This window comes from Streptomyces sp. NPDC005791, from assembly GCF_042871485.1.
In the GTDB taxonomy this organism is placed as follows: domain Bacteria; phylum Actinomycetota; class Actinomycetes; order Streptomycetales; family Streptomycetaceae; genus Streptomyces.
The window spans coordinates 1-56,257 of sequence record NZ_JBIAIP010000013.1 but is presented as its reverse complement, the minus strand read 5'-3'; the positions used below and the strand labels follow the sequence as shown (position 1 = coordinate 56,257).

Below are 56,257 nucleotides of genomic sequence, written 5' to 3'. Positions count from 1 at the left end.
TGTCCTCCCGGAATCCGCGGAGTGATCTCCGGCTCCGCGCGCCCCGGGGGCTCTGAGTTGCGGGCACTCCGGCCCGCCCCGATCGTCGGAGCATGAAGGCGATCAGCTACAGCAGGTACGGCTCGGCCGACGTACTGGAGTACGGCGAGCGGCCCGACCCGAAGGTCGGGCCGGACTCGGTCCTGGTGAAGGTGCGGGCCGCGGCCGTGAACCCCGTCGACTGGAAGGCCCGCGAGGGCTACCTCCAGGCGGGGCTGGAGGCCGTGTTCCCCGTCATCCCCGGCTGGGACGTCTCCGGTGTCGTGGTCCAGCCCGGCGCCGCCGTGGACGAGTTCGCGGTGGGCGACGAGGTCATCGGCTACGTACGCGAGGACTTCCTCTCGCGCGGCACCTTCGCGGAGTACGTCGCCGCACCCGTGCGCACCCTCGCCCGCAAGCCGCTGAGCGTCGGCTTCGAGGAGGCGGCGGGCCTGCCGCTGTGCGGCCTCACCGCACACCAGGTGCTGCACCGCACCCTCGGGGTCCAGGAGGGCGAGACCGTCCTCGTCCACGCGGCCGCCGGCGGGGTCGGTTCGCTCGCCGTCCAGCTCGCCCGGCACGCGGGCTGCCGGGTGGTCGGCACGGCCGGGCCCCACAACCACGACTACGTACGCCGGCTGGGCGGCGAACCCGTGGAGTACGGCGACGGGCTGGCCGCCCGGCTGCGTGAGCTGGTCCCCGACGGCTTCGACGCCGCGTTCGACACGGTCGGCGGGGAAGCGCTCCGGGTCTCCGCCGAGACCCTCGCGCCCGGCGGCCGGCTCGCGTCCATCGCCGATGCCGAGGTCTTCTCCTACGGCGGGCGCTACGCCTTCGTGCGGCCCGACGCCGCGGACCTCGCCCATCTCGCCGGACTCGCCGAGCAGGGCATCGTCTCCGTCCACGTGGACCGGGTCTTCCCGCTGGAGCAGGCCGCCGACGCGTACCGGCTCAACGAGGAGGGCCGCACGCGGGGAAAGATCGTCGTCAGCGTGGACCGGGACGACTGAGTACGGCCGGGCCGGGTGCGGCCGGTCAGAACAGCGACACGACGGCGAACACCGCGAGCGCGACCGTGCACGCGACAGCCGTCAGCACATGGCGGGCCGACAGCGGGGCGGGCCGTGCGGCCCCCATGCCCGTCACCCGGCGGTGGGCCACCGCGAGGAACCCCAGCCAGGCCAGCAGGCTCAGGGCCGTCGCGAACACCCCGGCAGCGGTCACCCCGCCGTGCAGGGACTGCCGGACCGCGAGCAGGGCCACCACCGTGCACGCCAGGGTGGTGCGGCGCCAGGCCAGCCGCGTCCGCTCGGGCTGGAGGCCGGGATCGCGCGTCGCGGTGGTCACCGGCCCTCCCAGCCGAACAGGACCACCACGACCATCGCGACCGCGACCACGGCGACCACGAGAGCGATCAGCGCGGGGAAACGCGACACCGGAAGATCCTCCCCGCGCCGCATCGCACGCTCGCACCGCACCCAGTGGTTGACGGCCCGCAGCGCGCAGAGCACCCCGGCCGCCAGCAGTCCGAGCGCCAGGCCGGCGCGGACGCCCCAGGCCAGTGAGGGCAGGAACTGGTCGACGGCGAAGCCGCCGCCGATGAGAGCGAGCGCCGTCCTGATCCAGGCCAGGAAGGTGCGTTCGTTGGCGAGGGAGAAGCGGTAGTCCGGGGTGTCGCCCTCCTCGCGGATCCGTTCCGGGGCGAACCACAGCCGCAGTCCGCGCACGAAGCCGCTCATGCCGTGGCCCCCGCCCCGCCGTCGGCCCGGAACGCCCGCAGCCGGTGGTAGGTCTCCAGACCGTCCGGCACCCACGTCCGGTCGCCCAGGCACCCTTCCAGTTCGGCGTCGGTCAGGAAGGTGTGCCAGGCGACCTCCTCCACCTGCGGCCGGACGGGAAGCTCGCAGCGCACCTCGTAGACGTACGACCACCAGCTGTGCCCAGGGCTCTCGTAGAGGTACTTGAAGAGCGGGGTGGGGCGGAGCCCGGAGACCCCCAGTTCCTCCTCGGCCTCCCGCAGCGCCGCCTCGTCGTACGACTCGCCCGCCCCGACGACCCCGCCGACGAACATGTCGTGGTGGGAGGGGAAGACCAGTTTCGTGGCCGTTCTGCGGTGCACGAACAGTCGGCCCGTCGCATCCCTGGCCTCGACGAAGACACAGCGGTGGCGCAGGCCTCGCGTGGTCGCCTCACCGCGGGGCGCCTGCCCGACGACCTCGTCGTTCTCGTCGACGATGTCCAGGATCTCGTCAGCCGGTGTCATGGGGCTCATCCAACATCACCCGGTCGGCAGCCGTGGATCCGTGTCGCTCCTTCCCCTCCGGCATCGCCGGGTGCAGTCCCAGCAGGACGATCCCGGCGACGATCGCCGCCAGTCCCACGGCCTGCCAGGCCAGGGCGCCCGTGTCGGTGCGCACCTGGTCACCCAGAAAGCCGATCCCGCAGACGATCCCCGCCAGAGGCTGCGCGGCGGTCAGCGCGGGCAGGGACATCCGCAGCGGCCCCGCCTCGAACGCGCTCTGGACCAGGAGCAGCCCGGTCACCCCCAGGACGAGGACGGCGTACGGCTGCCAGGTGGTCATCAGCGCCGTCCAGCCGTCGTCGGCCAGCCGCTCCCCGCTGAGCCTGGTCAGGGCGTCCTGCAACCCGTAGAGCAGGCCAGCCGCCAGACCCAGCAGCACAGGGGTCCCAGGGGTCCGCGGGTGCCTGGCGCACCCGGTCAGGATCACGGCGAGTCCCGCCACCACCCCGATCACCAGCCAGTGCCGCAGGGGCGCGGACACGGCCTCACCACCGCGTGGCTCACCGGCCAGCAGGAACGCGGCGACGCCGCCCGCCAGCAGACAGAGGCCTCCCCATCCCTGCTTCCCCAACTGCTGGCCCGTGCGGTGCCGCGACAGCGCCATCGCGAAGAGCAGATTGGTCGCCAGGAGCGGCTCCACGACCGACACCTCGCCCTGGCCGAGGGCCAGGGCGCCGAGAGCCATTCCGCAGACCATCAGGCCCAGCCCGGCCAGCCAGCTCGGGACCCGCATGAGGTCGAGCAGCAGCCGCGGGGAGAGGAAGTCGCTCAGAGGCGCGCGGCGGGCGGCATCCTGCTGGAGGACGAATCCGAAGCCCAGGCAGCAGGCGGCGCCCACGGACAGCAGGAGTACGAGCACCGACACGGTCCGACGATAGCCCGGCGGCCGTACGGGATCGGTGAGGGCGCCACCGACCGGACGGTTGACGTGGGCGCGGCCCGAACCGAAGATCTGACCCACAAGTAACTTCGCCCGCCCGCCGCTGCTGCTGCCCCGCACCGCTCCGAAGGATGGAACCCATGGCGTACGACGCTGACGTGATCGTGATCGGGGCAGGTCTCGCCGGGCTGGTGGCCACCGCCGAGCTCGTCGACGCGGGTCGCACGGTGATCCTCCTCGACCAGGAACCCGAGCAGTCCGTCGGCGGCCAGGCGCACTGGTCCTTCGGCGGGCTCTTCCTCGTCGACTCGCCCGAGCAGCGCCGGCTGCGCATCAAGGACAGCCACGACCTGGCCCTCCAGGACTGGTACGGCACGGCCGGCTTCGACCGTGAGGAGGACCACTGGCCACGGCAGTGGGCCGAGGCGTACGTCGACTTCGCGGCCGGGGAGAAGCGGTCCTGGCTGCACGCCCAGGGGCTGCGGTTCTTCCCCGTCGTCGGGTGGGCCGAACGCGGCGGTTACGACGCGAACGGCCACGGCAACTCCGTCCCCCGCTTCCACATCACCTGGGGCACCGGCCCCGGCGTCGTCGCGCCGTTCGAGCGCCGGGTGCGTGAGGGCGTCGCGAAGGGCCTCGTCCAGCTGCGCTTCCGCCACCGGGTGACGGGCCTCGGGCGCTCGGCAGGAGCGGTCGACACGGTCACCGGCGACATCCTGGAGGAGAGCGGTGCCGAGCGTGGCACCGCGAGCAGCCGCGAGGTCACCGGCGCCTTCGAGCTCAGGGCCCAGGCCGTGGTCGTCACCTCCGGAGGCATCGGCGGCAACCATGACCTCGTGCGCGCCCAGTGGCCCGAGCGGCTGGGCACGCCGCCGGAGAAGATGCTCTCCGGGGTCCCCGCCCATGTCGACGGACTGATGCTGGGCATCGCCGAGAAGGCCGGTGCCCACCACATCAACCGCGACCGGATGTGGCACTACACCGAGGGCATCGAGAACTGGAACCCGATCTGGGAGAAGCACGGCATCCGCATCCTGCCCGGCCCGTCCTCCCTCTGGCTGGACGCCCGCGGCAAGCGGCTCCCGGTCCCGCTCTTCCCGGGTTTCGACACGCTGGGCACCCTCGAACACATCATGCGGTCAGGCCACGGCTACACCTGGTTCGTCCTCGACCGCAAGATCATCGGCAAGGAGTTCGCACTCTCGGGTTCCGAACAGAACCCGGACCTGACCGGGAAGTCGGTGCGCGACGTGATCGGCAGGGCGCGCGCCGATGTCCCCGGTCCCGTACAGGCGTTCATGGACCAGGGCGCCGACTTCGTCGTCGAGAAGGACCTGGGCGCGCTCGTACGGGGAATGAACGCCCTCACCGGCGAAGCGCTCATCGACGAGGACACCCTGCGCCGCGAGATCACGGCCCGCGACCGTGAGATCGCCAACCCCTTCACCAAGGACCTCCAGATCACGGCGATCAACGGAGCCCGCGCCTATCTGGGCGACCGGCTGATCCGCACGGCGAAGCCGCACCGCATCCTCGACCCGGCGGCGGGCCCGCTCATCGCCGTACGGCTGAACATCCTGACCCGCAAGTCCCTCGGAGGGCTGGAGACGGACCTGTCCTCCCGCGTCCTGACCGAGGACGGCAGCCCCCTGGCCGGGGTGTACGCGGCGGGGGAGGCGGCGGGTTTCGGCGGCGGTGGGGTCCACGGCTACCGGTCCCTGGAGGGCACCTTCCTCGGCGGCTGCATCTTCTCGGGCCGGACGGCGGGCCGGGCGGCGGCGAAGGCGACAGGCTGAACGGTGTCTGTCCGGCCTCGGTGGTGACGGGAGCTTCACGGGCCTGTCCCGATTGTGTCCCGCAACGGGAAAGGCCGAAAAGCGACGGTAGCCTGACGGCGCTCGAGGCGTCCTGGGGTCCCAGGACGTCGCACCAAGGGAACCGAAGCGGGGGACGGCATGGCCGGACGTGGCGGGAACGCTCTATCGCGCAGGCAGGTACTCGGACTGGCCGGTACGGGGTCGGTACTGGCCCTGCTAGGGGCCGTGGGATGCGGTCCCGAGGAGGCCGCTCCGGCCGGCAGCGCCACGCCGGGCGGGGAGAAGAACGGCGACGCCTTCACCACCCCGCCGCCCGGCACCGCGCCCGAGCCGCTGTGGCGGACGGACACCGCGAACACCAGCCTGTCCGGCAGCCACGCGCTCGCCGTGGCCGGAGGCCTGGTCCTGGTGTCGGGTGACCCCCTGGTGGGACGGGACGCCGTCAGCGGCAAGGAGAAGTGGTCGCGCGCCGGCATCACCACGCCGGGCGCCGCGCTCGTCGTCGGCGGTGGGATGCTCCACCTCGCCAGTGCGGAGTACGACGGCGACGTGGTGGGACTGGATCCGGCCACCGGCAAGGAGACCTGGCGCAGCCGCCTGGGCGACGAGTACCAGCAGCCGCGCCCCATCGCGGCCGACGAGGACCGTGTCTACGTGCTGGCCGGCATCCTGGAGAAGGACTTCACCACGCCGAACAACGTGATCGCGGCGATCGACACCACCTCAGGCAAGGTCGTCTGGCGTGAGCAGCGCGACGCCGGGACCGAGGAGTACGGCATCAACGCCGCGGTCGTCGGCGAGCGCCTCGTCTACACGGACTACCGGGAGAACGTGACCGTCCGCGACACGGTCACCGGCCGGCAGGTCTGGACGAAGAAGCTCGGCCGGTCCAACCATCGCCGGTTCGCCGTGCACGAGGAGCTGGTGATCGTCGCGGACGGACAGCGGCTGCGGGCGTTCGAGCTGTCCGGGGGCGAGGAGCGCTGGACGCTCACCACGGAGGAGTTCAGCAGGTTCAACGACCCGCACCTTTTGGACGGCGTGCTCCACGCCTCCGACAGCGCGCGCGGCCTGTGGGCGGTGGACCCCGCCACGGGCAAGGAGCTCTGGCACAACGAGGACCTGCGGGACACGGCGACGCAGGCGTGGCAGTTCGTCAAGGTGAACGGCGTCCTCTACGGCGCCACCGAGTTCGACGAGGACGGCGGTGTGCACGCCTTCGACGCGGCCACCGGGAAGCTGCGCTGGACCTACAACGACGGCACCGGTGACATCCAGCGGTGGTACGTCGCCGCGGCGGGCGAGCGGCTGGCCGTGATGCACGGGAAGCGGCTCTACGCGCTCCCCGCCGTCTGACCGCCCACGAGCCCGGTCCGCCCGCCCCGTCCGCCTCCCCCGCCGCGGCGGGGGAGGCGGACGGGGCGGGTCATCAGACGAGCCGCTCCACGACCCGGATACGCTCCGCCACGATCATCGTGCCGTCGTCCACGGTGAACTGCGGGTCACCGAGCGCCTCCCGCATCTCCTCGCTGTGCCAGAACGCCTCGTGCCCGGCCCGCCACCCGGCCACCGAGGTGTAGCCCTCGCCCTCGTCCAGTGCGTGTCGCAGGTCGACCGCCCCCAGCGGCAGCACCCGTACCTCCGTCACCTCGACCACGGCGACCTCCCGGCCGCCGGAGTCGATGAGAGCGGACCGTTCGCCCACCGGCGGCAGTTCCTCACGCTCCACCTCGTACTCCAGGAGCAGCCCGGAGGTGGAGACCTTCTCGCCCGAGAGCACGGCCGCCACCAACTGGTCCCGCAGGGGCCCGGGAAAGGCGAGGGCGAGAGGTTTGAGGGCTTCACGGTTCTCCATTGCGGCAGTGTGGCACGCGTCACGCCCCGTCGGCCGCCAGTTCCGCATGCGCCCCGCGAACTGCGCGAATGGTTCAGTCCATTCCGCGGGAGAGGCCAACTCCCGCGTCAGGCGGGGCGGTTGAGGCAGGGGTGGTCTTGACTCCGAGCCTTGCCTACCGCTTTGCTGTGCGCGATCGTCTGCTCGCACACAGCATCGAACGTGCTGGTGTCATGTCGAAGTCGCAAAGGAAACCCGCGGATGTCTCCGCCTCCGCCGCCCCTGGGCCGCGCCCGCCGTAAGGGCGGACGCTCGGACCACGCCTTCGACCCGGCACTCGACGACAGCGAACTCAGCGACGTGCGCCAGCAGTTCGCCCAAGGGCGCTGGACCAGGGCCCGCGCCCTGCTGGTCGCGACCGGGACGGACTGGGACCGCCGCGGCCATCGCATGCTCGCCCTCGCCGCTGTCCCGTCCGCCGCCGGCTGGGCACACGACTGGCTGCTCGCCGAACCGGACAGCTCCGATGCCGCGACGCTGCTCGCCTGCGCCACCGTGGCCCGCGCCCAGCGCCCCAAGGCGACCGCCGGAGACGGCGACCGGGCCCGCGAGACCTGCCTGGCCGCCGCGGCGCTCGACCCCGCCGACCCCACTCCCTGGCTGGGCCTGATGACGCTGGCACGGACCCACGGCCCCCACGAGGCGGCTGCCAGGCACTTCGAGGAGATCCGGGCCCGCCATCCCGAACACCACCACGCACACCACCTCATGACGGCCGGCCTCGCCGAGGCGCGCCCTGAGAGCGACCCGCTCCACGAGGTGTACGACTTCGCCGCATGGGCCGCCGAACAGGCCCCGGCCGACTCGCCGCTCGCCGTGCTCCCCGTGGTCGCCCACGCCGAGCGCTACCGCGTCCTGGCCGCCTCCGGTGCCGTGTCCGACGACCCGGCCGCCTCGGGCCACTGGTCGGGGCGCCGGGCCAGACAGGTGATGAAGGCCGCCTTCGACTGGTGGCTCGAATGGGAGCGCGAGGACCACCCCCGCCACCGTGCCGACCTCAACTTCCTCGCCCACGCCAAGACCTGCGAGGGCCGGCCCGCCGAGGCCGCCGCACTCTTCCACCGCATCGGCCCCCATGCGACCGAAGCCCCGTGGTCGTACGCCGGCCGAGATCCGTACCCCGCCTTCCTCGCCGCGCGCGCCCTCGCGCTCGGTGCCCCCTGACGCACGTTCTTATCGACGAAGGGACCACCCCCGCCATGTCGACGGGCAGAACAGCTACGAGCGAGACCGGCACCACCGGGAAGACCGGCGGAACCGGCGGGATCAACACGTACAAGGGCGAGGAGCGCGCCCTGCGCGCCGACCGGCTCGGCACTCCCGGGCTGCTCCTGTCCGTCCTCGCCGCCAGCGCCCCGCTGATGGTCGTCGCGGGGGTGATGCCCACCGTCTTCGGGGTGATGGGCATCGTCGGGCAGCCCCTGCTCTACGTCGTCCTCGGCATCGTCCTGATGCTGTTCGGCGTCGGCTACGCCGAGATGAGCCGTCACGTCCACAACGCCGGCGCCTTCTACGCGTACATCGCCCGCGGCCTGGGCCCCACGGCCGGTGCCGGCGCCTCGCACGTGGCGCTGGTCGCCTACAGCGCGATGCAGGTCGGCATCTACGGCATCCTCGGCTTCGAGGTCTCCGGCCTCTTCGCCACCTACCTCGGCATCGACCTCCGGTGGTGGATCCCCGCGCTGGCCTCCGTGGCCGTCGTCGGCGTACTGGGATGGCTGAAGATCGACCTCAACGCCAAGGTCCTCGGCGTGCTGCTCGTCATCGAGTGCGCCCTCGTCGTGATCTTCGACATCGCCGCCGTCGGTGATCCGGGCCCCGAGGGCCTCTCCCTGCACGCGTTCGATCCCGAGACGCTCACCGGCGCCGGCCTGGGCACCGCCCTCTGCTTCTGCATCGCCGCGTTCGTCGGCTTCGAGCAGGCCCCGGTGTACGCCGAGGAGACCAGCCGCCCGCAGGTCGTCGTGTCCCGCGTGATGTTCCTCGCCGTGGGCTACGCCGCCCTGTTCCTCGCCGTCAGCTCCTGGGCCCTGACCGTCGCCGCGGGCCCCTCGTCCATCGCGGGCATGTCCGTCGAGCAGGGCCCGGGGATGCTCTTCGGCCTGACCGAGGAACGGCTCGGCGCCACTTTCACCGACGTCCTGCACGTCCTGTTCGTCACCGGGATGTTCGCCGCGCTGCTCAGCTTCCACAACGTGGTCGCCCGCTACGCGTTCGCCATGGGCCGTGAAGGGCTGCTGCCCGCCGGCTTCGGCCGTACCAACAGGACGAGCGGCGCACCCGCCACCGGTTCGGTGCTCCAGTCGGCGGTGTCCGTCGTGGTCGTCCTGGCCTTCGCCCTCACCGACGACAACCCGGTCGGTGATCCCACCGCGCCCGTCCTGCACCTGTTCACCTGGATGGGCAACGTCGGTGCGCTCGGCATCATCGTGCTGATGGCCGCGGCGTCCTTCGCCGTCATCGCGTTCTTCGTGCGGCGCGGCGCCGGCCGGGTCCAGGCGCCCCGGCTCGTCGCCTCCGGACTGGCGGGTCTCGCCCTGCTGACCATCGCCGTCTTCACCGTCCGGGACTTCGACGTCCTGGTCGGCTCCGGCCCCGGCTCCGTGCTGCACCGGGTGCTGCCCGGCGTCATCGTCCTGGCCCTCGTCGCCGGCCTCATCCACGGGGCGGTGCTGCGCCGTACAAGGCCCGAGCTCCATGCGAGGATCGGCCTCGGGAACGAGGCGTTCCAACTGGAGAAGGCGGCCGAGGGCACGACCGAGCCGCGCTGACGCGCTGTCCCCCCGACACAGCGGAACACCCGCGGCTCCGGTTGTGCCGGTGCCGCGGGTGTTCTCGTGCGTCTGCCGGCTACAGGACCAGCGACAGCAGCAGGATGAAGCCCAGGGCAACGACGGAGATGATCGTCTCCATCACCGACCAGGTCTTGATCGTCTGCGGGACGTCCATGCCGAAGTACTCCTTCACCAGCCAGAACCCCGCGTCGTTGACGTGGCTGAAGAAGAGCGAGCCCGCACCCACGGCGAGGACGAGCAGTGCCACGTGCGAGGACGACAGGTCGGCGGCGAGAGGGGCGACCAGGCCGGCCGCCGAGATGGTGGCCACCGTCGCCGAGCCCGTCGCCAGCCGGATCGCCACGGCGATCAGCCAGCCGAGCAGCAGGGCGGGGATCGACCAGTTCTCGGAGAACTCCAGGATCATCTGGCCCACACCGGCGTCGATCAGCGTCTGCTTGAACCCGCCGCCGGCCCCCACGATCAGCAGGATGCCCGCGATCGGGGCGAGCGACTTCTCGACGGTGCCGGAGAGGCGGCCCTTGGTGAACCCGGCCGCGCGGCCCAGGGTGAACATGCCGACGATCACGGCTGCGAGCAGCGCGATCAGTGGAGAGCCGATGACATCGGTGACCCGCTGGACGTGGTTCTCCGGGTCGTCCACCACGATGTCGACGAGCGCCTTGATCAGCATCAGCACGACGGGCAGCAGGATCGTCGCCAGGGTCGCGCCGAAGCTGGGCCGGCGGTCCAGCTCTTCGGACGGGCGCTGCGGGATCATCTTCTCCGGCGCCTCGATGTCGACCCAGCGGGCGGCGTAGCGGGAGAAGACCGGACCGGCGATGATCACGGTGGGGATGGCCACCAGCACACCGAGGGCCAGCGTGACACCCAGGTTGGCGCCGAGGGCGTCGATCGCGACCAGCGGGCCGGGGTGCGGGGGGATCAGCCCGTGCATCACGGAGAGACCGGCGAGCGCGGGGACGCCGATCCGCATCAGGGAGTAGTTGCCGCGCTTGGCGACCAGCAGCACCACCGGAATCATCAGCACGATTCCGACCTCGAAGAACAGCGGAAGCCCGATGATCGAGGCGATCAGCACCATCGCCCACGGCATCGCGCGACCACTCGCCTTCGCGAGGATGGTGTCGACGATCTGGTCGGCGCCGCCGGAGTCGGCGAGCAGCTTGCCCAGGATGGCGCCGAGGGCGATGAGGACACCGACGCCGGCGACGGTGGAGCCGAGGCCCGCGGTGAAGCTGGCGATGGTCTTCGCCGGGTTGGCCCCGGCGAAGGAGCCGAGGGCCAGCGAGCCGATGGTCAACGCGAGGAACGCGTGCATCTTGAACTTGGTGATGAGCAGGACGATGACGGCGATGCCCGCCAGGACGGCGATGCCCAGCTGTGCGTTGCCGGCCGAGGTGATCGGTTCGACGGCATCCGCTGCCAGCATCTCGACGCTGAGACTGGTCACGGTGGTGATCCTTAGTTCGCGAGCCGGCGCAGCGCGGCGACGGCCCGGTCGGTGATTTCCTCAGGGGTGCCGGACACGTCGACGGAGACGCCCGCCTCGTCCTCCTGCAGCGGCTGCAGGGTGGCGAACTGGGAGTCGAGCAACGCGGTCGGCATGAAATGGCCCTTGCGGTCCGCCATGCGGCGTTCGATGAGGGCGCGGTCCCCGGTCAGGTGCAGGAAGACGGCATCGGGCGCCCCGTCCCGCAGCCGGTCGCGGTAGGCGCGCTTGAGCGCCGAGCTGCTGACGACGCCGCCGAGCCCGGCCCGGCCGTGTGCCCACTGCCCGATCGAGTCCAGCCACGGCCAGCGGTCGTTGTCGTCCAGCGGCGTACCGGCGGACATCTTGGCGATGTTGGCCGGCGGGTGGAAGTCGTCGCCCTCGGCGTAGGGGACGCCCAGTGCGTCGGCGAGCAGGGGGCCGATCGTGGTCTTGCCGGTCCCTGCTACGCCCATCACCACGACGACGTGGGGGGTGCTCATTGGTGCCTCGCTGTCTTCTTCGACATCGGTCCGCGACATCGGTCCGTCGCGCTACTGAAACCCATTACATACGACTTATTCAAGTGGCTGTGACGTAAACGTCGTACTTTTCCTTGGCGTAAGGCGCCCCGTAGGCTTGTGGGCATGACCACACCTGCCCATGGGCTCCATACGCATGTGCTGGACGCCCTGGGTCTGGAGATCGCCGCGGGTGACTGTCCGCCCGGCCGGGTCCTGCGCACCGACGAGCTCGCCCAGCGCTTCGACGTGTCGCGCACCGTCGTGCGCGAGGTGATCCGCGTGCTGGAATCCATGCACCTGGTCGAGTCCCGGCGCCGGGTCGGGGTGACCGTGCGGCCCACCGAGGAGTGGAACGTCTACGACCCCCAGGTCATCCGCTGGCGCCTCGCCGGCTCCGACCGGCCCCGGCAGCTGCGCTCCCTCACCGTGCTGCGGTCCGCCGTGGAACCCGTCGCCGCGGGCCTCGCGGCCCGGCACGCCAGCGCCGAGCAGTGTGCCGCCCTGACCGAATGCGCCCTCGGCATGGTCGCGACCTCGCGGGGCCAGCAGCTCGAGGGCTACCTCCGGCACGACATCGCCTTCCACCGCATCGTGCTCAACGCCTCCGGGAACGAGATGTTCGCGCGGCTCGGCGACGTCGTCGCGGAGATCCTCGCCGGGCGCACGCACCACCAGGTGATGTTCGAGGACCCGGATCCGGCCGCCGTCACGCTCCACGTCCGGCTCGCCGAAGCCGTACGCGAGGGTGACGCCGGGGAAGCCGAACGGCTGACCAAGGAGATCGCGGTCGGCGCGCTGCACGAACTGGACGTCCTCGCCCCCTGAGCGGGCGGCCCGCCCCGGTACGGTGGTCGGTGAACGATCATCAGCAGAAATCGGGACAGTCGGGATGGGAGACCACGGTATGGCGCAGCAGGTGAAAGGTGTCATCGCACCGGGGAAGAACGAGCCGGTACGGGTCGAGACGATCATCGTGCCCGAGCCGGGGCCCGGTGAGGCGGTCGTGAAGATCCAGGCGTGCGGCGTCTGCCACACCGACCTGCACTACAAGCAGGGCGGCATCAACGACGACTTCCCGTTCCTGCTCGGCCACGAGGCCGCGGGCATCGTGGAATCCGTCGGAGACGGCGTCACCGACGTCGAGCCCGGTGACTTCGTCGTCCTCAACTGGCGTGCGGTGTGCGGCCAGTGCCGTGCCTGTCTGCGCGGCCGCCCCTGGTACTGCTTCGACACCCACAACGCGAAGCAGAAGATGACCCTCCTGGACGGCACGGAACTCTCCCCGGCACTCGGCATCGGCGCGTTCGCGGAGAAGACCCTCGTCGCCGCAGGCCAGTGCACCAAGGTCGACCCCGAGGTCTCTCCGGCCGTCGCCGGGCTGCTCGGCTGCGGTGTCATGGCGGGCATCGGCGCCGCCATCAACACCGGCCAGGTCGGCCGCGGTGACTCCGTGGCCGTCATCGGCTGCGGTGGCGTCGGCGACGCGGCGATCGCCGGAGCCCGGCTCGCGGGAGCGGCGAAGATCATCGCGGTCGACATCGACGACCGCAAGCTGGAGACGGCGAAGAAGATGGGCGCCACCCACACCGTCAACTCCCGCTCCGACGACCCCGTCGAGGCGATCCGCGCACTGACCGGCGGCAACGGCGCCGACGTCGTCATCGAGGCGGTCGGCCGCCCGGAGACGTACAAGCAGGCCTTCTACGCCCGGGACCTCGCCGGAACCGTCGTCCTCGTCGGCGTGCCCACCCCTGAGATGCAGCTCGAACTCCCGCTCCTCGACGTGTTCGGACGCGGCGGTTCGCTCAAGTCCTCCTGGTACGGCGACTGCCTGCCCTCGCGTGACTTCCCGATGCTCATCGACCTGCACCAGCAGGGGCGCCTCGACCTGGGCGCCTTCGTCACCGAGACCATCCAGCTCGACGAGATCGAGCAGGCCTTCGCGCGGATGCACGACGGCGACGTGCTGCGCTCGGTGGTGATCCTCTGATGGCCGCCCGCATCGACCACCTGGTCACCTCCGGCACCTTCGCCCTCGACGGCGGCGAGTGGGACGTCGACAACAACGTCTGGATCGTCGGCGACGACACCGAGGCCGTCGTCATCGACGCCGCCCACGACGCCGCCGCGATCGAGGCCGCACTCGGCGGCCGTACGCTGCGCGCGATCATCTGCACCCACGCGCACAACGACCACATCGACGCGGCCCCCGCCCTCGCCGACGCGACCGGGGCGCCGATCCTGCTGCACCCGGACGACCTGCCGCTCTGGCAGCAGACCCACCCGCACCGCGCCCCCGACGCCGAACTGGCCGACGGCCAGGAGCTGGACATCGCCGGAACGCGCCTGACGGTCCTGCACACCCCGGGGCACGCGCCGGGAGCGGTCTGCCTGCACGCCCCGGAGCTGAGCACCGTCTTCACCGGTGACACCCTCTTCCAGGGCGGGCCCGGCGCCACCGGGCGGTCCTTCTCGCACTTCCCGACGATCATCGACTCGATCAGGGACCGGCTGCTCGCCCTTCCCCCGGAGACCGCGGTCCGCACCGGGCACGGGGACTCCACCACCATCGGCGCGGAGGCCCCGCAGCTGGAGGACTGGATCAACCGCGGTCACTGACCGCGGCTGACCTCACCGGTCCGGCCACGCGGAAAGCCGCAGCCCGCTCTCGAAGCGGTGCGGCACGCCCGTGACCGGATCGGTGAACTCCAGTACCTTCGCGAGCAGTTGCAGCGGACGCGCGTAGTCCTCGCGCTCCGGCTCGGGCTCCACCGCCGGATAGACCGGATCGTTCACCAGCGGCAGCCCCAGCGCGTTCATATGGACCCGCAGCTGATGGGTGCGGCCCGTCGCGGGCAGCAGCCGGTAGCGGCCGAGAACGCCCCGGTGCTCCAGCAGTTCGACCCGGCTCTCACTGTTCGCGGCCCCCGGCTCCTCGCGCGCCGCGATCACCCCGCGCTCCTTGACGATCCGGCTCCGCACGGTGCGGGGGAGCGCGAGTCCCGGATCGTACGGGGCCACCGCCTCGTACTCCTTGCGCACCAGCCGGTCCCGGAACAGCGTCTGGTACGCGCCCCGGTCCCCGGCCCGTACGACGCACAGCACCAGGCCCGCCGTCAGCCGGTCCAGTCGGTGCGCGGGCTGCAGCTCCGGCAGGTCCAGCTCCCTGCGCAGCCGGGCCACCGCGGTCTGCGTGATGTGCCGGCCGCGCGGGGTGGTCGCGAGGAAATGCGGCTTGTCGGCGATGAGGAGGTGCTCGTCCCGGTAGACCACACCGACCGGGAACGGCACCGGCTCCTCCGGCGCGAAATCCCGGTGGAACCAGAGGAACCGGCCCGCCGCGTACGGCTCGTCACCGTCGACCGGGCCGCCGTCGGCCCCGACGAACAACCCCTCGGCGAGCATCGCGTCCACGCGCCGTGCCCCGACGGCCGCCGCGAACCGGTCCAGCAGATGGTCCCGGACGGTCGGCCAGGCGCCGCCGGGGTCCTCGGGCAGTCTGACGCGCACCGGATCGATACCGTCCCGCTGGGGGAGCGGGGCGGCGGGGGGCTTCGCCCGTCCTCTCATCGTTGCGGTCCTTCGTCGCCGGAGTGGCCCGGAACGGACGGGCACGGTCCCGTCATCATCCCACCGCACCGGCTCCCAGCAGCCGCTCGTGTTCCTGCCGGGTGACCGGGAGGACCGTGCCGTGCCGAGCGCCCGCCGGGACTTCGTGGCCCCGGACACTGCACGACCCCAACCGCCACACCCGTGTCCAGCGCTTCGGTCGGCGTGCGGACGGCGCCCCGGACTTCGGCGTCCCCCGTGCCCTCCTGAGGGCTCGTCCCGGCCAGTTCGGCCAGAGGCGTTGACCCACCGTCGCGCCGTGCCTATCTTTCGTTCGAAGTTCTGGGCAACGTCCGATATATCGAACAACCTGGAGCGTGTATGTTCCACCCGTATCCGTGGCCGAGACTCACCGTCCCGGTCATCGCCCTCCTGCTCGGCACGCTGGTGACAGCACCGGTCCATGCCGACGACGGTCCACCCGCGGCGGAGGCGACCGACTACTCCCTCACCGTCCACCCCGAGCGCACGGGCCCCGCCATAGCCGAGTCGATGTACGGCGTCTTCTACGAGGACATCAACCACGCCGCGGACGGCGGTCTCTACGCCGAGCTCGTCCAGAACCGCTCCTTCGAGTACGACCGCACCGACAACCCCGCGTACTCACCCATGACGGCCTGGAGCGAAGCCTCGGCCTCCGGCGGTACGGGTCGCGCGGCGACCGTGGACGACGACCAGCGGCTGGGTGAACGCAACCGCCGCTACCTGCGCCTCGACCTCGACGGGGCGGGAGACCGCAGGGCCGGCTTCGGAGTCACCAACTCCGGCTACGACCAGGGCCTTACCCTGCGCAGGGGGGAGCGCTACGACTTCTCCGTCTGGGCCCGGACCGATCGTCCCGAAGGAACCGCGCTGACCGTCGGAGCCACCGCGGCGGACGGCACCGCGCTCGCCACACCCCTGCGCGTCACGGCCCGCGGTGACCGCTGGAGGAAGTACACCGGCACCCTCACCGCCCGCACCTCGGCGGTGGACGGCCGGCTCACCGTCACGGCGGGAGGCGGCGGAACCGTGCGGCTCGACATGATCTCGCTCTTCCCCGGCGACACCTACAAGGGCCGGGCGAACGGCCTGCGGAAGGACCTCGCGGAGAAGACCGCCGCGCTGGAGCCCGGCTTCCTGCGCTTCCCCGGCGGATGCCTCGTCAATACCGGGAGCCACGAGGCGTACGAGGCGCCGGGCTGGGAGCGGAAGCGTTCCTACCAGTGGAAGGAGACCATAGGCCCGGTCGAGCAGCGTCCCGTCAACGCCAACTTCTGGGGCTACAACCAGACCTACGGCCTGGGGTACTACGAGTACTTCCAGTTCGCCGAGGACATCGGGGCGATGGCCCTGCCGGTGGTGCCCGCCCTCGTCACCGGCTGCGGCCAGAACAAGGCGACCGACGACCCGGCCCTGCTGGAACGGCACATCCAGGACACACTCGACCTGATCGAGTTCGCCAACGGCCCGGCCGACTCCACCTGGGGCGCGAAGCGCGCCGCGATGGGCCACCGCGCGCCCTTCGGCCTCACGCACCTGGAGGTCGGCAACGAGGAGAACCTCCCCGACGAGTTCTTCGCCCGCTTCACGCGGTTCCGCGAGGCCATCGAGGCCAGATATCCGGACATCACCGTGATCAGCAACTCCGGCCCCGACGACAGCGGAGCCACCTTCGACCGGGCCTGGCAGCTCAACCGGGACGCGGGCGTCGCCATGGTCGACGAGCACTACTACAACAGCCCCCAGTGGTTCCTGGAGAACAACACCCGCTACGACTCCTACGACCGCCGGGGCCCGAAGGTGTTCCTCGGTGAGTACGCCTCGCTCGACAACCGCTTCTCCAACGCCCTCGCCGAAGCGGCTTTCATGACGGGCCTGGAACGCAACGCCGACGTCGTGCAGCTCGCGTCCTACGCCCCGCTCCTCGCCGACACGAACGACGCGCAGTGGCGGCCGGACATGATCTGGTTCGACAACGAGAAGTCGTGGGGATCGGCCAACTACGAGGTGCAGAAGCTGTTCATGAACAACGTCGGCGACCGCGTCGTGCCGAGCACCGCCTCCGCGACACCCGCCACCACCGAGGCGATCACCGGCGCGGTGGGCCTGTCGACCTGGGCGACCAGCGCCGCGTACGACGACGTCGAGGTCACCGGGGCGGACGGCGCCCCGCTGTTGCGCGACGACTTCTCCACCGGTGACTCGCGGTGGACGAAGGCGGCGGGACGTGGCACCTGGGCCGTCGAGGACGGGGCCTACCTCCAGTCCGACGAGAGCGCCGAGAACACCCTGGTCACGGCGGGGGACTCCGGCTGGCAGAACTACGACATGAAGGTGAAGGCCACCAAGAAGTCCGGCAAGGAGGGCTTCCTCGTCGCCTTCGGGGTCAAGGACACCGGGAACACCTACTGGTGGAACCTGGGTGGCTGGGGCAACACCCGTTCCGCCGTGGAGAAGTCGGTGGACGGCGCCAAGCAGACGATGACCGAGGACTCCACCACGATCGAGACGGGACGCGCGTACGACGTCCACGTCCAGGTGCGCGGCCGGCAGGTCACCCTCTTCCTCGACGGCGAGCAGTGGGGCACCTTCACCGACGACAGGCCCGCCGAACCCTTCCGGCAGGTGGTCACCCGTGACGACGCCACCGGCGAGCTCGTGGTCAAGGTGGTCAACGCCCAGGCATCGGAAGCCAGGACCCGGATCGACCTGGGGACGAAGCCGGCCTCACGGACCGCCCGGCTGACCACGCTCCAGGCGGCTCCGGACGCCGTGAACACCGCTGATGACCGGCAGGTGGCACCACGGAGATCGACACTGCGGGTCGACGGGGCCGTCTTCACGCACACGTTCCCGGCGCACTCCGTGACCTTCCTGCGCATCAAGGAGTAGCGCGGAGAGAAGCGGAAACCCCCGGGTGGCCTGGGGGTTTCCGCCGGTGAGAACCACCGGCCGCCCCGCTCCCGGGCGCCCGGGAGCGGGGCGGCCGAAAAGCCTCCGACACCCCGTCCATCAGAGGCTAGGGTGCCGGGCATGAACGCCATGACCCTGCGCGGTGCCACCCTCGCCTACGACGACCTCGGGCCGCGGGCCGGACTGCCGGTCCTCCTGGTCCACGGGCACCCTTTCGACCGCACCCTGTGGGCGCCCCAGGCCGAAGCGCTGACCGGAGCCGGGTACCGGGTCCTCACCCCCGATCTGCGCGGCTACGGCGCCAGCGGCGTCACCCCAGGACAGGTCCTTCTCTCCGACTTCGCCGACGACCTCGCCGCACTTCTCGACCACGTGGGCATCGAGCGGGCAGTGGTCGGTGGAGTCTCCATGGGCGGTCAGATCACCATGGAGTTCCAGCGCCGCCACCCGGAGCGGGTGCGAGCCGTCGTCCTGTCCGACACCTCCGCTCCCGCCGAGACCGACGAGGGCAAGGAGTTCCGCAACCGCCTGGCCGACAGGCTCCTCGCCGAGGGCATGGACGCCTACGCGGGCGAGGTGATCGACAAGATGCTTGCCGCGTACAACGTCACCGCGATGCCGGACGTCGCCGAGCGCGTCCTGCGCATGATGCGCGCCACCGACCCGCGCGGTGCCGCCGCGGCACTGCGTGGCCGGGCCGAACGCCCGGACTACCGGGACACGTTGGCCGCCGTCGTCGAACCCGTGCTGATCGTGGTCGGCGCCGACGACGTCTACACGCCCGTCGAGGACGCCGAGACGATCCACCGCCTCGTCCCCCACGCCACGCTGGTCGTCATCGAGAACGCCGGGCACCTGCCCGGCGTCGAGCAGCCCGAGCGCTTCAACACCGCACTGCTGCACTTCCTCGGCGAGCGGGTGGCCGCCCATGACTGAGCCGCACTCCACCTGACACTCTTCACCGAGGCCGCCCACGGCCGGTTCCCGCCGTGCGACGGCGGCGTGACGGTCCCGGCTGATCCGGGGATGCGCTCGGTGGCTGGCCACGCCCCTACCTGGGAAACAGAAAAAACCCCAGGCATGCTGGGGTTTCTGCTGGTGTCCGAGGGGGGACTTGAACCCCCACGCCCGATAAAGGGCACTAGCACCTCAAGCTAGCGCGTCTGCCATTCCGCCACCCGGACCGGGTGTGTCTCGCGGGCCTTGCCCGTTCCGACGTGGAAAACCATAGCAAACATTCGGGGGTGCTCGATCACGTCCCCGGGCATGTGAAGGGCGCATGGCGAGCGCCGGGCGGCCTTGGGCGCGCGGGGCCGGCGCGCGAGTATGAGGGGGAGCACCACCGCGACAGTGGAAGGAAGCAGCGTGAGCGAGACCAACACGGCCCGGGCCGGCATCGGTGAGACCGCCGAGAATGAGGTCGTGGACCTCTGTCGTGACCTGATCCGGATCGACACGAGCAATTACGGCGACCATTCCGGCCCCGGCGAGCGGGTCGCCGCCGAGTACATCGCCGAGAAGCTCGCCGAGGTCGGGCTGGAGCCGAAGATCATCGAGTCCCACAAGGGCCGTGCCTCCACCGTGGCCCGGATCGAGGGCGAGGACCCGTCCAGGCCGGCGCTGCTGATCCACGGGCACACCGACGTCGTACCGGCCAACGCGGCGGACTGGACGCACGACCCGTTCTCCGGCGAGATCGCGGACGGCTGTGTGTGGGGACGCGGCGCGGTCGACATGAAGGACATGGACGCGATGACCCTCGCGGTCGTACGCGACCGCATGCGCAGCGGCCGTAAGCCCCCGCGCGACATCGTGCTGGCCTTCCTGGCCGACGAGGAGGCGGGCGGCACATACGGGGCGCGCCACCTCGTCGACAACCACCGGGACCTCTTCGACGGCGTCACCGAGGCGATCGGTGAGGTCGGCGGCTTCTCCTTCACCGTCAACGAGAACCTGCGCCTCTACCTGGTGGAGACGGCGCAGAAGGGCATGCACTGGATGCGGCTCACCGTGGACGGCACCGCCGGTCACGGCTCCATGACCAACGACGACAACGCCATCACCGAGCTCTGCGAGGCCGTCGGCCGGCTCGGACGGCACACGTGGCCGGTCAGGGTGACCAAGACCGTGAGGTCCTTCCTGGACGAGCTGTCCGACGCGCTGGGCACCCCGCTCGACCCGGAGGACATGGAGGCCACGCTCGCCAAGCTCGGCGGGATCGCCAAGATGATCGGCGCCACCCTGCGCAACTCCGCCGCCCCCACCATGCTCGGTGCGGGCTACAAGGTGAACGTGATCCCCGGACAGGCCACCGCCCACGTGGACGGGCGCTTCCTGCCCGGTCACGAGGACGAGTTCCTGGCCGATCTCGACCGGATCCTCGGACCGCGGGTGCGGCGCGAGGACGTGCACGGTGACAAGGCGCTGGAGACCAGCTTCGACGGCTCCCTGGTGGACGCGATCCAGCTCGCGCTCAAGGCCGAGGACCCGATCGCCCGCGCCGTGCCCTACATGCTGTCCGGTGGTACCGACGCGAAGTCCTTCGACGACCTCGGCATCCGCTGCTTCGGCTTCGCCCCGCTGAAGCTGCCGCCGGAGCTGGACTTCGCCGGCATGTTCCACGGTGTGGACGAGCGGGTACCGGTGGACGGCCTGAAGTTCGGCGCCCGGGTGCTCGACCGGTTCATCGACCATGCGTGAGCGCAGCGCGCCTGAATTCGCCAGCGTGTGCGTATACGACCAGAAAGAGTGAAAGGGGTAATGCGCTCGTAGCCCCGTCACCCCCTCCTCGTTACACCTGATGCGGTCCGCGGCTGGGACCGCACTTACAACTAGGAGGAATAATGATCAAGAAGGTCGTCGCAATCGCGGCTGCTACCGGTGGTCTCGTGCTCGCGGGCGCCGGTATGGCTTCCGCCGACGCCGGTGCCCAGGGTGCCGCCATCGGCAGCCCCGGCGTGCTCTCGGGCAACGTCGTCCAGGTGCCGGTCCACGTTCCGGTGAACGTATGCGGCAACACGGTCAACGTGATCGGGCTGCTCAACCCCGCCTTCGGCAACACCTGCGTCAACGCCTGACGTTGGCACACCAACCCGTAAGGGTGTGAGTCCGGGCGGCCCCGGAGTGCGCGCCACGCACTCCGGGGCCGCTGGGCATCCGGTCCTGGGCACGGCTGTGCTCGGGGCATCTCGGTAGGCAGAAGGCAGGAAGACAACCTATGCGACAGGTCACACGTAAAGGCCTGATCACCATGGCAGCGGCGGGCGGCGTGCTCGCGCTCGGCGGCGGTTATGCGCACGCCGACGCGGGAGCGGCCGGCGGTGCGTCGAATTCACCGGGAGTGCTCTCGGGGAATTCGATCCAGATTCCGGTCGACGTACCCGTCAACGTGTGCGGAAACTCCGTGGACGTCGTCGGTCTGCTCAATCCCACGAGCGGAAACGACTGCGGAAACGGACCTTCGGATTCCGGGCACGCGTACACCTCGGACGGCGGTTCCTCGTCCGGTCACGGCTCCGGGAGCCAGGCGTCCGGGCACGAGGACGTGCACGACAGCGGGGCGGGGACGGGCAGGCACCGTGCGTCCGGCAGCTCTGCCCAGGCGGAGACGACCGGTTCCCCCGGGATCCTCTCCGGCAACCAGGTGCAGGTACCTGTCGAGGTCGCGGTGAACGTCTGCGGCAACAGCGTGACCATCGGCGGACTGCTCAACCCGGTCTTCGGCAACAACTGCGAGAACGACACGGAGACGGCCCCGCCTCCCGTCGTGCCGCAGACGCCGTACACGCCGCACACCTCGGAGAAGCCGGCCACGCCGGACGCGCCTCCGGTACCCGAGACCCAGCTCGTGGCGGGCGAGCAGCTCGCGCACACCGGTGGGGGCGGGCTCGACCTGCTCATCCCGGCCAGCGCCGGCCTGCTGCTCGCCGGCGCGGGCACGGTCCTGTACCGCCGCTCGCGGAGCGCCGCGTAGCGGTAGCGCGACATCCGGTGTGACGAGCGGGTTCCGCACGAGCGGAGCCCGCTTCGTGCTACCAGGTGGGACGGAGCTGGCGGATGATGCGGCGACGCAGCCGCACCCTGCGGCTGCCGTCACGGCGCAGCGTCAGCCGGTCCAGCTCCCAGTGTCCGTACTCGGCATGGTCGGTCAGCAGTCGGGCCGCCTCCTTGCGGGACACCCCGCGCGGCACGTACACATCGATGAATTCGTATTCCGGCATCGCATCTATTGTGCGGGCAGAGCCCCGGGACGGATAGCGTCTGTCCTATGTCTGATGCTGCGCAGCCCACCGCTGCCGAGGTACGCGCCGCCGCCGATGCAGTCAAAACCGCGCTCGACCGCCACCTCCAGGCAGTCGAACGCCGTACCGGGGACGACGACCCCGCTGTCTACGACGCGTTCAACGCACTGGCCGCTGCGGCCGAGGTCTACGACGAAGTGCTCTACGACCGCTACGACGAGGTCACCCCCTTCGAGATCCCCTCCGCGGAGGATTCCCTCCCGCCCTATGCGGGGCCGGAGGAGCCGCACGCCGTCAGTGTCCTGATCAGGCGGGACTACGCGGTGGCGGAGCCCGCGCGGCTGATCGCCCAGGCGGAGCGGCTCGCCGACCTCGATCCGGAGGGTCACGAGGGTGAGGCTCTGCCGACCGAGGGCGCCGGTGTGCATGCCGCGCTGGGGGTGGTGTTCGGCGAGTACGAGGCGGACGAAATCGCTTCCCGGCACCAGGAGTTCGGCCTGGAAGAAGGGGACTCCACCCTCTGGGTCACCGCCGCGGAGGAGCTGGCCGAGCCGGGGGAGTGGCTCGGGGCGCCGTTCGACGAGGCGGACCCCGCCATGGTGGTCTGCCGCTTCGACGTCAGCGCGGTCTTCGACGAGGACGAGGAACTGGCCGTCGACGCCGACGGCGCGCTCCCGGACCGCTCCTGACCCCGCCGTCCGAGACGGCCCCGGCGCACCGGGGCCGTCCAGCGCTCCGGGGCGGGCCTACGAGGCGTCCGGAGCGGGCAGCGCCTCCAGCAGCGGACGCAGCCGGGTCGTCCGCTCCTGGGCCGGGACCTCGGCCACCGCGCGCGGCAGGGCCTGATCCACGCCGTGCACCACGGAGAGGTGCCGCTCCCCACGGCTGAACGCCGTGTACACCCAGGGCCTGCTGAGTCCCTGGGCGGCGTCCCCGGGCAGGACGACCACGGCGGCGGGCCAGCGCATCCCGGCCGCCTGGTGGGCACTGAGCGCCCAGCTGTGGCGTACCGAGGTCTCCACCCGGTCCGGTGGTACGACGACGGGGGCGCCCGCGCAGTCCAGGTGCAGGCCCTCCTGGTCGGCCGACACGACCGAGCCGGGCACCACCCTGCCGGGTGCGGGGACATGGACCACGCGATCGCCGGGGTCGAAGCCGCCGAACCGGCCGGGGCCGGGATTGAGCCGCTGCTTGAGCGCCGCGTTCAGCGCCTTGGTCCCCGCCGAGCCGCCGTGTCCGACCGTGATCACCTGGGTGTCGGAGGAGGGTACGCCGATGGCGCGCGGCACCGAATCGGCCACCAGCTGCACCGTGCGGTGGACCGCCTCGCCCGCGTCCCTGACCGGCACGATCACCACTTCCTTGCCGGGCGCCTCGACCTGGGCGAGCTCTCCGACGCCGATGCCGGAGACCAGCTCGCCGATCGGCCCGGGGTCGGGCGTGCGCGAGACCACGTGCGGGCAGGCACGCGCCGCGAGCACGTCCGCGAACACCCGGCCGGCACCGGCCGATCCGAGTACGCCCGGGTCCCCGCTCAGGATCAGCCGTGTGCCGTCGGCGAGGGACTCCACCAGCATCGCGGCCGTCTCCACGTCGAGTTGCGGGGCGTCCAGCACGACCAGCACATCGAGGGCGAAGGCACCGTCCGCGTCCCGGCCGGGGCCCTCCTCGCCGGAGAGCAGGGCGGAGAGCGTGACGGCGGACCCCGGATCACCGATCGCGTCCGCCAGTCTGCGACGGCCGTCGGCGCTGTGGGCGGTGCCCAGGGCCCGCAGACCCAGGCCGTGGGCGGCGGCGACGAGGGCGGCGGGTTCGGCCCGGGCGGCCTCGCCGCCGCTGTGGGCCACCAGACCGGCCGTAGCGGCCGCGCGGATCAGCTCGCCCGCGGAAGGAGACGGGGCGGCGGCAGCGGCGTCCGACCAGTCGGCGCCCTTCTCGCAGGAGTTGACCAGCCGGGCCAGCCCGTCGGCGAGAGCCTCCTCGGCCAGGGCGTACCGGTCGAGCCCGAGCAGGACCCGCACCGGTGCGCCATCGGCCCCCGCCTCACCCTCCGGCGCCTCCTCGGCCTCCTCCGTCCGCTCCGGCTCCGTCGCGTCGGAACCGGTGCCGTCCTGGAAGACCAGGACGACGCCCTCGGCGACGGCGTTCTGGACGGCCTCCCCCGGATCGGTCACCGCGAGCCCGGTCAGGGCCGTCCGCACCTCTTCGGCGTCCAGTGCGGTGTGGCCCCGCAGCGCGGCCCGCTCCAGCAGCCAGCCCACCAGGGCCGCCGTACGCCGCTCGTCGTCGGGTCCGCACTCCGCGCCCAGCAGCGCCCGTGCGAAGCCGTCCGCCTGCTCGGGCCGCACACCTGGCACGGACAACAGCTGCCACGGGTCGTCCCGGAGGATCCCGGCCGCTCCTTCGCCGAGGGTCGCCGCCGCAGGGTGCGCCAGAGCCTCGGGCGCCCCGCCCTTGGTCAGCACCTCCACGACCGAGGCCGCGGCCTCGGGGGAGGCGGTCCGTGGAGCCGGCTGCCCGGGGGCACGGGAGGGCCGGTCGGGTGAGGCCGGGGCGGCAGGGGCAGCCCGGCGGGGTGCCGGCGGCGTGGCGGGGGAGTCGAAGAAGGCGGAGCCGGGCTTCTCGCCGCTCTCCACCGCGCGGACCGCCGCGAGCAGGTCCGCGGCCGGACCGCTCAGCTTCGTGCCGGCCGGGATGGGCCCTTCCTTCTCGGCCTTGCGCTGTTCGATCCGCTCACGCAGCTCGCGCTGTGCGGCCAGCTCCGCCTCGGCCTCCGACAGCACGGGCGCCGCAGGAGCATCGGGGGCCGGCTCCGGAGCCTGCGCGCCCTCCGCGCCCCCTGCGCCGGCCGCCCCCTCCGCGCTCCCGGTGGCGCCCTCGTCGGGCGTGCCGGGTGTGCCGGCGGCCTGGGTGCCGGCGTCCTCGCCGGACTCGTGGTCCTCGGCCGCGGGGTCCGGGGTCTCTCCCCGGGGATGCGCAGTCACAGCGTGCTCCAGTCCTGGTCGGGATAGCGGTGCACGGGCGCCGACACGTCGTCGAGCGCCTGGCAGATCTCGTCAGGAAGACTAAGCGCCTCCACTGACAACGCTTCGGTCAGCTGCTGCGCGTTGCGCGCCCCCACGACCGGGGCGACCACCCCCGGCCGGTCCCGCACCCAGGCGAGCGCGACCTGCAGCGATGTCGTGGCGAGGCCGTCCGCAGCCGTGGCCACCGCGTCCACGATCCTGCCCGCCGCCTCGTCGAGGTACGGCTCGACGAACGGAGCCAGGTGCTCGGAGGCGCCACGCGAGTCGGACGGGGTGCCGGTGCGGTACTTGCCGGTCAGCACCCCGCGGCCGAGCGGGGACGAGGGCAGCAGTCCCACCCCGAGGTCCAGCGCCGCGGGCAGGACCTCCCGCTCGACGCCCCGCTGCAGCAGCGAGTACTCCATCTGCGTACTGGCCAGCCGGGTGCGCTGCCCGGGCGCGGCGAGCTGCCACGTGGCCGCCTTGGCCAGCTGCCAGCCGCTGAAGTTGGACACGCCGGCGTACCTGACGCGCCCCGACGACACGGCCATGTCCACCGCCTGCAGGGTCTCGTCCAGCGGTGTCACATGGTCGAAGGCATGGAGCTGCCACAGATCGACGTAGTCCGTCCCGAGCCGCCGTAGGGACGCGTCGAGCGCGGCGAGCAGATGCCCGCGAGAGCCGTCGGAGCGGCGGTACGGATCGGGCACGCTGCCCGCCTTGGTCGCGATGACCAGGTCCTGCCGTGGGACCAGGTTGTCCAGGAGGCGCCCCAGCAGGTGTTCGGCCTCCCCGCCGCCGTACACGTCGGCGGTGTCGACGAGGGTGCCGCCCAGGTCCCAGAAGGCTCTGAGCTGGTCGGCGGCGTCGTGTTCGTCGGTGTCCCGGCCCCAGGTGAGGGTGCCCAGCCCGATCCGGGACACGCGAAGGCCGGTACGGCCGAGATGCCTCTGCTCCATGGGCGCTGAGATTACTGGCCGGGGCCCCACGGGGTGGAGGCCTGTGGATGACCGCGGTCCCCGGGCGAGCCTGCCGGTTTCCGGCGCGCCGCGCTAGAGTCCCGCTCGACAGGAACGTTACTGATCAGTAGAGGGAGTGTGGGTATGCGGCTCGGCATCAATCTCGGTTACTGGGGTGCGGGCATGGATGGTGACAACCTCGCCGTCGCCCAGGAGGCCGACCGGCTCGGCTACGACGTCTGCTGGGCGGCCGAGGCATACGGCTCCGACGTGCCGACGGTGCTGGCCTGGGTCGCGGCCCGGACCGAGTCCATCGACGTGGGCTCCGCGATCATGCAGATCCCGGCCCGTCAGCCCGCCATGACGGCCATGACCGCCGCCACCCTCGACTCGCTCTCCGGAGGCCGTTTCCGCCTCGGTCTCGGCGTCTCCGGACCGCAGGTCTCCGAGGGCTGGTACGGCGTCAAGTTCGACAAGCCGCTGGCCCGCACGCGCGAGTACGTCGAGATCGTGCGCAGGGCGATGTCCCGGGAGCGGCTGTCCTACGCGGGTGAGCACTGGACGCTGCCGCTGCCCGACGGCCCGGGCAAGCCCATCAAGCTGACCGTCCATCCGCAGCGCGAGCACATCCCGCTCTACATCGCCGCGATCGGCCCGAAGAACCTCGAGCAGACCGGCGAGATCGCCGACGGCGCCCTGCTGATCTTCCCGTCCGCCGAACACCTGGAGGAGACCGCGGTGAAGCACCTGCGGGCCGGAAGGGAGAAGGCAGGCAGGACGATGGAGGGCTTCGACGTCTGCCCGACCCTGCCGCTGGCGATCGGCGACGACATCAACGGCCTCGCCGACATGTTCCGCCCGTACACCGCGCTCTACGTCGGGGGCATGGGCAGTCGCAAGCAGAACTTCTACAACCAGCTCGCCCAGCGCATGGGATACGAGAAGGAAGCCGCCGAGATCCAGGACAAGTACCTGGCCGGCGACAAGGCCGGTGCGGCTGCCGCCGTACCGCACCAGCTCATCGACCAGACCACGCTGCTCGGCTCGGTGGACCGGATCGCCGACCGGATGCAGGCGTACGCGGCCGCGGGTGTCACGACGCTGACCCTCGCCCCGGCCGGCTTCACCCTCGACGAGCGCCTCGCGGCCCTGCGCGCCGGTACCGACGCCCTGGAGCGCTCCGGCCTCGCCGCGTAACGACCCGCCACAGCACTACGGCCGTGGTGGGGGCTCGGGGGTCCTCCCCGCCACGGCCGTCGTACGGAACAACGCGCCGCACGGCTCCCGGGTTACGCCCCGTACCGTTCCCGGGACGCCCAGACGGGCCCCCAGGAGGCGTACGACGCCCCATCGGCCCTGTCCGGCCCCTCTCGTGTTGCCTACCGCCGCGTACCGAATTTGACTGTGCCCCTGCGGACACCGGTGCGAAAGGTGGCAGTGATGCTCTCGGCAAAAGGTCTGTTCCAGGAGATCCTCGACAACGACGAGTCGTTCCGGCTGTTCTGCTCCATCGCCGCCGGCGGGGAGGCGCAGGGAGGCTGGGAGAACGGGCGCATCGCCGCGCTCGTCCCCCCGGGACTGCGCGAACTGGCGCCCAAGGTCGCCCGGCACGGCGCCGACGAGGACAAGCACGGCCGGATCTTCAACGCCTTGCTGAAGCAGCGCGGACTCCAACCCGTGGCGGTGCCGTACGAGACCGACTACACGCTCCTGCTGGAGCGCCACGGCATCGGACTCGCCCACGACCGGCTCAGCCGGGAGGAACCGCTCACCGAGCGGGACGTCATCGTCTACCTGGCGCACAGCAGGGTCACCGAACAGCGTGCCTCCGAACAGATGCGGCTCATGGTCAAGCACTTCGCCGACCACCCTGTCGTCGGCCGCGCGGTGAAGATGATCTCGCGGGACGAGGACCACCATCTCGCATACTGCCACGAGGAACTCCTCCGCTTCGCCCGGGCCGGACACGGCCGGACGATCCAGTCCGTGCTGCGGGAGTGCGCCCGGGCCGAGATCCGCGTGTACCGCGACGTCAGCCTCGCCGTGATGAGCCACATGGGCTCCGTGCTGCGCTGGCCCCGGGCGAAGGCGGCAGCGCTGGCCGCGGGCATCCACGCCCTGTACGCCTACGAGCGACTCGTCGGATGGCGGCGCATGGTGAGCCTCGAACAGCCCGCCCTGCGCGACGCACTGGGCAGCCCGGCCGCTCCCGAGACCGAGTACGCCTGAGGCCGGTGCCCGCTCCGCCTACAGCCAGCCGCGGCGCTTGAACAGCCGGTACAGCCCCGCGACGGCGAAGCCCATCAGCGCGATCACCGCGGGGTAGGTCCACACCCAGTCGAGCTCCGGCATGTGGGTGAAGTTCATGCCGTAGATCCCGGCCACCATGGTCGGCACGGCGGCCATCGCGGCCCACGCCGAGATCTTGCGCATGTCGTCGTTCTGCCGGACACCCACCTGCGCCAGATGCGCGGACAGGATGTCCGAGAGCAGCCGGTCGAGTCCTTCCACGTGCTCGACGGCACGCGTCAGATGGTCGTTGACGTCCCGGAAGAACGGCTGCGAGTCGGTGTCGACGAACGGCACCCCCGCACTCGACAGCCGCGCCATCGGTGCGCCCAGAGGATTGGTCGCCCGGCGGAATTCGAGGACCTGGCGCTTGAAGGTGTAGATGCTCGCGGCCGTGTTCGTGGAGTCCCCGGTCCCCGCCGGGGCGAAGACCTCGGCCTCCAGCTCGTCCAGGTCGACCTGGAGTTCCGCCGCGACCTCGATGTAGTGGTCCACCACCGCGTCGCTGACCGCGTAGAGCACCGACGTGGGGCCGTGCCTGAGGACCTCGGGCTCGGCCTCCAGCCGGCGGCGCACCGCCGCGAGGGGCGCGCCCTCGCCGTGCCGCACCGTCACGACGAAGGAGTCGCCTATGAACAGCATCAGCTCACCGGCGCTCACGGTGTCACTCTCCGGCTCGTAGACCACCGGCTTGATCACGACGAAGAGTGAGTCGTCGTAGATTTCCAGCTTGGGCCGCTGATGGGCGCGCAGGGCGTCCTCCACGGCCAGGGGATGCAGTGAGAACTCGCTGCTGACCAGGTCGAACTCCTTCTCCGTCGGCTCGTGCAGCCCGATCCAGACGAACGCGTCCCCGGCGGCACGTGCCTCGTCGAGGGCATCGGAGAAGTCGGCGGGACCTTCGGTCCGGCGCCCGTCCCGGTAAATTCCGCAGTCGACGATCACCCGCGCATTGTTCCCTGCCGGGAAGCGTTCACGCACCTCTACGCTGGCGGGTATGCCGACGCTCATCCTCGTACGTCACGGACGCTCGACCGCCAACACCTCCGGAGTGCTCGCGGGCCGGACCCCAGGTGTCTCCCTCGACGAACGCGGCGCCGAACAGGCCGCCGCACTCCCCGGCCGGTTGTCCGCCCTCACGCTCGCGGCGGCTGTCAGCAGCCCCCTGCAGCGCTGCCGCGAGACGCTCCGGCCGCTTCTCGACGCCCGCCCGGACCTCTCGCTGCACACCGAGGAACGGATCAGTGAGTGCGACTACGGGGACTGGTCGGGACGCAAACTCGCCGAACTCTCCGACGAACCGCTGATGAAGGTCGTCCAGCAGCACCCCTCGGCCGCCGCCTTCCCCGGCGGCGAGTCCATGCGGGCCATGCAGGCGAGGGCCGTCGACGCGGTGCGGGACTGGAACGCCCGCATCGAGGCGGAGCACGGCGAGGACGCCACGTATCTGATGTGCTCGCACGGGGACATCATCAAGTCACTCGTCGCCGACGCGCTCGGCATGCATCTCGACCTCTTCCAGCGCGTCCACGCCGACCCGTGCTCCGTCACCGCGATCCGCTACACCCGGCTGCGTCCCTTCCTCCTGCGCCTCGGCGACACCGGCGACTTCGCCTCCCTGGTGCCGCGTGAACCGGCCGTCGGGGCCGACGCGGCCGTGGACACGGCAACGGACGCGGCGGTCGGGGGCGGCGCTGGGGCACCGTGATCGCTCCGGGCAGTAGGGTGGACGCGCCGTAGAGGCCCTGTGGGAGATCCCGCGGGGCCCCCGGGGCCCCGCCCCATCCGCCATCAGATACTCAAGGGAGACAGGACGTGTCCCGTCAGGTGTTCCTCTACGACCCACCGGACCGTTTCGTGGCCGGTACGGTCGGGCTGCCTGGCCGCCGTACGTTTTTCCTGCAGGCATCCTCGCGGGGACGGGTCACGAGTGTGGCCCTGGAGAAGACCCAGGTTTCCGCGCTGGCCGAACGGATCGACGAACTCCTCGACGAGGTGGTCCGGCGGACCGGCGGCAACTCCCCGGTGCCCGCCGTGGCACCCATGGACGTCACCGACACCGCGCCCCTCGACGTTCCCGTCGAGGAGGAGTTCAGGGTCGGCACGATGGCGCTCGCCTGGGACGGCGAGGAGCAGCGCATGATCGTCGAGGCGCAGGCCCTCGTCGAACTGGACGCCGACTCCGAGGACGACCTCGCGGAGGCCGAGGAGAAGCTCCTGCAGGACGAGGAGAACGGCCCGCCGATGTTGCGCGTCCGGCTGACCGGTGCTCAGGCGCGGGCGTTCGCCAAACGCGCGCTGGACGTCGTGAACGCGGGCCGGCCGCCCTGCCCGCTGTGCAGCCTCCCCCTCGATCCGGAAGGACACGTATGCCCGCGCCAGAACGGATACCGTCGCGGGGCCTGACCGAGGAGGGGCTGCGCACCCTGCTCGCCGAGGGGGAACTCACGGTCCTCGGCCAGGTCCGGGGCGCGTCGAACGCGGTGCTGTACTGCACGGTGGCGTACGAGGGCGAGGAACGCCCCTGCGTCTACAAGCCGGTCGCCGGTGAGCAGCCTCTCTGGGACTTCCCGGACGGCACGCTCGCCCGGCGCGAGGTCGCGGCGTACGAGATCTCCGAGGCCACCGGCTGGGGGCTCGTACCGCCCACGGTCCTGCGGGAGGGCCCCTACGGCGAGGGGATGTGCCAGCTGTGGATCGAGGCCGCCGAGGACGGTGACCGGCCCGCCGACGGGCTGTCGCCGCTGCTCGCGCTCGTCGAGGGCGACGAGCCCGGGGACGGCTGGAAGGCCGTCGGCTTCGCCGAGGTGGGGGAGGGGAGGACGGCCCTGCTGGTGCACGCCGACGACCCCCGGCTGCGCAGGCTCGCGGTCCTGGACGCGGTGATCAACAACGGTGACCGCAAGGGCGGTCACCTGCTGCCCGCACCCGGTGACCGGCTGTACGGCATCGACCACGGCGTCACCTTCAACGCGGACGACAAGCTGCGGACGCTCCTCTGGGGGTGGGCCGGCGAGCCGCTGACGGCGGAGGCCACCGAGGTGCTCGACCGGCTGTCCGACCGCCTGCGACCTGGAGCGGCGCTCGCCACCCGGTTGGCGGAACTGATCACCGCGGCGGAGATCGACGCCCTGCGCGGCCGGGTGGAGGGCCTCCGCAGAACCGGCCGCCACCCCGAGCCGAGCGGCGACTGGCCACCGATCCCCTGGCCGCCGGTGTGAGCACACCGGCCGGTTCCGGCGCGGCACGGCGGGAAGGCGCGACAGCGGAAAGCCGTCCCCCGCGCAAGACCGCCTCTTCGGCCACGATCTGCCATCCGGTTCGTATCCGGAAGCATCGTCCGGTTACGCTCATGTCATGCATGCCTGGCCCGCTTCTGAGGTCCCCGCCCTGCCTGGCAAGGGCCGCGACCTTCGGATCCACGACACCGCGACCGGCGGACGGATCACCCTTGACCCCGGTCCCGTCGCCCGCATATACGTCTGCGGCATCACGCCGTACGACGCGACCCACATGGGTCATGCGGCGACCTACAACGCGTTCGACCTCGTTCAGCGCGTGTGGCTCGACACCGAGCGGCAGGTTCACTACGTCCAGAACGTGACCGACGTGGATGATCCGCTGCTGGAGCGGGCCGTACGCGACGGCGAGGACTGGACCGAGCTCGCCGAACGCGAGACGGCTCTCTTCCGGGAGGACATGACGGCCCTGCGCATGCTTCCCCCGAAGCACTACATCGGGGCCGTCGAGGCGATACCCGGCATCGTCCCGCTCGTGGAACGCCTCCGCGACGCGGGCGCCGCCTACGAACTCGACGGCGACGTGTACTTCTCCGTCGAGTGCGACCCGCACTTCGGTGAGGTCTCCGGCCTCGACGCCGAGGCCATGCGACTGCTCTCCGCCGAGCGCGGCGGCGACCCGGAGCGCCCCGGCAAGAAGAACCCGCTCGACCCGATGCTCTGGATGGCCGCCCGCGAGGGTGAGCCGAGCTGGGACGGCGGCACCCTCGGCCGCGGCAGGCCCGGCTGGCACATCGAGTGCGTCGCCATCGCGCTGGACCACCTGGGCATGACCTTCGACGTCCAGGGCGGCGGCTCCGACCTCGCCTTCCCGCACCACGAGATGGGCGCCTCGCACGCCCAGGTGCTGACCGGCGAGCACCCCTTCGCCCGTGCCTACGTCCACGCCGGCATGGTCGCCCTGAACGGCGAGAAGATGTCCAAGTCCAAGGGCAATCTCGTCTTCGTGTCGGCACTGCGCCGGGACGACGTGGACCCCGCGGCGATCAGGCTCGCCCTGCTCGCGAACCACTACAGGTCCGACTGGGAGTGGACCGACCAGGTGCTCGAAGACGCCGTCGAGCGTCTCGCCCGCTGGCGTGCCGCCGTCTCCCGGCCCGACGGACTCTGCGCCGACGCCTTGGTCGAGGAGGTCCGGGAGGCCCTGGCCGACGACCTGGACTCCCCGGCCGCACTCGCCGCGGTGGACCGCTGGGCCGCCGCGCAGAGCTCCGCAGGCGGCACGGACGAGGGCGCGCCGGGTCTCGTCTCGCGTACCGTCGACGCCCTGCTGGGCGTCGCCCTGTAGCGACCCCGCGGAAACCGCCGAACGGCCCCGGACTTCGCGAGAGGGCGATGCGAAGTCCGGGGCCGTTCCACATGCTCAGGGAGTCAGTCGTCCGAGGCGTCCTCGTCCGGTCCGGCCGGCGGCGGGTCCTCGGGGGCGGCGCCCCCGTCGGCGTCCTTGTCCTTGGCCCTGCCTTTCCCCTTCTCCGGACGCGGCGGCTTCGGCGGCCTCGTACGGCCGCTGGACGTGTCCCGCAGATACGGCACGTCACCGCTCTCCGTGGCGTGACCGCCCGGAGCCTGTCCGGGCCCGCCGACGTCCCTGCGCCGCAGATACCGCTCGAACTCCCGGGCGATGGCCTCACCGGACGCCTCGGGCAGCTCGGCGGTGTCCCGCGCCTCCTCCAGCGTCTGCACGTACTCCGCGACCTCACTGTCCTCGGCGGCCAGCTGGTCGACCCCGAGCTGCCAGGCCCGGGCGTCCTCGGGCAGCTCGCCCAGCGGGATCCGCAGCCCGAGCAGATCCTCGAGACGGTTCAGGAGCGCCAGCGTCGCCTTCGGGTTCGGCGGCTGCGACACGTAGTGCGGCACCGCCGCCCACAGGCTCACCGCGGGCACCCCCGCGTGCGTACACGCCTCCTGGAGAATCCCCACGATGCCGGTCGGCCCCTCGTACCGGGTCTCCTCCAGATCCATGGTCCTCGCCAGGTCCGGGTCGGAGGTGACCCCACTGACGGGCACCGGCCTGGTGTGCGGGGTGTCGCCGAGCAGCGCCCCCAGGATGACGACCATCTCCACGCCGAGTTCATGGGCGAAGCCCAGGATCTCGTTGCAGTACGAACGCCAGCGCATGGAGGGCTCGATGCCACGGATCAGCACCAGGTCACGGGGCTTCTCGCCGCCGATCCGGACCACCGAGAGCCGCGTGGTGGGCCAGGTGATCTTCCGCGTCCCACCGTCGAGCCACACCGTGGGCCGGTTGACCTGGAAGTCGTAGTAGTCCTCGGCGTCGAGCGCCGCGAAGACCTCGCCCTTCCACTCCCGGTCCAGATGCGCCACCGCTGTGGAGGCGGCGTCACCGGCGTCGTTCCAGCCCTCGAACGCGGCCACCATGACCGGGTCGACCAGCTCGGGTACCCCCTCGAGCTCGATCACCCAGGCCTCCTTCCGAAGTTCCCTTGTGTACGGACCAACCTTACGGCTTCCGCCCTGTTCCGCCGCAGGCCGTTTGCGCGTGGAGGGGAAGCGTGCCGCCCCTTGATTCATCCGAGCTGTCCCGATCGAAAGTGATCAAACTTCCTCCGCACTCTGGACTTCGGGGTCTGCGGGAAGCTATACATCGGATGACCGTTGAGAGATCCGATGTTATTCCCCTGGGGGCGCACATGAGTCTGACCGTCATGGATTTCGAGGTCGACGACATCCGGTTTCCCACCTCGGAACAGCTGGACGGCTCGGACGCCATGAACGCCGACCCCGATTACTCCGCCGCCTACGTCGTCCTGCGCACGGACGGTGCGGGCGAGGAGGGGCACGGGTTCTGCTTCACCATCGGCCGAGGCAACGATGTCATGGCCGCCGCCATCCAGAGCCTCCGGCCGTACGTGGTGGGGCGCCGCGTCCCGCGAACCGCCGCTGACCTCGCCGCCCTCTACCGGACGCTCACGCACGACTCCCAGCTGCGCTGGCTCGGCCCCGAGAAGGGGGTGACGCACATGGCGGCCGGAGCCGTCGTCAACGCGGCGTGGGACCTCGCGGCGAAACTGGCGGGGAAGCCCGTCTGGCAGTTCCTCGCGGAGATGACCCCGGAGGAGCTCGTCTCCCTGGTCGACTTCCGCTACCTCACGGACGCCCTCACCCCGCAGGAGGCACTCGGCATCCTCCGGGCCGCGGAGCCGGGCCGTGCCGAGCGCACCGAGCGGCTGCTCGCCGAGGGGTATCCCGCGTACACCACCTCGCCCGGCTGGCTGGGGTACGACGACGACAAGCTCGTGCGGCTGGCCGAGGAGGCGGTCGCGGACGGCTTCACCCAGATCAAGCTGAAGGTCGGCGCCGATCTGGACGACGACGTCCGCAGGCTCGCACTCACCCGTGAGGCCGTCGGCCCCGGCATCCGGATCGCCGTGGACGCCAACCAGCGCTGGGACGTGGCCGGAGCGGTGGAGTGGATGAACGCACTCGCTCCGTACGACCCGTACTGGATCGAGGAACCGACCAGCCCTGACGACGTGCTCGGCCACGCCGCCGTGCGCGCCGGGCAGCCGGTCAAGGTCGCCACCGGCGAACACGTCGCCAACCGGGTCGTGTTCAAGCAGCTGCTCCAGGCCGAAGCCGTCGACTTCGTCCAGATCGACGCCGCACGCGTCGCGGGCGTCAACGAGAACCTCGCCGTCCTGCTGCTCGCCGCCAAGTACGGCGTCCCGGTCTGCCCCCACGCGGGAGGCGTCGGACTGTGCGAACTCGTCCAGCACCTCTCGATGTTCGACTACGTCGCGGTCTCCGGCAGTCGGGAGGACCGCGTCATCGAATACGTCGACCACCTCCACGAGCACTTCGCCGAACCGGCCGTCATCGCGGACGGCCACTACGTCACCCCCCGCGCACCGGGCTTCTCCGCCCGGATGCTCCCCGCCTCGATCGCCGCACACCGCTACCCGCGAGGCCCTGTCTGGCAGTCCCGCCGCACCCCCGAGGAGAACCGCTGATGGCCGGTACGAAGGATTTCGACGGACTGACCGCCCTGGTGACGGGTGGCGCATCCGGGATCGGGGCCGCCGTGGCGACCCTGCTGCTCGCACGCGGGGCGCGCGTCGCGGTACTGGACCTCGCCACCGACGGCGTTCCCGAGGGAGCGCTCGCCCTCGAGGCCGACGTGACGGACGACGAGGCCGTACGGAACGCGGTCGACCGCGCCGCCGCGGAACTGGGCGGCCTGCACACCGTGGTGTCCAACGCGGGGATCGGCTCGATCGGCACCGTCGAGGACAACCCCGACGCGGAATGGACCCGCGTACTGGACATCAACGTGCTCGGCATGGTCCGCACCGCCCGTCACGCGCTGCCCCATCTGCGCCGTGCCGCGGCCGGGCGCCCCGGGGCCGTGTCGATCACCCAGACCTGCTCCATCGCGGCGACCGCCGGTCTGCCGCAGCGCGCGCTCTACAGCGCGAGCAAGGGCGCCGTGCTCTCCCTCACCCTCGCGATGGCCGCCGACCACGTCCGCGAGGGGATCAGGGTCAACTGCGTCAATCCCGGTACGGCGGACACCCCCTGGATCGGCCGGCTGCTCGGCCAGGCCGAGGACCCGGTCGCGGAGCGTGCCGCGCTCGACGCCCGCCAGCCCCTGGGGCGGCTGGTGTCCGCCGATGAGGTGGCCGCCGCCGTGGCCTACCTGGCGAGCCCGGCGGCCGCGTCCGTCACCGGTACCGCGCTCGCCGTCGACGGGGGGATGCAGGGCCTGCGCCTGCGCCCGGCCGCGCCCTCACAGGGTTGAGCGCAGCCACTGCTCCACGCTGGCCACATGAACCGTCGCCCAGGACCGGGCCGCCTCGGCGTCCCGGTCCCGGAGCGCGGCGAGAATCGCCCGGTGCTCGCGCAGGGTGCGGCTCACCGCGTCCTCCTGGGTCAGCCCCCGCCACACCCTGGCCCTGGTGGTCGGGCCGGACAGTCCGTCCAGCAGGGAGCACAGCACCGCGTTGCCGCAGGACCGGACGATACTCCGGTGGAACTCCAGATCGCCCGCCACCAGTGCCTCCACCGAGGGGTCGGGGCCCAGGGCGTCCAACTGTGCACCGAGTGCGTCGAGTTGGTCCTCCGTGATACGCAGCGCCGCCATCCCCGTGGCGGCCGGTTCCAGGATCCGGCGTACCGCGAAGAACTCCAGCACCGTGTCGTCGCGGTGGAAGTCCACCACGAAGCTGAGCGCCTCCAGGAGCAGCTGCGGGTCGAGGCTGGTGACATAGGTGCCGTCGCCCTGACGGACGTCGAGGATCCGGATCAGCGACAGCGCGCGCACCGCCTCGCGCAGCGAGTTGCGCGACAGGCCCAGCTCCGCGGCGAGCTCACTCTCCTTGGGGAGCCGGTCGCCCGGGGCCAGGGCACCTGAGACGATCATCCCCTTGATCTTCTCGATCGCTTCGTCGGTGACGGCCATGTGGGGCCTCCTCGCGCACAAGACATCCGATGTATGGACCTCATTATGCGGCCCGCGGCCGGTGCCGTGCCCTCGCCCGGTCACAGGCCCCGCGCACGCTCCACGAGGAGGCGGTGGAGGTCGCGTGCCGCGCGCGGGACGGAACCCGACCTGCGGCGCTGGAGCACCAGGAGAACGTCGGCCCCGGCATCCTCGAGCGGCCGGCACACGATCGATCCGCCGCGCTCCAGGGGGTCGCCGACGACACTGAAGTCGGGCAGGACGGTCGCCCCGAGACCCTCCGCCACCATCAGCTTGCCCATCTCCGCGCCGTCCGTTGAGTACGAGAAGGCGGGGGCGCGGCCCGCGAGCAGCCGGTGCATGAACCGGTGCATGACGTAACCGGAGCGCATGACGATCAGCGGCTCCGCGAGGAGATCGCCCACCCCGACCGTCTCCCGGGCCGCCAGCGGGCTGTCGGGGCGCATGCAGACCACGGCCCGCCCGCGCAGCAGCTCCGTCGTCTGGAAGTCGGGCGGCAGGTCGTCGCCCTGCAGGTAGTTGACGAGCCCGAGGTCGAAACCGCCCTCCAGGAGCGAGCGGTGGATCTCGGCCTGCTGCGCCCCGACGACCTCCACCTGTGTCGTGGGATGGCTCGCACGGAACTCGCGTACCGCCGGAACGAGCAGGGGGACCGTCGCGGTGTTGACCGTCCCGAGCCGGACCATCCGGCTGATGTGGTGCTGGTGGTCCGCCGCCCGCCGCAGCCGGTCCACCGCGTCGATCACGCCGATGATGTGCGGCAGCAGTTCCCTGCCCTCGTCGCTGATCTTCGCCCCGGAGCGTCTGCGGTCCAGGAGATCCACCCCGAGCTCGCGTTCGAGGTTGCGCACGGTCTCGCTCAGGGCGGGCTGGGAGAGATGGAGCTCCTCGGCGGCCCGGCGCAGCGAGCCCAGCCGTGTCACCGCCTCGATGTACTCGAGCTGTTCCACACGCATGCCCACGCACCCCCGCGACCGGGACGGATTCACCGGCCGGGCCCGGTTGAAGGGAAACCCTATCAACGCCTCGTGATTGCCTACTCGACTGCCGGCGCCGGAGATGGCTAGGGTGGGCGGCATGAAGGACCGACGGAATTTCACGCAGCGACGTCATATCGACCTCGCTCGTGTCGCCAGTGCGTTCTGTTGTCGCGAAGTCTGAGGAGTCCCTCCTTCGCGCGCTGTTCCACGCCGTCCTGACCAGGACGGACCCGCCCGTCCACGGGACCCCTCATCGCCGGTGACCCGGCATTCCTCGACGACGTCCGTTCCGCCTCGCGCCGCCCGGCTCCTTGTGCTGCTCCGGGCCGCTCCGGGGCCGTCCGCGCCGCTGTGCACCGGTCCGTGCGCCGTGCCGCGCCGTCCTTTGTCGTAGCGCACGGTCCTGTACCGACCGCCGGGCGCTCCCCACCCCTGCCCGTTTCCCCCGACTCCGGGAGTCCTCATGTCCATTCCACGGCCCGCCGACCCCGTGCGCTTCGCGTACTGGGTGCCCAATGTCAGCGGCGGCCTGGTCACCAGCCGGATCGAACAGCGCACCGACTGGGGCTACGACTACAACCGCGAGCTGGCCGTGCTCGCCGAGAACAACGGCTTCGACTACGCGCTCAGCCAGGTCCGCTACATGGCCAGTTACGGCGCAGAGTACCAGCACGAGTCGACCTCCTTCAGCCTCGCCCTGCTGCTGGCCACCGAGCGGCTCAAGGTCATCGCCGCGGTCCACCCGGGCCTGTGGCACCCGGGCGTGCTCGCCAAGCTCGGTGCGACCGCCGACCACCTGTCCAAGGGGCGGTTCGCCGTCAACGTCGTCAGCGGCTGGTTCAAGGACGAGTTCACCGCGCTCGGCGAACCCTGGCTGGAGCACGACGAACGCTACCGCCGCTCCGAGGAGTTCATCCGGGCCCTGCGCGCCGTCTGGACCGAGGACCACGCCGAGCTGGCCGGCGACTTCTACCGGATCCGGGACTTCTCCCTCAAGCCCAAGCCGCTCAACACCGCCGAACGCCCGCACCCGGAGATCTTCCAGGGCGGCAACTCCACGGCCGCACGCGCCATGGCGGGCCGGGTGTCCGACTGGTACTTCAGCAACGGCAAGGACTTCGACGGCGTCACCGGCCAGATCCAGGACGTGGCCAGGTCCGCGGCCGCCGCAGGCCGAGCCGCGCCGAAGTTCGGACTCAACGGCTTCCTCATCGCCCGTGACACCGAGGCCGAGGCCCGCGAGACCCTTCGCGAGATCGTCGCCAAGGCCGATTCCGAGGCCGTCGAGGGATTCGGCGCCGCCGTGAAACAGGCCGGACGGTCCACCGCCGACGGCAAGGGCATGTGGCAGGACTCCTCCTTCGAGGACCTCGTCCAGTACAACGACGGCTTCCGTACGGGCCTGATCGGCACCCCGGAACAGATCGCCGAGCGGATCGTCGCCTACAAGCGGCTGGGCGTCGACCTCCTCCTCCTCGGCTTCCTCCACTACCTGGAGGAGGTCGAGTACTTCGGCAAGAAGGTGCTGCCCCTGGTCCGAGAACTGGAGGCCCAGCAGGCCGTCCCCGAACCCTCCCGCTCCTGAACCACCCCGCGTACCCGCACCAGCACCACGAAAGAGGTCCACGATGAGCACCGTCGCACCCACCGACTGGCAGACCAGCCCGGCACCCAGGGACGCCGAGGGCTGGATCGCCCGCGCCACTGAGGTCGCAGCGGTCCTGGCCACCGACGCCGCCGACCGCGACAAGGCCGGCGCCACCCCCCACACCGAGGTCCGGCTCCTCAAGGAGTCCGGTCTCGTCACCCTCCTCGGCCCCGCCGCGCACGGCGGCGCCGGCCAGGACTGGACCACCGCCTACCGCGTGGTGCGCGAGGTCTCCAAGGCCGACGGCTCCATCGGCCAGCTCCTCGGCTACCACTACCTGTGGAACTGGGCCGCCCGCCTGGTCGGCACCCGGGAGCAGTGGGAGCACGTAGAGGCCGAAGCCGCCCGCAACCAGTGGTTCTTCGGCGGCGCGGTCAATCCGCGCGACAACGACGTGACCGTCACCGAGGACGGTGACGACCTCCTCTTCACCGGCAGGAAGACCTTCTCCACCGGCAGCAGGGTCTCCGATGTCACCGTGCTCGAAGGAGTCCTGGAAGGCACCGACAAGCACGTCTTCGCCATCGTCCCCTCCGACAGCGAAGGGCTGACCTTCCACGACGACTGGGACAACATCGGCCAGCGGCTGACCGAGAGCGGCGGCGTCAGCCTCGACGGCGTACGCACCCCCTGGTCCTCGGCCGCCGGATTCGTGGACAAGGAGTTCCTGCCCCGGACGTACAACACCCTCAACGTCCCCGTCATCCAGCTGGTCTTCGTCAGCTTCTACCTCGGCATCGCCGCCGGGGCCCTGGAGACGGCGGCCACCTACACCCGCACCAAGTCCCGCTCCTGGCTGCACGGCGGCTACGACGAGGCCGTCGACGAGCCGTACGTCATCGACGTCTACGGCGATCTCACCGCGAAGCTCTGGGCCGTGGAGGCCCTGGCCGACGCCGTCGCCCTCGAAGGCCAGGCGCTGCACGAGGACCCCGACGCCGTCACCGAGCAGACCCGCGGCGCGTTCGAGGTGCGCGTCGCCGCGGTCAAGGCCCGCGCAACCGACGTCGCCCTGGAGGTCACCAGCAGGATCTTCGAGGTCACCGGCGCCCGCGCCACCGCCTCCGCCGAGGGCCTCGACCGGTTCTGGCGCAACGTCCGTACCCACACCCTGCACGACCCGGTCGCCTACAAGCGGCGCGAGGTCGGCCGCCATGTCCTCACCGGGGAACTGCCCGAGCCCACCTGGTACTCCTGACCGCCGCCCGGCGTGCCCGTCCCGAACGGGCACGCCGGGCCCCTGCCCGCCATCACGAAACGAGGGCCCATGGCCACCGTCCTGTCCGTCTCGGGTAGCCCCTCCGCCACCTCCCGCACCGCACGGCTGCTGCGCCACCTCGACGCGCGGCTCGCCGGCCGTGGCCACACGGTCGTACCGCTCGACGTCCGCACACTGCCCGCCGACGCCCTTCTGCGCGCCGACTTCGGACATCCGGCGGTGGCCGGGGCCCTGGACCTGTTCGCGGCTGCCGACGGCGTCGTCATCGGCACGCCCGTCTACAAGGCCGCCTACTCGGGCCTGCTGAAGTCGCTCCTCGACCTGCTCCCGCAGTACGCCCTCGCGGGGAAGACCGTCCTGCCGCTGGCCACCGGCGGCAGCACCGCGCATGTCCTGGCCATCGACTACGCGCTGCGCCCGGTGCTCAGCTCGATGGGCGCAGCCCACATCACCCAGGGATGGTTCGTCCTGGACCGGCACATCACGGTGTCAGCCGAAGGGACCCTCACCGTCGACGCCGCCGACGCCGAGGCGCTCGGCGCGATCGTCGACGGGTTCGCGGCCGCGCTCGAGACCCACGCACCGGTGGCTGTCCATGGCTGAGGTCATCCGCGACGACGCCCAGTCACTGAAGAAGGCCGCCGAACTCGCCGCGGAATTCCGCGCGGGGGCCTCGCGGCGGGACGCCGAACGCCTGCTGCCCCACGCCGAACTGGACAAGCTCTCCGCGTCCGGCCTGCTGGCCGTGACCGTCCCCGCGGACCACGGCGGCGCGGACGTCGGCGCGGTCACCCTCGCCCGGGTCTTGCGGCTGCTCGCCTCGGCCGATGCAAGCCTCGCGCAGATCCCGCAGAGCCACTTCGCGTACGTCAACGTGATCCGCAGACAGGGCACACCGGAGCAACAGGCCTTCTTCTACGGCGAGCTGCTGGCCGGCAAGCGGCTCGGCAACGCCCAGTCGGAGGCCGGAACCCGTCACATCCAGGACATCCGCACCCGGCTGGAACCCACCGCCGACGGCTCCTACCTGCTCACCGGGGTGAAGAACTACTCGACGGGCGCCCTCTTCGCCGACTGGATCCCCGTGCTCGCCCTCGGCGCCGACGGGAAGCTGTACGTCGCCTGCGTCCCGGCCGGCGCACCCGGCCTCACCGTCGTCGACGACTGGGACGGCATGGGCCAGCGCACCACGGCGAGCGGCACGGTGCGGCTGGAGGAAGTGCGGGTGCCCGCCGACCGGGTCTTCGCCCACCATCTGACCTTCGAGGGCCCTCAGCTGCACGGCGCGGTCGCGCAGTTGCTGCACGCGGCGATCGACGCGGGGATCGCGGCCGGGGCCCTGGCCGAAGCGGCGGACTTCGTCCGGACGAAGAGCCGGCCCTGGTTCGAGAGCGGGTGCGACACCGCGGCCGAGGACCCGCTGCTCATCCAGCGGTTCGGCGAGCTGGACCTGCGGGTACGGGCCGGCGACGCGCTCCTGGACACCGCGGCGCGAGCCGTGGACGTCGCGCGGGCCACGCTGACCGACGAGACCGCCGCCGAGGCGTCCCTCGCCGTCGCCGCCGCCAAGGTGTACGCGGCGGGCGCCGCGGTCGAGGTCGCGGGAGCCCTCTTCGAGGTGGCCGGCACCCGCTCCGCCCTCGACTCGCTCAATCTGCACCGGCACTGGCGCGACGCCCGCACCCACACCCTCCACGACCCGCCCCGCTGGAAGATCCAGCACCTCGGCCGCCACGTCCTCAACGGCACCCGCCCGCCCCGCCACGGCCTGCTGTGACACCCTCGATCGGAGATCACCGGTGACCCTCACCTTCCACTGGTTCCTGCCCACCAACGGCGACAGCCGTCATGTCGTCGGAGGCGGCCACGGCACCCCCGTCACCGCGGCGGGCGGCGACCGTCCGCCCACCGTCCGCTACCTCGCCCAGATCGCCCGCGCCGCCGAGGCCCTCGGCTTCGAAGGGGTCCTGACCCCGACCGGAGCCTGGTGCGAGGACGCCTGGCTGACCACGGCCATGGTCAGCCAGCACACCGAACGGCTCAAGTTCCTCGTCGCCTTCCGGCCCGGCTTCGTCTCGCCCACGCTCGCCGCGCAGATGGCCGCCACCTACCAGCGCCAGACCGGGGGACGGCTGCTGCTCAACGTGGTGACGGGCGGGGAGAGCCACGAGCAGCGCGCCTACGGGGACTTCCTCGACAAGGACGCGCGCTACGCCCGCACCGGCGAGTTCCTGGAGATCGTCCGTGACCTGTGGGACGGCAGGACGGTGGACCTGAAGGGCGAGCACCTCACCGTCGAGGACGCCCGGCTCACCCGGGTTCCCGACCCCGTGCCCCAGGTGTACTTCGGAGGTTCCTCGCCGGCCGCCGGCGCGGTCGCGGCCCGGCACGCGGACGTCTACCTCACCTGGGGCGAACCGCCCGCCCAGGTCGCCGGGAAGATCGCCTGGATACGGGGGCTCGCCGAGCGCGAGGGGCGCAATCCGCGCTTCGGCATCCGGCTCCACGTCATCGCCCGGGACACCTCCGAGCAGGCCTGGGCCGAGGCGGACCGGCTCCTGTCGGGTTTCGACCCCGATACCGTGCGCTCGGTCCAGGAGGGCCTGGCCCGCAGCGAGTCCGACGGACAGAAGCGGATGCTCGCCCTGCACGGCGGCGGCCGCGACGGTCTGGAGATCCACCCCAACCTGTGGGCCGGCATCGGTCTGGTCCGCGGCGGCGCGGGCACCGCACTCGTCGGCAGCCACGAGGAGATCGCCGAGCGTATCGAGGAGTACCACCGTCTCGGCATCGACGAGTTCGTCCTCTCCGGTTACCCGCACCTGGAGGAGGCGTACTGGTTCGGCGAGGGCGTCCTGCCCCGGCTCGCGGCCCGCGGTCTCTGGGCCCACCCGGACGGCCCGGCCTCCCCCGGCCCCGCCCTGATCCCCTTCGCCGGGGCGCCGGCCGGGGCCTGAGACCGGCGCAGGGGCCGTGGCGTGCGCCGGCGGGGTCACTGGCGGCTGCCCCGCGGGGAGGTCACGGCGGCGTCCCGCGCCCCTGTCCCCGCGTCACATCGCACGTACGGCGGCCGCAGGGCAGGCCGTACGGGTGCAACGCCGCGGGGGCGGCCTCCCGACCGGGAGACCGCCCCCGCCTCCGCGAGCCGCCTGCGTCAGCGGCCGTCGGCCAGCATGCGCTCGACATCGGCCCGGATGCCGTCCGTGGCCAGCCCCCGGATCGTCAGCGTCGTGCGGCGGCGCAGCACGTCGTCCGCCGTCTCCGCCCACTCGCGGTCGCGCGCGTACGCGACCTGCGCCCAGATCTCCGGGGCGTCGGGGTGGATGCGCTCCGCCAGCGCAGGGTTCTCGTTCGCCAGCCGAGCGATGTCGAAGGACAGCGAGCCGTAGTGCGTCGCGAGGTGCCGGGCCGTGTCGGCGGCCATGCGCGGCCCGGGCGTACCGCCGTCGACCATCAGCCGGTGCGCGACGGCGTTCGGGTTGGCGATACCGGGCAGCGGCACCTTCTTCGGCAGCCTCGCCATCGGCTCCATGTCCTCGGCGAGGGGGTGCCCGGGCAGTTCGGCCAGCTTGTTCATCACCGTACGGCCGATGTGGCGGAACGTCGTCCACTTGCCGCCCGCGACCGACAGCATCCCGCCGCGGCCCTCCGTCACGACCGTCTCCCGCTTGGCCTTGGACGTGTCACCCGGACCGCCGGGCAGTACGCGCAGCCCCGCGAAGGAGTACGTGATCAGGTCGCGGGACAGCTGCTGGTCGCGTACGGAGAACGCGGCCTCGTCCAGGATCTGCGCCGTGTCCTTCTCGGTGACCGAGACATCGGCCGGGTCGCCCTCGTACTCCTCGTCGGTCGTACCGAGCAGGAGCATGTCCTCCCACGGCAGGGCGAACGTGATCCGGTACTTGTCGATGGGCGTCGCCAGCGCGGCCTTCCACGGGCGGGTGCGCTTGAGGACCAGGTGCGCGCCCTTGGACAGGCGTATGGAGGGCGCCGCGTTCGGGTCCTCGAGCTTGCGCAGGTGGTCGACCCACGGGCCGGTGGCGTTCAGCACGAGGCGTGCGTCGACGCCGAACTCCGTGCCGTCCTGCCGGTCCTCCAGCTCGGCGCCCGTGACCCGGCCCTTGGTGAACCGCAGCCCGGTCACCGCCGCGTGGTTGAGGACGACGGCGCCCGCGTCGACGGCCGCGCGGACCGTCATCAGCGCCATCCGGGCGTCGTTCATCTGGTCGTCGCCGTAGACCGCGACGGCCTTGAGGTTGTCCGTGCGCAGCTCGGGTACGTCGCGCTGCGCCCGGGCGGGGCTGATCACATGGCCGACGCCGTCACCGAAGGCGGACAGCGCCGAGTAGGCGAAGACGCCCGCGCCGAGCTTGGCGGCGCCGTGCGGCCCGCCCTTGTAGACGGGCAGGTAGAAGGTGAGCGGGTTGGCCAGGTGCGGGGCGACCTGACGGGACACCGCGCGCCGCTCGAAGTGGTTCTCCGCGACCAGCTTGACCGCGCCGGTCTGGAGGTAGCGCAGACCGCCGTGGAGCAGCTTGGAGGAGGCGGAGGAGGTGGCGCCGGCGAAGTCGCCGGCGTCCACCAGGGCCACCCGCAGTCCGGACTGCGCGGCGTGCCAGGCGGTGGAGATGCCCAGGATGCCGCCGCCGATCACCAGGAGGTCGTACGTCGCCTTGGAAAGCTGCTCCCGGGTCTCGGCGCGGCTCGGGAGGGAGCCGGAGGCCGGATGCGTCCCGAGGGCGGGGACGCTCTGCAGGGTGGTCATGTCGATTGCTCCTCAGCTCTCTTCGTCCTCGATCCAGCCCATGGTCCGTTCGACGGCCTTGAGCCAGCTCTTGTACTCGCGGTCACGCGTGGCCGCGTCCATGCGGGGTGTCCACTCGGCGGCACGGCGCCAGTTGGCACGCAGCGCGTCGGTGTCCGGCCAGAAGCCGACGGCGAGACCGGCGGCGTAGGCGGCGCCGAGGCAGGTGGTCTCGGCGACCATGGGGCGCACCACGGGTGCGTCCAGGAAGTCGGAGAGCGTCTGCATCAGCAGGTTGTTGGAAGTCATGCCGCCGTCGACCTTGAGCGCGGTCAGCTCGACGCCGGAGTCCTTGGTCATGGCGTCGCTGATCTCGCGGGTCTGCCAGGCGGTGGCCTCGAGCACGGCCCGGGCGATGTGCGCCTTGGTCACGTAGCGGGTGAGACCGGCGATGACACCGCGGGCGTCGGGGCGCCAGTACGGGGCGAACAGGCCGGAGAACGCGGGCACGAAGTACGCGCCGCCGTTGTCCTCGACCGACGAGGCCAGCGTCTCGATCTCGGCCGCGGACTTGATCAGGCCCATCTGGTCGCGCATCCACTGCACCAGCGAACCGGTGACGGCGATGGACCCCTCGAGGGCGTAGACCGGCTTCTGCTCACCGATCTGGTAGCCGACGGTCGTCAGCAGTCCGTTGTACGAGTTCACCGGGGTGTGGCCGGTGTTCATCAGCATGAAGGTGCCGGTGCCGTACGTGGACTTGGCCTCGCCCTGGGCGAAGCAGGTCTGGCCGAACAGAGCGGCCTGCTGGTCGCCGAGAGCGGAGGCCACCGGGACCCCGTCGAGGACGCCGCCCTTGGCGGTGCCGTAGACCTCGGCGGAGGACCGGATCTCCGGCAGGACGGAGGGCGGGATCTCCATGGACTGGACGATCTTGTCGTCCCACTGCATCGTGTGCAGGTTCATCAGGAGGGTGCGCGAGGCGTTGGTGACATCGGTGACGTGGACCCCGCCGTCGGTGCCGCCGGTCAGGTTCCAGATGACCCAGGAGTCCATGGTGCCGAAGAGGATGTCGCCGCGCTCGGCGCGCTCGCGCAGCCCCTGGACGTTGTCGAGCAGCCAGCGGACCTTCGGCCCGGCGAAGTACGACGCGAGCGGCAGGCCGGTCTCGCGGCGGAAGCGGTCCTGGCCGACGTTGCGGCCGAGTTCCTTGCAGAGGGCGTCGGTGCGGGTGTCCTGCCAGACGAGGGCGTTGTAGACGGGCTCACCGGTGTTCCTGTCCCAGAGCAGGGTGGTCTCGCGCTGGTTGGTGATGCCGATCGCCTTGACGTCGGCGGAGGTGATACCGGCCTTGACGATCGCCCCCGCGACGACTTCCTGGACGTTCTCCCAGATCTCGGTCGCGTCGTGCTCGACCCAGCCGGGCTTGGGGAAGATCTGTTCGTGCTCCTTCTGGTCGACGGAGACGATCCGGCCGTCCTTGTCGAAGACGATGCAGCGGCTGGACGTGGTGCCTTGGTCGATGGCCGCGATGAACGGGCCGGTGGTGTGTGCGTCGGTCACGGTTGGCTCCCGGAAGTCTGTGTCGTGTGGAGATGTGGCTCAGGCGAAGGCGAGGTTGTAGAGTCCGCCGGCCAATGCGGCCCCGATGAGCGGTCCTACCACCGGTACCCAGGCGTAGCCCCAGTCCGACCCGCCCTTGTTCGGGAGTGGCAGCAACGCGTGCACGATCCGCGGACCGAGGTCACGCACCGGGTTGATCGCGTAGCCGGTCGGGCCGCCGAGCGACAGACCGATGCCGACGACCACCAGTGAGGTGATCAGGGCACCGAGCGCGCCGAGGCCGTTGCCCTCGTCGTTGAGGCCCTGGGTGAGGATCGCCAGGACGAGCACGAACGTGGCGATGATCTCCGTGACGACGTTCTGCACCCCGTTCCGGATCTCCGGGCCGGTGGTGAAGATGCCGAGTACGGGGCCGGCCTTCGGCGCCGCCGACTGGTCGACCATGCCCTCTTCGGCCGGCTGGTCCTTCACGATCTCGGGATCCGTGAGGTGCGCGTGGAACTGCCCGTAGTAGACGGCCCAGACGAGCACGGCGCCGATCATCGCGCCGAACAGTTCGGAGACGAGGTACAGGGGCACATCGCTCCACGCGGTGCCCCCCTGGATCGCCAGGCCGATCGTGACCGCCGGATTGAGGTGGGCGCCGGACACACCGGAGGCGATGTAGGCGCCGGTGAGCACGGCGAACCCCCACCCGAAGGTGATGGCCAGCCAGCCGGCGTTCTGTGCCTTCGAGCGCTTCAGCGTGACGGCGGCACAGACACCGCCGCCGAGCAGGATGAGTATGGCGGTACCGATGGTCTCGCCGATGAAGATGTCGGAGCTGGACACCCGCGACTCCTTTGTCCTTCGTCCAGGGGAAGGCGAAACACCGGGTCCCTCCGGTGGATCGCGGCCCCAGGTGGGTACCTGTCGAGGACGGGTACGTCACCTGTAGGGCTTGACCGGCCCTCGGCACTGTCACACCCTAACGCGTATAGCCGTTAGGTGTTCGACAATGCCGACCGGTGAGCGGCAATGTTTCTCCCCGATGGGTGGTGCGTCAAGAGGTCTGTGACGCGCGACTCGATCGTTACCGGAGAGGCGGGGGGTGCCGAAGGGGCGCTCAGAAGCGCCCGGCGCCCAGGTCCCGGGAGACGGCGCGGGCGCAGTCCCGCACCGCCGCGACGAGCTCGGGCCGCAGCTCGCCGCCGACGCAGACGCGCTCGACGGCGCCCGTGACGGCCACGGCGCCCACCGGCATCCTGCGCCGGTCATGGACGGGTGCGGCCACCGCCGCCACGCCCTCCCAGGTCTCCTCGACGTCGGCCGCCCAGCCCTGCGCCCGGGTCAGGTCGAGCAGTGACTCGAACTCGTCCGCGTCCGTGACGGTGCGCGGTGTGAAGGAGCGCCGCTCCACCTCGGTGGCCTCGCTGTGGGCGACCGGGTCGTAGGCGGCGAGGACCTTGCCCAGGGCGGTGGAGTGCAGCGGCTGCATGGCGCCGACCTCGAGCACCTGACGGCTGTCGTCCGGGCGGAAGACGTGGTGGACGATCAGGACCCCGCGCTGGTGGAGCACGCCCAGGTGGACGCTCTCGCCGCTGGAACGGGCCAGGTCGTCGGTCCACACCAGCGCGCGCGCCCGCAGTTCGTGCACGTCGAGATAGCTGTTGCCCAGGCGCAGCAGCTCGGCGCCGAGCTGGTAGCGGCCGGACGCGGCGTCCTGTTCGACGAAGCCCTCGTGCTGGAGGGTGCGCAGGATGCCGTGCGCGGTACCTTTGGCCAGACCCAGCGACGACGAGATGTCGGACAGGCCGAGCCGGCGCTCGCCGCCGGCCAGCAGGCGCAGCATCGCCGCTGCCCGCTCGAGCGACTGGATGTTCTTCGCCATCGCGCCGTACTCCTCCACCTCGGTTCGACAATGCTGAACACTATCGGTCGATGCCGACCCCTGTCCGGTGGCGCGTAGATTACGCGTTCACTCGCGAGGGGGGCCGTTCATCGCACAGCATGCAGTCCGCCCCGTGGGACGCGATGACCGGCCCGGCCGCCTCCCGGCTACGCTGGCGGCGTGTCCCCCTCCACAGAGGGGCGCAAAGCCGACAGCCGTCGCATCCCAGGGAGAACATCCATGGCCTCGTTGCCGACCCCCGCAGCTGACCCCCGGAACCGAGCCGCAGCGCTCCGTGAGGCGCTCGCCACCCGGGTGGTGGTGGCCGACGGTGCCATGGGCACCATGCTCCAGGCCCAGGACCCCACGCTCGAGGACTTCGAGAACCTCGAAGGCTGCAACGAGATCCTGAACGTCACCCGCCCCGACATCGTCCGCTCGGTGCACGAGGAGTACTTCGCTGTCGGCGTGGACTGCGTCGAGACGAACACGTTCGGAGCCAACGCCTCCGCCCTGGGCGAATACGACATCCCCGGCAGGATCCACGAGCTCTCCGAGGCCGGTGCGGCCATCGCCCGCGAGGCCGCCGACCGGTTCACCGCATCCACCGGACAGCAGCGCTGGGTGCTCGGCTCGATCGGCCCCGGCACGAAGCTGCCGACGCTGGGACACGCTCCGTACACGGTCCTGCGGGACGGCTTCCAGCAGAACGCCGAGGGCCTGATCGCCGGCGGCGCCGACGCGCTCATCATCGAGACGACGCAGGACCTCCTGCAGACCAAGGCCGCCGTCCTGGGCGCGCGGCGCGCCCTGGAGGCGATGGGCAGCGACCTCCTGGTGCTGTGCTCGCTGGCCTTCGAGACGACCGGCACCATGCTGCTCGGTTCCGAGATCGGCGCCGCGCTGACCGCGCTCGAGCCGCTCGGCGTCGACATGATCGGCCTGAACTGCTCGACCGGCCCCGCCGAGATGAGCGAGCACCTGCGCTACCTCACGCGCCACTCCCGGATCCCGCTGCTCTGCATGCCGAACGCCGGGTTGCCCGTGCTGACCAAGGACGGGGCCCACTTCCCGCTCGACGCCGAGGGTCTGGCCGACGCCCAGGAGACCTTCGTGCAGGAGTACGGGCTCTCGCTCGTGGGCGGCTGTTGCGGTACGACCCCGGAGCACCTGCGCCGACTCGTCGAACGGGTCCGCGGCTCCGAGCTCACTCCCCGCGCCCCGCGCCCCGAGCCGGGAGCGGCCTCGCTCTACCAGACCGTCCCGTTCCGCCAGGACACCTCGTACCTCGCGATCGGCGAGCGTACGAACGCCAACGGATCGAAGAAGTTCCGCGAGGCCATGCTCGACGCACGCTGGGACGACTGTGTGGAGATGGCCCGCGACCAGATCCGCGAGGGCGCGCACATGCTCGACCTCTGCGTCGACTACGTGGGGCGCGACGGCGTCGCCGACATGGAGGAGCTGGCCGGCCGCTTCGCCACCGCCTCGACCCTGCCGATCGTCCTCGACTCCACCGAGGTGCCCGTCCTGCGCGCCGGTCTGGAGAAGCTGGGCGGCCGGGCCGTACTGAACTCCGTCAACTACGAGGACGGTGACGGCCCCGAGTCCCGCTTCGCGAAGGTGGCCGGGCTGGCCGCCGAGCACGGTGCGGCGCTGATCGCGCTGACCATCGACGAGGAGGGCCAGGCCCGCACCGTCGAGCACAAGGTCGCGATCGCCGAGCGGCTCATCGAGGACCTCACCACCAACTGGGGCATCCACGAGTCGGACATCCTCATCGACTGCCTGACCTTCACCATCTGTACCGGTCAGGAGGAGTCCCGCAAGGACGGGATCGCCACCATCGGCGCCATCCGCGAGCTGAAGCGGCGCCACCCCGACGTGCAGACGACGCTGGGTCTGTCCAACATCTCCTTCGGTCTGAACCCGGCCGCCCGGGTCGTGCTGAACTCCGTCTTCCTCGACGAGTGCGTGAAGGCGGGTCTGGACTCGGCGATCGTGCACGCCTCCAAGATCCTGCCGATCGCGCGGCTGGAGGAGGAGCAGGTCAAGGTCGCCCTCGACCTGATCCACGACCGCCGCGCGGAGGGCTACGACCCGCTGCAGCGGCTGATGGAGCTCTTCGAGGGCGTCAACATGAAGTCGATGAAGCAGGGCAAGGCCGAGGAGCTCCTCGCCCTGCCACTGGACGAGCGGCTCCAGCGCCGCATCATCGACGGTGAGAAGAACGGCCTGGAGGCCGACCTCGACGAGGCTCTGCGGAGCCGTCCCGCCCTCGACATCGTCAACGACACCCTCCTGGAGGGCATGAAGGTCGTCGGCGAGCTCTTCGGCTCCGGGCAGATGCAGCTGCCCTTCGTGCTGCAGTCCGCCGAGGTCATGAAGTCCGCGGTCGCCCACCTCGAACCGCACATGGAGAAGACCGACGCCGAGGGCAAGGGCACCATCGTGCTCGCCACGGTTCGCGGAGACGTCCACGACATCGGCAAGAACCTCGTCGACATCATCCTGTCCAACAACGGCTTCAACGTGGTCAACCTGGGCATCAAGCAGCCCGTCTCCGCGATCCTGGACGCAGCGGAGGAGCACCGCGCCGATGTCATCGGCATGTCGGGCCTCCTGGTGAAGTCCACGGTGATCATGAAGGAGAACCTGGAGGAGCTGAACCAGCGCAAGATGGCGGCCGACTACCCGGTGATCCTCGGCGGCGCCGCCCTCACCCGGGCCTACGTCGAGCAGGACCTCCACGAGATCTACGAGGGCGAGGTCCGCTACGCCCGGGACGCGTTCGAGGGACTGCGGCTGATGGACGCCCTCATCGCGGTCAAGCGCGGCGTCCCGGGGGCCGTCCTCCCCGAGCTGAAGCAGCGCCGTGTGCCCAAGCGGGACACCCCGCTGATCGAGGCCGACGAGCCGGAGGAGGGCGTGCGGTCCGACGTGTCGGTCACCAACCCGGTCCCCGAGCCGCCGTTCTGGGGCACCCGGGTCGTCAAGGGCATCCAGCTCAAGGAGTACGCCTCCTGGCTGGACGAGGGCGCGCTCTTCAAGGGCCAGTGGGGCCTCAAGCAGACGCGTGCCGGTGACGGACCGACGTACGAGGAGCTCGTGGAGACCGAGGGCCGTCCGCACCTGCGCGGCTGGCTCGACAAGCTCCACACCGAGAACCTGCTGGAGGCCGCCGTCGTCTACGGCTACTTCCCCTGCGTCTCCAAGGGCGACGACCTGATCCTGCTGCACGAGGACGGCTCGGAACGCACCCGCTTCACCTTCCCGCGCCAGCGCCGCGGCCGTCGCCTCTGCCTCGCGGACTTCTTCCGCCCCGAGGAGTCCGGTGAGACGGACGTGATCGGTCTCCAGGTCGTCACCGTCGGTTCGAAGATCGGCGGGGCCACGGCCGAGCTCTTCGAGTCGAACTCCTACCGTGACTACCTGGAGCTGCACGGACTGTCCGTGCAGCTCGCCGAGGCACTCGCCGAGTACTGGCACGCGCGGGTCCGCAGCGAGCTCGGCTTCGCCGGCGAGGACCCGTCCGACGTCGAGGACATGTTCGCGCTGAAGTACCGCGGGGCGCGTTTCTCCCTCGGCTACGGGGCCTGCCCCGATCTGGAGGACCGGGCGAAGATCGCCGAGCTCCTGGAGCCCGAGCGCATCGGGGTGAAGCTCTCCGAGGAGTTCCAGCTGCACCCCGAGCAGTCCACGGACGCGATCGTCATCCACCACCCCGAGGCGAAGTACTTCAACGCACGGTAAGGATCCGTTCAACGCGCGGTGACGCCCCACTCCGCGCGCCGTACGGGCTGGAGCCGTAGACTGGTCGGTCCAGTGCAGGCCGGCCGTCGTCCCCACCGGGGAGGCGGCCGGCCTTCTCGTCCCTCATGGAGGTGTGCCGGATGACCAGTACGGTCCCCGCGTCCCTGACCCGCACGGCCGAAGGGTCGGCGCTGCAAGCCGTCCTGCTCGACATGGACGGCACACTGGTCGACACCGAAGGATTCTGGTGGGACGTGGAGGTCGAGGTCTTCGCCGACCTCGGTCACCGGCTGGACGAGGCCTGGCGCGACGTGGTGGTCGGCGGGCCCATGACCCGCAGTGCCGGTTACCTCATCGAGGTCACCGGCGCCGACATCTCCCTCGAGAAGCTCACCGTGCTGCTCAACGACCGCTTCGAGAAGCGCATCGGACACGGGGTGGCGCTGATGCCGGGCGCCGCCCGGCTGCTCGCCGAGCTCGCGGAGCACGAGGTGCCCACCGCCCTGGTCTCCGCCTCGCACCGGCGCATCATCGACAGGGTCCTCGACTCCGTCGGCCGTCATCACTTCGCGTTCACGGTCGCGGGGGACGAGGTGACCCGCACGAAGCCCCACCCCGAGCCCTACCTCGTCGCGGCGGCGGGCTTCGGGGCGGATCCCTGGCGCTGCGCGGTCATCGAGGACACGGCGACCGGAGTCGCCGCTGCCGAGGCGGCGGGCTGCCGCGTCGTCGCCGTGCCGTCCGTGGCGCCGATCGCACCCGCGCAGGGCAGAGCGGTCGTGCCCTCCCTGGAGCAGGTGGACCTCGCCTTCCTGCGGGGCCTGGTCGCTCAGTGACAACGGATGCACGGAGGGCTCTCACGCCGGGAATATCAGGTCCATGTCAATGCGACCGGCGGGGAGTGCAGGCGTGATGTTCGTCACTCGACGTGATGCCGGGCGCGCCACCGGGCGGGCTCTGCTGCCCGTTTCGCGACCCCATACGTCCCGGTTTGATGGTTACGTGTACGAAACATTCCCGCGCGTGACGTGGACAACCCGTCATCACTGATCACCGAATGGATACGCGGCCGATCCGACCCGGTCAAGCCCCGCTGTGACGCCTACTAATCTCGGTTTTCTCACAGGCCGGACCGAGGGAGAACGTCCAGATGAACCGCAAGACGCTGGTGCTGCCGGCCGTAGTGGGCCTGCTCGCGCCCGTGCTCGCAGCCTGTGGCGGGTCGGACGACGGGGGCGATGCCATCGTGGTCGGGACGACGGACCAGTTCATCGCATCGAAGGACAACCCTGCCCCCCTCGACCCGGCGATCGGCTACGAGGCCGGTGTGTGGAACATGCTGCGCCAGACCGTGCAGACCCTGACCCACATACCGCGGGGCGGCGGCGAGCCGGTCCCCGAGGCCGCCGAGAGCTGCACCTTCACCGACACGGCGAACGAGAGCTACCGCTGCACCCTGCGTGACGGACTCACCTTCGCGGACGGCACCCCCGTCACCCCGGAGGACGTGAAGTACTCCCTCCAGCGCGTGATCGACATCAAGGACGAGAGCGGCCCGGTCGGCCTGCTCGACAACATCGACACGATCGAGACCAAGGGCGAGAAGGAGATCGTCTTCCACCTGAAGACGTCGGACGCCACCTTCCCCTACAAGCTCGCCACCCCGCCCGCCGGCATCGTCCAGAAGGACAAGTACCCGGCGAAGGAGGCCCGCGAAGGCTTCCAGGTCGACGGATCCGGCCCCTACACGATGAAGCCCGAGGTCGAGGGCGACAAGATCGTCAAGGTGGTCTTCACCAAGAACCCGAAGTACAAGGGTGATCTGAAGATCAGGAACGAGAAGGTCGAGCTGGAGCTCTTCCCCGACGCGGCGGCGATGGGCAAGGCGCTCGACGAGAAGAAGATCGACATGATGACGCGCACCATGTCGCCCGAGCAGTCCCAGAAGATGCTCCAGGAGCCGAAGGAGGGCCTGAAGCTCACCGAGATGCCCGGCCTGGCCATCAGCTACATCGCGTTCAACACCGAGGATCCCGTGGTGAAGGACAAGGCCGTCCGTCAGGCCATGGCCCAGGTGATCGACCGCGGTTCCATCGCCAACAAGGTGTACGGCAGCACCGCCGAGCCGCTCTACTCGCTGATCCCGTCCGGTATCACCAGCCACACCAACTCGTTCTACAACAAGTACGGTGAGCCCGACGTGGACGCGGCCGCCAAGCTGTTGGACAAGGCCGGCATCAGCACTCCGGTGAAGTTCACGCTGCACTACACGACGGACCACTACGGTCCCGCCACCGAGGCGGAGTACGAGGCGCTGGCGAAGCAGCTCAACGACACGAAGCTGTTCGAGGTCGACGTCGAGGGCGCGCCCTGGGACAAGTTCCGCCCCGCCCAGAAGAAGGGCGAGTACGCCGTGTACGGCATGGGCTGGTTCCCCGACTTCCCGGACCCCGAGACCTACATCGCGCCGTTCCTCGACAAGAACAACTTCCTCAACTCGCCCTACACGTTGACCGAGGCGCACGGCGCGCTCATCCCGCAGTCCCGCCGCGAGGCCGACCGCAGCGCCGCGAGCCCGGCCTTCGAGAAGCTGCAGGACGTCGTTGCCGACGACGTCCCCATCCTGCCGGTCTGGCAGGGCAAGCAGTACGTCGCCTCGGTCGACGAGCTGACCGGTGTGGAGTGGGCCGTCACCTCCTCGGCCGACCTCCAGCTCTGGGAGCTGGCCCGCGGCGAGTCCTGACGGGGCGGATACGAAGAACCGGCGTGGGGGGGGGGGGGCCCCCCCCCCCCCCCCCCCCGGGGGTGGGGCCCCCCCCCCCCCCCCGGGGGGCGGGGGGCCCCCCCCCCCCCCCCGGCCGGGGGGGGGGGGGGGGCGGGCGCCCGCCCCCCCCCCCCCGGGGGGGGGGGGGGGGCCCCCCCCCCGGGGGGGCGCGGGCCCCGGGGGCCCCCCCCCCCACCACGGCGAGGGCGTCAGACCTGGACGCCCGGTGTCCCGTCCTCCACGACCACGCTCGCCCGGGTGCTGATCGTGGCGTCCGG

50 protein-coding genes and 1 tRNA gene are annotated in these 56,257 nt (G+C 71.2%); 31 read left to right on the top strand and 20 right to left on the bottom strand.

The genetic code is table 11. The features are described from left to right. The first annotated feature begins 92 nt into the window (after positions 1-92). Positions 93-1,028, top strand: a complete 936-nt coding sequence (locus tag ACFYSH_RS24560) for an NADP-dependent oxidoreductase (protein WP_359471051.1) — start codon at positions 93-95, stop codon at positions 1,026-1,028. A gap of 25 nt (positions 1,029-1,053) precedes the next feature. On the opposite strand, the gene ACFYSH_RS24555 is transcribed toward ACFYSH_RS24560, so the two are convergent. From ACFYSH_RS24555 to ACFYSH_RS24540, 4 genes are read right to left on the bottom strand one after another with little or no spacing between them, the layout of a single operon-like run. After that, on the bottom strand, positions 1,054-1,365 hold the full coding sequence (locus ACFYSH_RS24555) for a DUF202 domain-containing protein (RefSeq protein WP_359471053.1): 312 nt from the start codon (positions 1,363-1,365) through the stop codon (positions 1,054-1,056). After that, on the bottom strand, positions 1,362-1,757 hold the full coding sequence (locus ACFYSH_RS24550) for a DUF202 domain-containing protein (RefSeq protein ID WP_359471055.1): 396 nt from the start codon (positions 1,755-1,757) through the stop codon (positions 1,362-1,364). Before ACFYSH_RS24550 ends, ACFYSH_RS24555 begins: the two co-directional genes overlap by 4 nt. Then, complete coding sequence (locus ACFYSH_RS24545) at positions 1,754-2,281, bottom strand: NUDIX hydrolase (RefSeq protein ID WP_388755222.1); 528 nt, start codon at positions 2,279-2,281, stop codon at positions 1,754-1,756. Before ACFYSH_RS24545 ends, ACFYSH_RS24550 begins: the two co-directional genes overlap by 4 nt. Further along, on the bottom strand, positions 2,268-3,185 hold the full coding sequence (locus ACFYSH_RS24540; RefSeq protein WP_359471059.1) for a DMT family transporter: 918 nt from the start codon (positions 3,183-3,185) through the stop codon (positions 2,268-2,270). Before ACFYSH_RS24540 ends, ACFYSH_RS24545 begins: the two co-directional genes overlap by 14 nt. Positions 3,186-3,340: 155 nt before the next feature. Here ACFYSH_RS24540 and ACFYSH_RS24535 point away from each other — a divergent pair, with 155 nt between their 5' ends. Then, positions 3,341-4,996 (top strand): FAD-binding dehydrogenase, encoded by a 1,656-nt coding sequence (locus ACFYSH_RS24535; RefSeq protein ID WP_359471061.1) that lies wholly within the window; start codon positions 3,341-3,343, stop codon positions 4,994-4,996. A gap of 159 nt (positions 4,997-5,155) precedes the next feature. After that, positions 5,156-6,373: a PQQ-binding-like beta-propeller repeat protein gene (locus tag ACFYSH_RS24530; protein ID WP_388755218.1), complete on the top strand. Its 1,218-nt coding sequence runs from the start codon at positions 5,156-5,158 to the stop codon at positions 6,371-6,373. Between the two features lie 73 nt (positions 6,374-6,446). Here ACFYSH_RS24530 and ACFYSH_RS24525 read toward each other — a convergent pair whose 3' ends face one another. Next, positions 6,447-6,872 (bottom strand): ASCH domain-containing protein, encoded by a 426-nt coding sequence (locus tag ACFYSH_RS24525; RefSeq protein WP_388755215.1) that lies wholly within the window; start codon positions 6,870-6,872, stop codon positions 6,447-6,449. Between the two features lie 240 nt (positions 6,873-7,112). Between ACFYSH_RS24525 and ACFYSH_RS24520 the strand changes: the two genes are divergently transcribed. Beyond that, positions 7,113-8,075 carry a hypothetical protein gene (locus ACFYSH_RS24520; RefSeq protein ID WP_359479234.1) on the top strand — a complete coding sequence of 321 codons (963 nt, stop codon included), beginning with the start codon at positions 7,113-7,115 and terminating at the stop codon, positions 8,073-8,075. Positions 8,076-8,110: 35 nt separating this feature from the next. Continuing rightward, on the top strand, positions 8,111-9,682 hold the full coding sequence (locus ACFYSH_RS24515; RefSeq protein ID WP_359479236.1) for an APC family permease: 1,572 nt from the start codon (positions 8,111-8,113) through the stop codon (positions 9,680-9,682). A 79-nt stretch (positions 9,683-9,761) separates the two neighbouring features. Here ACFYSH_RS24515 and ACFYSH_RS24510 read toward each other — a convergent pair whose 3' ends face one another. Together ACFYSH_RS24510 and ACFYSH_RS24505 are read right to left on the bottom strand one after the other, a co-directional pair. Then, positions 9,762-11,159, bottom strand: coding sequence for a gluconate:H+ symporter (locus ACFYSH_RS24510; RefSeq protein ID WP_359479238.1), 1,398 nt, complete (start codon positions 11,157-11,159; stop codon positions 9,762-9,764). An 11-nt stretch (positions 11,160-11,170) separates the two neighbouring features. Next, positions 11,171-11,680 (bottom strand): gluconokinase, encoded by a 510-nt coding sequence (locus ACFYSH_RS24505; RefSeq protein WP_359479240.1) that lies wholly within the window; start codon positions 11,678-11,680, stop codon positions 11,171-11,173. A gap of 144 nt (positions 11,681-11,824) precedes the next feature. Between ACFYSH_RS24505 and ACFYSH_RS24500 the strand changes: the two genes are divergently transcribed. From ACFYSH_RS24500 to ACFYSH_RS24490, 3 genes are all read left to right on the top strand, one after another. Beyond that, positions 11,825-12,526: an FCD domain-containing protein gene (locus tag ACFYSH_RS24500; protein WP_359479242.1), complete on the top strand. Its 702-nt coding sequence runs from the start codon at positions 11,825-11,827 to the stop codon at positions 12,524-12,526. A 79-nt stretch (positions 12,527-12,605) separates the two neighbouring features. Then, positions 12,606-13,691 (top strand): S-(hydroxymethyl)mycothiol dehydrogenase, encoded by a 1,086-nt coding sequence (locus tag ACFYSH_RS24495; RefSeq protein WP_359479244.1) that lies wholly within the window; start codon positions 12,606-12,608, stop codon positions 13,689-13,691. Next, complete coding sequence (locus ACFYSH_RS24490; RefSeq protein ID WP_359479246.1) at positions 13,691-14,320, top strand: MBL fold metallo-hydrolase; 630 nt, start codon at positions 13,691-13,693, stop codon at positions 14,318-14,320. Before ACFYSH_RS24495 ends, ACFYSH_RS24490 begins: the two co-directional genes overlap by 1 nt. Positions 14,321-14,332: 12 nt before the next feature. Here ACFYSH_RS24490 and ACFYSH_RS24485 read toward each other — a convergent pair whose 3' ends face one another. Then, entirely contained in the window at positions 14,333-15,271 is a 939-nt protein-coding gene (locus tag ACFYSH_RS24485; RefSeq protein WP_359479248.1) for a pseudouridine synthase, read from the bottom strand. Positions 15,272-15,631: 360 nt separating this feature from the next. On the opposite strand from ACFYSH_RS24485, the gene ACFYSH_RS24480 reads away from it, so the two are divergent. Beyond that, a complete protein-coding gene (locus ACFYSH_RS24480) occupies positions 15,632-18,184 on the top strand; it encodes an alpha-L-arabinofuranosidase C-terminal domain-containing protein (protein WP_388755208.1) in 2,553 nt (850 codons plus the stop codon). A 141-nt stretch (positions 18,185-18,325) separates the two neighbouring features. Beyond that, entirely contained in the window at positions 18,326-19,141 is an 816-nt protein-coding gene (locus tag ACFYSH_RS24475) for an alpha/beta fold hydrolase (protein WP_359478042.1), read from the top strand. Between the two features lie 160 nt (positions 19,142-19,301). Here ACFYSH_RS24475 and ACFYSH_RS24470 read toward each other — a convergent pair. Beyond that, positions 19,302-19,389 (bottom strand) — tRNA-Leu (locus tag ACFYSH_RS24470). Between the two features lie 181 nt (positions 19,390-19,570). Here ACFYSH_RS24470 and ACFYSH_RS24465 point away from each other — a divergent pair. From ACFYSH_RS24465 to ACFYSH_RS24455, 3 genes are all read left to right on the top strand, one after another. Then, positions 19,571-20,905: a M20/M25/M40 family metallo-hydrolase gene (locus tag ACFYSH_RS24465; protein ID WP_359478039.1), complete on the top strand. Its 1,335-nt coding sequence runs from the start codon at positions 19,571-19,573 to the stop codon at positions 20,903-20,905. A 143-nt stretch (positions 20,906-21,048) separates the two neighbouring features. Further along, positions 21,049-21,282, top strand: coding sequence for a chaplin ChpH (gene chpH, locus ACFYSH_RS24460; RefSeq protein WP_359478036.1), 234 nt, complete (start codon positions 21,049-21,051; stop codon positions 21,280-21,282). Positions 21,283-21,422: 140 nt separating this feature from the next. After that, on the top strand, positions 21,423-22,178 hold the full coding sequence (locus tag ACFYSH_RS24455; RefSeq protein ID WP_388755202.1) for a chaplin family protein: 756 nt from the start codon (positions 21,423-21,425) through the stop codon (positions 22,176-22,178). A gap of 58 nt (positions 22,179-22,236) precedes the next feature. Here ACFYSH_RS24455 and ACFYSH_RS24450 read toward each other — a convergent pair whose 3' ends face one another. Then, positions 22,237-22,425: a DUF5703 family protein gene (locus tag ACFYSH_RS24450; protein WP_053930948.1), complete on the bottom strand. Its 189-nt coding sequence runs from the start codon at positions 22,423-22,425 to the stop codon at positions 22,237-22,239. A 47-nt stretch (positions 22,426-22,472) separates the two neighbouring features. On the opposite strand from ACFYSH_RS24450, the gene ACFYSH_RS24445 reads away from it, so the two are divergent. Continuing rightward, a complete protein-coding gene (locus ACFYSH_RS24445) occupies positions 22,473-23,135 on the top strand; it encodes a hypothetical protein (protein ID WP_359478029.1) in 663 nt (220 codons plus the stop codon). Positions 23,136-23,192: 57 nt separating this feature from the next. Here ACFYSH_RS24445 and ACFYSH_RS24440 read toward each other — a convergent pair whose 3' ends face one another. Further along, a complete protein-coding gene (locus ACFYSH_RS24440) occupies positions 23,193-25,430 on the bottom strand; it encodes a helix-hairpin-helix domain-containing protein (RefSeq protein ID WP_359478026.1) in 2,238 nt (745 codons plus the stop codon). After that, on the bottom strand, positions 25,427-26,410 hold the full coding sequence (locus ACFYSH_RS24435; RefSeq protein WP_359478023.1) for an aldo/keto reductase: 984 nt from the start codon (positions 26,408-26,410) through the stop codon (positions 25,427-25,429). Before ACFYSH_RS24435 ends, ACFYSH_RS24440 begins: the two co-directional genes overlap by 4 nt. A 144-nt stretch (positions 26,411-26,554) precedes the next feature. Here ACFYSH_RS24435 and ACFYSH_RS24430 point away from each other — a divergent pair, with 144 nt between their 5' ends. Further along, the gene (locus ACFYSH_RS24430) at positions 26,555-27,607 is read left to right on the top strand and encodes an LLM class F420-dependent oxidoreductase (protein WP_359478020.1); all 1,053 of its coding nucleotides are present in this window, start codon (positions 26,555-26,557) and stop codon (positions 27,605-27,607) included. Positions 27,608-27,850: 243 nt separating this feature from the next. Next, positions 27,851-28,639 carry a ferritin-like domain-containing protein gene (locus tag ACFYSH_RS24425; RefSeq protein ID WP_359478017.1) on the top strand — a complete coding sequence of 263 codons (789 nt, stop codon included), beginning with the start codon at positions 27,851-27,853 and terminating at the stop codon, positions 28,637-28,639. 18 nt (positions 28,640-28,657) lie between these two features. Here the strand turns inward: ACFYSH_RS24425 and corA are convergent, their stop codons facing one another. Further along, complete coding sequence (gene corA, locus ACFYSH_RS24420) at positions 28,658-29,644, bottom strand: magnesium/cobalt transporter CorA (protein ID WP_359478014.1); 987 nt, start codon at positions 29,642-29,644, stop codon at positions 28,658-28,660. Positions 29,645-29,696: 52 nt separating this feature from the next. On the opposite strand from corA, the gene ACFYSH_RS24415 reads away from it, so the two are divergent. From ACFYSH_RS24415 to mshC, 4 genes are all read left to right on the top strand, one after another. Continuing rightward, entirely contained in the window at positions 29,697-30,407 is a 711-nt protein-coding gene (locus ACFYSH_RS24415) for a histidine phosphatase family protein (RefSeq protein WP_359478011.1), read from the top strand. Positions 30,408-30,514: 107 nt separating this feature from the next. Then, entirely contained in the window at positions 30,515-31,105 is a 591-nt protein-coding gene (locus ACFYSH_RS24410; RefSeq protein ID WP_359478008.1) for a DUF3090 domain-containing protein, read from the top strand. Further along, positions 31,069-31,920, top strand: a complete 852-nt coding sequence (locus tag ACFYSH_RS24405) for an SCO1664 family protein (RefSeq protein ID WP_359478005.1) — start codon at positions 31,069-31,071, stop codon at positions 31,918-31,920. The genes ACFYSH_RS24410 and ACFYSH_RS24405 overlap by 37 nt, the downstream gene beginning before the upstream one ends. 136 nt (positions 31,921-32,056) lie before the next feature. Further along, positions 32,057-33,286, top strand: a complete 1,230-nt coding sequence (gene mshC, locus ACFYSH_RS24400; RefSeq protein ID WP_359478002.1) for a cysteine--1-D-myo-inosityl 2-amino-2-deoxy-alpha-D-glucopyranoside ligase — start codon at positions 32,057-32,059, stop codon at positions 33,284-33,286. A gap of 83 nt (positions 33,287-33,369) precedes the next feature. On the opposite strand, the gene ACFYSH_RS24395 is transcribed toward mshC, so the two are convergent. Continuing rightward, entirely contained in the window at positions 33,370-34,419 is a 1,050-nt protein-coding gene (locus ACFYSH_RS24395; RefSeq protein WP_359477999.1) for a PAC2 family protein, read from the bottom strand. Positions 34,420-34,649: 230 nt separating this feature from the next. On the opposite strand from ACFYSH_RS24395, the gene ACFYSH_RS24390 reads away from it, so the two are divergent. Both ACFYSH_RS24390 and ACFYSH_RS24385 read left to right on the top strand, forming a co-directional pair. Continuing rightward, complete coding sequence (locus tag ACFYSH_RS24390) at positions 34,650-35,969, top strand: L-fuconate dehydratase (RefSeq protein WP_388755193.1); 1,320 nt, start codon at positions 34,650-34,652, stop codon at positions 35,967-35,969. Next, positions 35,969-36,757 (top strand): SDR family NAD(P)-dependent oxidoreductase, encoded by a 789-nt coding sequence (locus tag ACFYSH_RS24385; protein ID WP_359477993.1) that lies wholly within the window; start codon positions 35,969-35,971, stop codon positions 36,755-36,757. The genes ACFYSH_RS24390 and ACFYSH_RS24385 overlap by 1 nt, the downstream gene beginning before the upstream one ends. Here ACFYSH_RS24385 and ACFYSH_RS24380 read toward each other — a convergent pair. Next, positions 36,746-37,417 carry a FadR/GntR family transcriptional regulator gene (locus ACFYSH_RS24380; protein ID WP_359477990.1) on the bottom strand — a complete coding sequence of 224 codons (672 nt, stop codon included), beginning with the start codon at positions 37,415-37,417 and terminating at the stop codon, positions 36,746-36,748. The two genes, ACFYSH_RS24385 and ACFYSH_RS24380, sit on opposite strands and share 12 nt — an antisense overlap. Positions 37,418-37,497: 80 nt before the next feature. Beyond that, a complete protein-coding gene (locus ACFYSH_RS24375) occupies positions 37,498-38,394 on the bottom strand; it encodes a LysR family transcriptional regulator (RefSeq protein ID WP_359477987.1) in 897 nt (298 codons plus the stop codon). Positions 38,395-38,497: 103 nt separating this feature from the next. On the opposite strand from ACFYSH_RS24375, the gene ACFYSH_RS24370 reads away from it, so the two are divergent. From ACFYSH_RS24370 to ACFYSH_RS24345, 6 genes are all read left to right on the top strand, one after another. Next, positions 38,498-38,599 carry a putative leader peptide gene (locus ACFYSH_RS24370; protein ID WP_359477984.1) on the top strand — a complete coding sequence of 34 codons (102 nt, stop codon included), beginning with the start codon at positions 38,498-38,500 and terminating at the stop codon, positions 38,597-38,599. Between the two features lie 282 nt (positions 38,600-38,881). Then, a complete protein-coding gene (gene sfnG, locus ACFYSH_RS24365) occupies positions 38,882-40,003 on the top strand; it encodes a dimethylsulfone monooxygenase SfnG (RefSeq protein WP_359477981.1) in 1,122 nt (373 codons plus the stop codon). Between the two features lie 43 nt (positions 40,004-40,046). Next, positions 40,047-41,264, top strand: a complete 1,218-nt coding sequence (locus ACFYSH_RS24360) for an acyl-CoA dehydrogenase family protein (protein WP_359477978.1) — start codon at positions 40,047-40,049, stop codon at positions 41,262-41,264. 69 nt (positions 41,265-41,333) lie between these two features. After that, positions 41,334-41,888 carry an NADPH-dependent FMN reductase gene (gene ssuE / locus ACFYSH_RS24355; protein ID WP_359477975.1) on the top strand — a complete coding sequence of 185 codons (555 nt, stop codon included), beginning with the start codon at positions 41,334-41,336 and terminating at the stop codon, positions 41,886-41,888. Then, the gene (locus ACFYSH_RS24350) at positions 41,881-43,062 is read left to right on the top strand and encodes an SfnB family sulfur acquisition oxidoreductase (RefSeq protein WP_388755186.1); all 1,182 of its coding nucleotides are present in this window, start codon (positions 41,881-41,883) and stop codon (positions 43,060-43,062) included. The genes ssuE and ACFYSH_RS24350 overlap by 8 nt, the downstream gene beginning before the upstream one ends. 22 nt (positions 43,063-43,084) lie before the next feature. Continuing rightward, the gene (locus tag ACFYSH_RS24345; RefSeq protein ID WP_388755183.1) at positions 43,085-44,242 is read left to right on the top strand and encodes an LLM class flavin-dependent oxidoreductase; all 1,158 of its coding nucleotides are present in this window, start codon (positions 43,085-43,087) and stop codon (positions 44,240-44,242) included. A gap of 197 nt (positions 44,243-44,439) precedes the next feature. Here ACFYSH_RS24345 and ACFYSH_RS24340 read toward each other — a convergent pair whose 3' ends face one another. The 4 genes from ACFYSH_RS24340 to ACFYSH_RS24325 form a co-directional block, all read right to left on the bottom strand. After that, positions 44,440-46,050 (bottom strand): glycerol-3-phosphate dehydrogenase/oxidase, encoded by a 1,611-nt coding sequence (locus tag ACFYSH_RS24340; protein WP_359477967.1) that lies wholly within the window; start codon positions 46,048-46,050, stop codon positions 44,440-44,442. A gap of 12 nt (positions 46,051-46,062) precedes the next feature. Then, positions 46,063-47,592, bottom strand: a complete 1,530-nt coding sequence (gene glpK, locus ACFYSH_RS24335; RefSeq protein WP_359477964.1) for a glycerol kinase GlpK — start codon at positions 47,590-47,592, stop codon at positions 46,063-46,065. A 39-nt stretch (positions 47,593-47,631) separates the two neighbouring features. Continuing rightward, positions 47,632-48,423: an MIP/aquaporin family protein gene (locus ACFYSH_RS24330; protein ID WP_359477961.1), complete on the bottom strand. Its 792-nt coding sequence runs from the start codon at positions 48,421-48,423 to the stop codon at positions 47,632-47,634. Between the two features lie 274 nt (positions 48,424-48,697). Then, on the bottom strand, positions 48,698-49,462 hold the full coding sequence (locus ACFYSH_RS24325) for an IclR family transcriptional regulator (RefSeq protein WP_359477958.1): 765 nt from the start codon (positions 49,460-49,462) through the stop codon (positions 48,698-48,700). Positions 49,463-49,702: 240 nt separating this feature from the next. Here ACFYSH_RS24325 and metH point away from each other — a divergent pair, with 240 nt between their 5' ends. The 3 genes from metH to ACFYSH_RS24310 all read left to right on the top strand — a co-directional run bounded on the left by metH (position 49,703) and on the right by ACFYSH_RS24310 (position 55,958). After that, positions 49,703-53,215 carry a methionine synthase gene (gene metH / locus ACFYSH_RS24320; protein WP_388755178.1) on the top strand — a complete coding sequence of 1,171 codons (3,513 nt, stop codon included), beginning with the start codon at positions 49,703-49,705 and terminating at the stop codon, positions 53,213-53,215. A 140-nt stretch (positions 53,216-53,355) separates the two neighbouring features. Beyond that, the gene (locus tag ACFYSH_RS24315; RefSeq protein WP_388755175.1) at positions 53,356-54,051 is read left to right on the top strand and encodes an HAD family hydrolase; all 696 of its coding nucleotides are present in this window, start codon (positions 53,356-53,358) and stop codon (positions 54,049-54,051) included. A 314-nt stretch (positions 54,052-54,365) separates the two neighbouring features. Beyond that, the gene (locus ACFYSH_RS24310) at positions 54,366-55,958 is read left to right on the top strand and encodes an ABC transporter substrate-binding protein (protein ID WP_359477949.1); all 1,593 of its coding nucleotides are present in this window, start codon (positions 54,366-54,368) and stop codon (positions 55,956-55,958) included. Positions 55,959-56,257 lie beyond the last annotated feature (299 nt).

Bases quoted from the DNA above. Each gene is read 5' to 3' on its own strand.
- ACFYSH_RS24560 (WP_359471051.1), top strand. From the start codon at position 93: ATGAAGGCGATCAGCTACAGCAGGTACGGCTCGGCCGACGTACTGGAG.
- ACFYSH_RS24550 (WP_359471055.1), bottom strand. From the start codon at position 1,757: ATGAGCGGCTTCGTGCGCGGACTGCGGCTGTGGTTCGCCCCGGAACGG.
- ACFYSH_RS24545 (WP_388755222.1), bottom strand. From the start codon at position 2,281: ATGACACCGGCTGACGAGATCCTGGACATCGTCGACGAGAACGACGAG.
- ACFYSH_RS24535 (WP_359471061.1), top strand. From the start codon at position 3,341: ATGGCGTACGACGCTGACGTGATCGTGATCGGGGCAGGTCTCGCCGGG.
- ACFYSH_RS24530 (WP_388755218.1), top strand. From the start codon at position 5,156: ATGGCCGGACGTGGCGGGAACGCTCTATCGCGCAGGCAGGTACTCGGA.
- ACFYSH_RS24525 (WP_388755215.1), bottom strand. From the start codon at position 6,872: ATGGAGAACCGTGAAGCCCTCAAACCTCTCGCCCTCGCCTTTCCCGGG.
- ACFYSH_RS24520 (WP_359479234.1), top strand. From the start codon at position 7,113: ATGTCTCCGCCTCCGCCGCCCCTGGGCCGCGCCCGCCGTAAGGGCGGA.
- ACFYSH_RS24515 (WP_359479236.1), top strand. From the start codon at position 8,111: ATGTCGACGGGCAGAACAGCTACGAGCGAGACCGGCACCACCGGGAAG.
- ACFYSH_RS24505 (WP_359479240.1), bottom strand. From the start codon at position 11,680: ATGAGCACCCCCCACGTCGTCGTGGTGATGGGCGTAGCAGGGACCGGC.
- ACFYSH_RS24500 (WP_359479242.1), top strand. From the start codon at position 11,825: ATGACCACACCTGCCCATGGGCTCCATACGCATGTGCTGGACGCCCTG.
- ACFYSH_RS24495 (WP_359479244.1), top strand. From the start codon at position 12,606: ATGGCGCAGCAGGTGAAAGGTGTCATCGCACCGGGGAAGAACGAGCCG.
- ACFYSH_RS24490 (WP_359479246.1), top strand. From the start codon at position 13,691: ATGGCCGCCCGCATCGACCACCTGGTCACCTCCGGCACCTTCGCCCTC.
- ACFYSH_RS24485 (WP_359479248.1), bottom strand. From the start codon at position 15,271: ATGAGAGGACGGGCGAAGCCCCCCGCCGCCCCGCTCCCCCAGCGGGAC.
- ACFYSH_RS24480 (WP_388755208.1), top strand. From the start codon at position 15,632: ATGTTCCACCCGTATCCGTGGCCGAGACTCACCGTCCCGGTCATCGCC.
- ACFYSH_RS24475 (WP_359478042.1), top strand. From the start codon at position 18,326: ATGAACGCCATGACCCTGCGCGGTGCCACCCTCGCCTACGACGACCTC.
- chpH (WP_359478036.1), top strand. From the start codon at position 21,049: ATGATCAAGAAGGTCGTCGCAATCGCGGCTGCTACCGGTGGTCTCGTG.
- ACFYSH_RS24455 (WP_388755202.1), top strand. From the start codon at position 21,423: ATGCGACAGGTCACACGTAAAGGCCTGATCACCATGGCAGCGGCGGGC.
- ACFYSH_RS24450 (WP_053930948.1), bottom strand. From the start codon at position 22,425: ATGCCGGAATACGAATTCATCGATGTGTACGTGCCGCGCGGGGTGTCC.
- ACFYSH_RS24445 (WP_359478029.1), top strand. From the start codon at position 22,473: ATGTCTGATGCTGCGCAGCCCACCGCTGCCGAGGTACGCGCCGCCGCC.
- ACFYSH_RS24435 (WP_359478023.1), bottom strand. From the start codon at position 26,410: ATGGAGCAGAGGCATCTCGGCCGTACCGGCCTTCGCGTGTCCCGGATC.
- ACFYSH_RS24430 (WP_359478020.1), top strand. From the start codon at position 26,555: ATGCGGCTCGGCATCAATCTCGGTTACTGGGGTGCGGGCATGGATGGT.
- ACFYSH_RS24425 (WP_359478017.1), top strand. From the start codon at position 27,851: ATGCTCTCGGCAAAAGGTCTGTTCCAGGAGATCCTCGACAACGACGAG.
- ACFYSH_RS24415 (WP_359478011.1), top strand. From the start codon at position 29,697: ATGCCGACGCTCATCCTCGTACGTCACGGACGCTCGACCGCCAACACC.
- ACFYSH_RS24405 (WP_359478005.1), top strand. From the start codon at position 31,069: ATGCCCGCGCCAGAACGGATACCGTCGCGGGGCCTGACCGAGGAGGGG.
- mshC (WP_359478002.1), top strand. From the start codon at position 32,057: ATGCATGCCTGGCCCGCTTCTGAGGTCCCCGCCCTGCCTGGCAAGGGC.
- ACFYSH_RS24390 (WP_388755193.1), top strand. From the start codon at position 34,650: ATGAGTCTGACCGTCATGGATTTCGAGGTCGACGACATCCGGTTTCCC.
- ACFYSH_RS24385 (WP_359477993.1), top strand. From the start codon at position 35,969: ATGGCCGGTACGAAGGATTTCGACGGACTGACCGCCCTGGTGACGGGT.
- ACFYSH_RS24380 (WP_359477990.1), bottom strand. From the start codon at position 37,417: ATGGCCGTCACCGACGAAGCGATCGAGAAGATCAAGGGGATGATCGTC.
- ACFYSH_RS24375 (WP_359477987.1), bottom strand. From the start codon at position 38,394: ATGCGTGTGGAACAGCTCGAGTACATCGAGGCGGTGACACGGCTGGGC.
- ACFYSH_RS24370 (WP_359477984.1), top strand. From the start codon at position 38,498: ATGGCTAGGGTGGGCGGCATGAAGGACCGACGGAATTTCACGCAGCGA.
- sfnG (WP_359477981.1), top strand. From the start codon at position 38,882: ATGTCCATTCCACGGCCCGCCGACCCCGTGCGCTTCGCGTACTGGGTG.
- ACFYSH_RS24360 (WP_359477978.1), top strand. From the start codon at position 40,047: ATGAGCACCGTCGCACCCACCGACTGGCAGACCAGCCCGGCACCCAGG.
- ssuE (WP_359477975.1), top strand. From the start codon at position 41,334: ATGGCCACCGTCCTGTCCGTCTCGGGTAGCCCCTCCGCCACCTCCCGC.
- ACFYSH_RS24350 (WP_388755186.1), top strand. From the start codon at position 41,881: ATGGCTGAGGTCATCCGCGACGACGCCCAGTCACTGAAGAAGGCCGCC.
- ACFYSH_RS24340 (WP_359477967.1), bottom strand. From the start codon at position 46,050: ATGACCACCCTGCAGAGCGTCCCCGCCCTCGGGACGCATCCGGCCTCC.
- ACFYSH_RS24325 (WP_359477958.1), bottom strand. From the start codon at position 49,462: ATGGCGAAGAACATCCAGTCGCTCGAGCGGGCAGCGGCGATGCTGCGC.
- metH (WP_388755178.1), top strand. From the start codon at position 49,703: ATGGCCTCGTTGCCGACCCCCGCAGCTGACCCCCGGAACCGAGCCGCA.
- ACFYSH_RS24315 (WP_388755175.1), top strand. From the start codon at position 53,356: ATGACCAGTACGGTCCCCGCGTCCCTGACCCGCACGGCCGAAGGGTCG.
- ACFYSH_RS24310 (WP_359477949.1), top strand. From the start codon at position 54,366: ATGAACCGCAAGACGCTGGTGCTGCCGGCCGTAGTGGGCCTGCTCGCG.